The following is a 40,756-nucleotide window of genomic DNA, read 5'->3' as shown; positions in this document are numbered from 1 at the left end:
TCTGCACATCCATCGATCCGGCTAAGGATCGATGAGTCATCTGTTTGATGTACATCAGTTTCCAATGGAAACCGAAGTCCGTTCAAACAGTGAAGCTGACACTCTATCATCGAACCGAAGTCCTAAGAGCGCGATATACAGACGTTGATCCATCGAAACGAACCAAACCGCCCACATATCTCTTCAGATACCAGCAATGTCAAAGAGCCAGAGACAAAAACCAGACCGTTGCGCCCTAACTTAAACGGCGCGCCCGCCCAGATCTGCCTCTAATGTTATCCGCCTCGTAACCCAACCCCTCAGCGTCTCCGCCTCAGCGCCGCCCCGTCTGGCGTCCCAACCGCGCCTCAGCGCCGCCGGTGAAGGGGCTTCTACGGCTACCCACTCAAACCCGCAAGTGGAAAATCGAAGAAAATCGCATTTTTTCCGAATTTCCCGATTTTTCTATGTTTTCAGCGCGTTGTGGCAAATTTCTTTCGCGGACCTCGCGTCAATACGCAATCTTCTTCCCCTAGCTTGCCCGCAAATCCGGCAGCTATCCGGGCACCGTCGCCTCAGTAGGGCCGAAGACCGCAATCAGGCGCGATTCAGCCTCGGAATCGCCCGCCAATCGAGTCGCAAAATCAGCAAAAGGGCGATCACACCGAGGTAGATCAGCGGCTCCAGCTGGAATCCCTTCCGCAACATGACGAAATGCAGGCCACCCAGAAGGGCCGCCGCGTAGGTCAGCTTGTGCAATTGCCGCCAACGAGTCCCGAGCTTTCGAACAGACCAGTTGTTCGACGTCAGCGCGAGCGGCACGAGTAACAGGAACCCGGCCATCCCGACGGTGATATAGGGACGCTTCAGAATGTCGGCCCAGATCTGGCTCAGGATCTGCACGTCGAGGACGAGCCACACCAACAGGTGCAGCGACAGATAGTAGAAGGCCAGAAGACCGATGGCCCGGCGGAACCGGATCAGGTTGAGCCCGAGATGGCGCCGCAACGGCGTGATGCAGAGACCCAGGATCAGAAGCTGAAGCGCGATCTCGCCATATTCATGTTCCAGAACCTCGATCGGCTCCACACCGAGGCCACCCGTCAGCCCCATATAGAAGAGATACGGCGCAGGCAGCGCAGCAAGTAGGTAGACCAACCAGACAGGCAGCCGGCGCGCCCAGCCATTCAGACGGTCCACCAGCGTCATCAGAAGTTCTCCGTCAGGTCCATGCCGTCATAAAGCGATGCGACCTCGTCTTCGTACCCGTTGAACATGAGGGTCGGCTTGCGCTGGGAGAACAGCCCGCCGCCAATCTCGCGTTCGGTCGCCTGGCTCCAGCGCGGGTGATCCACGTTCGGGTTCACATTGGAGTAGAAACCGTATTCGCCGGGATTGGCCTTGTTCCAGCTGGTGGGCGGCTCCTCGTCGGTCAGGGTGATGCGCACGATCGACTTGATCGACTTGAACCCGTACTTCCACGGAACAACGAGACGAAGCGGCGCGCCGTTCTGGTTCGGGATCGGCCGGTCGTAAATGCCCGTGGCCATGATCGTCAGCGGATGGCGCGCCTCGTCGAGACGCAGGCCCTCGACATAAGGCCAGTCGAGCACCGGGCGCGCGACGCCCGGCATCTCGGAAGGACGCAGGAGCGTCTCGAAGGCGACATAGCGCGCGCCTTCCTGCACACCGGCCATGTCCAGAAGATCGGCCAGCTCGAACCCGTTCCACGGCACGACCATCGACCAGGCCTCGACGCAGCGGAAGCGGTAGATCCGCTCCTCGATGGTCATCTCGGACATGATATCTGAGAAGGCGTAGTCGCCGGGATTGTCCACGAGCCCGTCAATGGTGACGGACCACGGCTCCGTCGTCAGCTGGTCGGCATAGCGCGCAGGGTCATCCTTGCCGGTCCCGAACTCATAGTAATTGTTGTAGCTCGTGATCTCTTCCCACGAATTGGGCTCCAGCGCGTCCTGTGCGCGCGCGCCCCTGGGCAGACCGCCCAGCATTGTCCCCGCGGCCAGCCCCGCGATGATCTGACGGCGATTTAGAAACAGCCGCTCCGGCGTTGCATCCGCACGGGTCAGGTCGTTCGTCCAGCGATAGGCCATGGCTCTCGGGTCTCCTGCTATTCAGTCGCTTCTTAGGTAGGCGACCGATGGAGCGTGACCAAAACAACCCGCGTCAAATGTCCGTGGCCGATTGTAACGAAAGACGCAAAACCGCCCGTGTCATCAGAACAATTGCCGTAGCTGCCCCCCGGGTGCATAAAGATGGCGCGGCAGGAAGACTGCGACACAAGGAGCGAGCGTATGCGACTGATGGCCATTGCGATATCGGTGATGGGTGGGATGGCGCATGCCGGTGACGTCATCAGCTACGAGACGTCCCAAAGCTTCGATGACGTGGTCTTCGGGCTGGAGAACGCGATCCTCGGACAGGGCCTTGTTGTCGACAGCGTGCACTCGGTCGGTGACATGCTGGAACGGACGCGGGCCGATGTCGGATCGGACATCACGATCTACCGGAACGCGCAGGTCTTCTCGTTCTGCTCGGCCATCGTGTCGCGCAAGGTGATGGAGGCGGATCCCATCAACCTCGCCTATTGTCCCTACGACATCTTCGTGATGGTCACCGAGGAGAATCCCGAAGTCACGACCATCGGGTTTCAGAGCTTTCCGGAAGGCCGGATGAAGGAGGTCGAGGACCTTCTGAGCCATATCGCCCGCACCGCGATCGGCATGGATTGATCACGGCAAGCTGACGCTGCGTCACGTATCATTTATTGGACCGCCGGAAACCCGGCGGCTTAGGCGTGCCCGACGCCTCGTCAATGCGCGCTCACCCGCCCATGACGCGCGCGTGAGGTGAACCAAGCCCAGCAGATCTCCGTAGCAACGGCAGACGCGCAGAACGCGCGTCGGACAACGCTCAGGAGAGATCGATGCTTCGCAGAACATACCTTGCCATGACCCTTGCGGCGGCCGCGACGGCCACCACCGCCTTCGGTGCCGCACATGCCGAGAAAAAGTCCATCCTCGAAACCGCTGCGGAAGCGGGCAGCTTCACCACGCTGGCCGCCGCCATCGACGCGGTCGGCCTGACGGAGACGCTGGAAGGTGACGGCCCGTTCACCGTCTTCGCACCCACAGACGATGCCTTTGCCGCACTGCCCGAGGGCACGGTCGAGACCCTGCTCATGGAAGAGAACCTCGATCAGCTGACCGCGATCCTGACCTACCACGTGGTGCCGGGCGCGGTGATGTCGGGCGATCTTTCCGACGGGATGGAAGCCGAGACCGTCCAGGGCGGCAATGTCACGATCTCGATCGCGGACGGCACCGTCATGGTCGACGACGCCACCGTCACCACCGCCGACATCGAGGCGTCGAATGGAGTCATTCACGTGATCGATCAGGTGATCATGCCCGACATGTAAGGGCGCTGGCGGGGCGCGGGCTCTCTGCGCCCCGGCTTTCTGAACACGATAGAAGGAGGACCATCATGAACCGCCGTACTCTCATTGGATTGGCCGCTGCCGCCGGTCTCACCACGCTCGCCGCGTGTTCGCCCATGGCAACGACCAGCCAGCCCGACATTGTGGGCGTCCTGTCGACGAACGATCAGTTCTCGACCCTCGTCGCCGCCGTCGGAGCTGCGGAGCTCGTCGAGACATTGCAGGGCGACGGGCCGTTCACCGTCTTCGCGCCCACCAATGCCGCGTTCGAAAAACTGCCCGCGGGCACGGTCGAGACGCTTCTGATGCCGGACAATCGCGACACGCTCGTCTCCATCCTGACCTACCACGTGGTCCCGGGTGCGGTGACCTCCGATCAGTTGGTCGGGCAGCAGCTGTCGGTTGCGACGGTTGAGGGCAGCAATGTCGATATTGACGGCACCCATGGCGTGCGCGTGGACAATGCCACTGTCACCCAGGCCGATATCACCGCGTCCAATGGCGTGATCCACCGGATCGACTCGGTTCTGATGCCGTAACCTCCGAAACCAACTGCTGCGGGGCGGTCCTCGCCTTGCAGCCCCTGGCCTAAGAGCGGTCAGCTCATGACGCCCGCGATCCCGAAGAGTAGGACAAGGACCAATCCCACGGAGATCAGGATAACCGACAGCCTGTTCATGAACGGGGTGCCTGTGCCGCAGATGCTGCAGGCCGCCGTGTTGAACCGCAATCGGTGCTCACAATTGGGACAACGGAAATACCGGCGTGACATAGGTTCAAACCTTGGATCTGGAAAAGAAGTCAGTGCAATTACATCGCATTGACCGTAATGCGCCGACGCAATCACCCCCCAGCATTATCGGAATCAAATCGCCAGGATTTTCCCGGCTCGCATAATTTTGTCGCATGAAATGCAAACGCCCCGCCGGACAGGGTCCAGCGGGGCGGTCATTTGCCTAGATAAGCGCGGGATCAGTGCACGACGGCATCATCCGGGCGCGGTCGGTTCGACGCGGCGATCTTGTCGCCGATGATCAGGCCATCCGCACCGGCGCTGACGGGAATGGTCGTGCCGTCCCCGATATCGCCCGCGAGCAGCATCTCCGCGAGGGGATCCTGCAAGGCGCGCTGGATCACGCGCTTGAGCGGACGCGCACCGAAGACCGGATCGTATCCCTCATCGGCAAGCCAGGACTTCGCAGCCTCGTCGAGCTCGAGCCCGATCTTCCGGCTCGCAAGCCGTTTGATCAATCTGCCAAGCTGGATGTCCACGATCCCCGACATGTCCTCGCGCTTGAGGCGGTCGAAGATGATCGTCTCGTCCAGACGATTGAGGAATTCGGGGCGGAAATGGGCCCGCACCGCATCCATCACGTCCTGCTTGGCCTTGCCGCTATCCGACCCTTCGGGCAACTGGCTCAGCGCCTGCGAGCCGAGGTTCGACGTCAGCACGATCAGCGTCTGCTTGAAGTCCACGGTGCGGCCCTGACCATCGGTCAACACGCCGTCATCGAGCACCTGCAACAGAACGTTGAACACGTCCGGATGCGCCTTCTCGACCTCGTCGAACAGCACGACCTGATAAGGACGCCGCCGCACGGCTTCGGTCAGAACACCGCCTTCGTCGTAGCCCACATAGCCCGGAGGCGCGCCGATCAGACGGGCGACCGCGTGCTTTTCCATGAACTCCGACATGTCGATGCGCACCATCGCGTTGTCGTCGTCGAACAGGAACTCCGCGACGGCCTTGGTCAGCTCGGTCTTGCCGACACCTGTGGGCCCGAGGAACAGGAACGATCCCAGCGGACGGTTCTCGTCATTGAGCCCCGCACGCGCCCGACGAACCGCATTGGCCACGGCGCGCACCGCCTGATCCTGACCGATGACACGCTTGTGCAGGCCATCTTCCATGCGCAGAAGCTTTTCGCGCTCACCTTCCAGCATCTTGGAGGTGGGGATACCGGTCCAGCGTTCGACCACCTGGGCGATCTGCTCCGGCCGCACGGCTTCTTCGACCATGACATCCCCGTCCTCGGCACCTTCGGCTTCCGCCAGCTCCTTCTCGAGGCCGGGGATCACGCCGTAGGACAGCTCACCGGCCTTTGCCAGGTCACCATGCCGCTTGGCGATATCGAGATCCGCCCGCGCCCGGTCCAGCTGTTCCTTCAGCTCGCGCGACTTCGAGAGCTTGTCCCGCTCGGACTGCCACTTGGCAGTCATCTGCGCGGATTCCTCCTGAAGATCGGCGAGGTCCTTTTCAAGCTTGGCCAGCCGGTCCTTGGAGGCGGCATCGTCTTCCTTCTTCAGCGCCTCCTGCTCGATCTGCAATTGCAGGATCTGCCGGTCGAGCTGGTCGAGCTCTTCGGGTTTGCTGTCCACCGCCATGCGCAGACGCGACGCGGCCTCGTCCATGAGGTCGATGGCCTTGTCCGGCAGGAAGCGGTCGGTGATGTAGCGGTTCGACAATTGCGCCGCCGCGACGAGCGCGCTGTCGGAGATGCGCACGCCGTGGTGCAGCTCGTACTTTTCCTTGATGCCGCGCAGGATTGACACGGTGTCCTCTTCCGTCGGCTCCTGCACCATCAGTGGCTGGAAGCGGCGAGCCAGGGCTGCGTCTTTCTCCACGTGCTTGCGGTATTCGTCGAGCGTGGTCGCACCGATGCAGTGCAGCTCCCCGCGCGCAAGCGCAGGCTTCAGAAGGTTCGACGCGTCCATCGCGCCATCGGCCTTCCCGGCGCCGACAAGCGTGTGCATCTCGTCGATGAAGAGAATGATTTCGCCCGCAGCGGCCTCGACCTCCTTCAGGATGGCCTTCAACCGTTCTTCGAACTCACCGCGATATTTCGCACCGGCAATGAGCGCACCCATATCGAGCGCCATGAGCCGCTTGTTGCGCAGGCTTTCGGGCACATCGCCGTCGACGATCCGCAGGGCGAGACCTTCGGCGATCGCCGTTTTACCGACGCCCGGTTCACCGATCAGAACGGGGTTGTTCTTCGTGCGGCGCGACAGGACCTGCATGGCGCGGCGGATTTCCTCGTCGCGGCCGATGATCGGGTCAATCTTGCCCTCTTCGGCCCGTGCCGTGAGGTCGAGCGCGTATTTCTTCAGCGCGTCATAGCCTTCCTCGGCATTGGCGCTGTCGGCGGTCCGGCCCTTGCGGATGTCGTTGATCGCGGCGTTGAGGTTCTGCGCGGTCACCGCACCGGCGCCCAGCGCGTCCTTCGCCGGGCTTTTCACCATGGCGAGTGCCGTCAGAATGCGTTCGACCGGCACAAAGCTGTCGCCCGCCTTGGTCGCGACCTTCTCGGCCTCGTCCAGAACCCGGCCCGTGGCAGAATCGAGGAAAACCTGCCCCGCATCGCCCGACACTTTCGGCAGCTTTCCAATCGACAGCTCCAGCGCCTGGCGCACGCGATCCGGTGCACCGCCCGCGCGAGTGATCAGGTTGGTGGCCAGCCCCTCTTCATCGTCGAGCAGGGCTTTCAGCAGGTGTTCGGGCGTGATGCGCTGATGGCTTTCGCGCATCGCGATGGTCTGCGCGGCTTGAATGAACCCTCGTGCGCGTTCCGTGAACTTCTCCAAGTTCATTGGATCTCTCCTTTTTACAAGCGCTCCGTCCGTTGCGATGCCCGACAGGCGGCACATCATGTTGCGGAGCCTCTGGGATAAAATGGGGGTCCGTTTTCATGATGCAAGAATGCAACACCAAAAAAAGGGCACCCCCGGAGGGATGCCCTTTCATGAGGTCTTGATGACGTCCGACGGTCGCGTCAGTCGTCGGACGAACCGATGGCCTCGCTCGCCTCGCGCAGCCGCTCGAAGGCTTGCGCGGCAGCATCTGCAGCCTCCTGGGCTGCTGCGGCCGCTTCATCCGCGGCAGACTGGATTTCGGAGGCCGAAGCACGGGCGTCATCCGCCGCTTGCTGTGCGGCACGCGCGGCTTGCGCGGCTTGCGTCGCGATTTCGGTCAGCTCGTCGATCTGCTCATTGCTGAGCTCGGCTGCCATCGCGTCGCTTTCACCGCTGTCCGACGCGTCGCCATTGCCGGAGCTGGCAGTCTCGGTCTCGGAGGTGCTTTCCGCGTTTTCCGCGTCATCCGATCCCGAAGCGTCACCTTCGGAGGAAGCATCAGCGCTTTCGCTCTCGGACGCGTCACCGCTTTCCTCGGAAGCGCCCGCATCGGCGGTATCGCCTGCGTCCGATTGCTCGGAGCTTTCCGCGCTGTCACCCGATGCGCTGGCGGCGTCGGAGGCCTGAGCGCTTTCCGAGGTGTCGCCTTCGCCGTCCGCATTGGCCGTATCGGTTTCGCCAGACGCGGCGGTTTCGCCGTCTTCCGATCCGCTGTCCGAGGCGTCGCTGTCGCTCGATGCAGTCTCGGAGGTTTCGGCCTCGGCAGTGTCGCTGCTATCCGAAGATGCCTCGGCGGCCGCTTCGTCACCGCTTGCGCTGTCACCCGATGCGGTAGCGTCCGCGCTGTCCTCGGCTTCCGCGCCGCTGCCTTCCGCGTCAGCGCTTTCGCTTTCGGCCGCGTCACCGTTGCTTTCGCCGCTTTCGGGCGAGGCTGCATCGGTGTTGCCGTCTTCCGCTTCGGTTGCCTCAGCGCTGTCGCTGCTGTCCGAGGACCCTTCTGCTGCACCCTCTTCGGCTTCGGCGGCATCCGTGTTGCCTGCATCGGCGGATGCGCTTTCATCAGCCGTGTCGCTCGCGGCATCTGCCTCGGCGGACTCGCCGTCGCTTGCGCCGCTGTCAGCTTCACCATCGCCTTCGGCAGCTTCACCTTCCGAGGAGGCTGCACGGGCCGTTTCGCCTTCGCCGCCCTCTGCACTCTCCGTGCCCTCAGCGGTATCGCCACCCTCGGCGGTGTCGCCTTCGGTGCTCCCGGCATCTTCCGCCGCGCCGTCCGAGGCTGCGTTTTCCTGCTCAGCGCTCGATGCGGCTTGTTCGCTGTCGGAGCTGTTGCCGGACGCTTCGGACACATCCGCTGCCTCGCCTTCGGCCGTCTCGGTTTCGGCTTCACTTTCGCCCTCGGGGGCTTCGGCACCGGTCTCGCCTTCGCTGGCCGCGCTATCGGACGACTCAGCAGCTTCGCCCTCAGCGGGAGCCTCATTGCCGCCCTCGGCGCTGCCCGTGCCTTCCGACGCGGCGGCAGCATCTGCTTCGCCATCAGCCTCGGCAGCGGCGCCCTCGGATTCGGCGGAAGCTTCGCCTTCGGCATCCGCAGAACCGGAGTCTTCGCCCGGCGTCTCGCCTTCAGAGGAGCCGCTCTCGGCGCTGTCTTCCGCGCCCTCTGCTGCGTCTGCGCTCTCGCCGTCCGCCGCTGCGTCTGCGCCGTCTTCCGAACCGCTGTCACCACCTTCGGCAGTGTTCTCATCGGACGTCTCGGACGATGCTGCCATCGCATCACCGCTTTCGCCCTCTGACGATGTCTCCGCCGCGGCCATCTGGGTTTCGCCGCCCTCGGCCTCCCCGCCACCATCGCGGGTTTGCGCAACGGTCAGCGCAACGGCCACGATCGCGATCGCCGCGCCGCCCAGTACGTACGGCGCCGCGTTCGACGGTTTCTTGGCTGCTTCGCCCTTGGTGGACCGCTCTACGGGTCCGCTATCGGTTTTACCGGCGGATTTGTCATCGGACATCGTCACTCTCCCTGCGTTGTGATTAATCGGTATTTTTGGGTTATCTTGGCAGACATATCTAAGCTGAACGAGCTTGGCTGGATTCTGTTCCCAATTCCGATTACCCGGGGCCAAACAACCGCAAAAAGGCCCCTGCCCATGTCCGATGACCGCCTGATCGTTGCCCTTGATGTCGCCGATGCGCTGACCGGTCTCAAACTGGCCCAGACGATTGGCCCTCAGGTGGGGTTCTACAAGATCGGTCTCGGAATGCTGACGGGCGGCGGGCTGGCTCTCGCGAACGAGCTGAAGCAGGAGCACGGCAAGCGCATTTTCCTCGACATGAAGCTGTTCGATATCGGCCAGACGGTCGAGAACGCGGTCCGGGGCCTCGCGCAGTTCAATATCGATTTCCTGACCGTGCATGGCGATCCGCATGTGGTGCGCGCCGCCATGGAGGGTGCGGCTGGCACGGACACGAAGATCCTGGCCGTCACGATCCTGACATCGCTGGATCGCGCCGATCTTGACGATTGCATGATGCAGCCCGGTGCCGTCGCCGACATGGTCGAGGAGCGGGCGGGCCGCGCACTTGAAGCCGGTGCGGATGGCGTCATCGCCTCCCCGCAGGAAGCGGCGCGGATCCGGGGCCTGAACGTGGCGCAGGATCGCCTGATCGTCACCCCCGGCGTGCGCCCCGCAGGTGCGGCGCTTGGAGATCAGAAGCGCGTCGCGACGCCTGCCCATGCGGTTGAAGCGGGTGCGGATCACATCGTCGTCGGACGCCCCGTCTGGCAGGCCAGCGATCCGCGCGGTGCCGCCCGCGAGATCCTGGCCGAGCTGCCCTGAGACCGCGACCTTTTCGACCTGCATGAAACTTATCCACAGGGCGCCGCGTTTGTTCAGCAAGAGATAACAAACGAGGCAAAAATGCAGTCGACACATTCCGAGCTCGGACCCGTTCGCTACAACGCCGCGGAAGAGGCCTTCGAGGCTACAGTCACCTTCACCACCGCGGAGGGCAGCATCCGCCGCCCCGCGCAATATGCAGCGCCGTTGAATGCGCCGGACGCTCTTGTGCAGCGCGGCCTGATCGCTGCGGCTGAGATTCAGGACGCGAAAAATACAGGCCTGAAATCAACGGTTTGCGCGAAATCGGATCGCGACGGTGCAGATGACGCCGAAACCGGCTTCGATCTTTTTGAAAAAACCCGCAACTTTTTTGATTTTGTGCGGAACAAGGCGGCCTGACCGGCGTTACGCCATTGTTCCCTTGGAGGTCACTTCCCTGTCCCTCGACCTCCTTACCGCCGGGACCGAGCCTTCCCCTCGGTCCCGGCTTTTTTATGTCCACCCACCGTCGAGCCGTGGAGACAGCGCGCTTTAAGCGTCCGGCAAGGTCATCATCCGGCGAACCACGGTCCGGAAATGCGGGATGGCCTCGTTCGAGTGGATGAACACCTCGGGCCGCATCAGCATCAGCCCCTGACCTTCCGGCCCCTTGTGAAGCTTCCTCTCCCATCCCGTCTCCAGCGCGATGCGAAAGAAAAACGCAGCACCCCGCACGTCCCGTCGCACCAGCGTGTCCGTGATGTGATCCGCGCTTAACGCCAGCCCCGTTTCTTCCCGCACTTCGCGCAGCGCACATTCCTGGGGCGTCTCGACACCCTCACGCGCGCCGCCGGGCAGGTCCAACATGCCGGGCCATAGCAGATCGGGACGTGCATCACGCCGCAAAACCACCAGCTTCGACCCCAACGTCAGCACCAGCTTTGCACCGTGAAACCCGTCTTCCATGTTGATCCCAAGCTTCCGGCTGCACATGTTCGACATCGTATCCCTTTTCCGCACATGATCGGACCATGCCCGCTCTCTGCCGTGATTGCCTGACCCAGTTCGACACCGAACCGCGCTGTCCCGCCTGCCGGTCCCGGCGCGTGGTGCGGCATGACGAACTGTGGGATCTGTCCATCGCGCATATGGATTGCGATGCGTTCTATGCCTCGATCGAGAAACGGGACAATCCCGAATTGGCGGACAAGCCGGTGATTATCGGAGGCGGGCGGCGCGGTGTCGTCTCCACCGCATGTTACGTCGCGCGGATCAAGGGCGTGCGCTCTGCCATGCCGATGTTCCAGGCGCTGAAGCTCTGCCCCGACGCGGTCATCATCAAGCCGCGCATGCAGCTTTATGCCGAGATCAGCCGCGCAATCCGCGAGATGATGGAGGCGTTGACCCCCGCGATCGAACCCCTGTCGCTCGATGAGGCGTTCCTTGATCTGTCGGGCACCGCCAAGCTGCACGGTCGTCCACCCGCGGTCATGCTGGCCGGGCTCGTGAAGCGGATGCGCGACGAGTTGGGCATCACGGGATCAATCGGGCTGTCGCATAACAAGTTCCTGGCCAAGGTCGCCTCCGATCTCGACAAGCCCTTCGGCTTCGCGGTGATCGGTGCAGCCGAAACACAGGACTTCCTGCGGCAAAAGCCGGTGCGGATGATCTGGGGGGTCGGAGCCGCCACGCAGGACTCGCTGGAACGGGCGGGCATCCGCACTTTCGACGATCTCTTGCGCTGGGAGGCGCGCGATCTGACCGCGCGGTTCGGGTCCATGGGCACGCGGCTCTACCATCTTGCGCAGGGAGAGGATGTGCGCCGCGTGTCCTCCCGCAATCCGGTCAAGTCGATCTCGAACGAGACGACCTTTCACGAGGACACTGCCGATCCCGACATCCTGGACGGGCATCTGTGGCGTATGGCTGAAAAGGTGGCTGACCGCGCCAAGGCCAAGGATCTTGCGGGCCGTGTCGTGGTGCTGAAACTGAAAACCGCGAAATTTGCGCTGATCACGCGGCGCCATGCCCTGCGCGATCCGACGCAGATCGCCGACCGCATCTACCGCGAGGCACGCGCGCTCTTCGATCAGCTGGAGGGAAAGGGCGCCTACAGGCTGCTCGGCGTGGGGTTGTCGGACCTTTGCTCTGCCGAAGACGCGGACCGGGCCCCCGATTTGCTGGACCCGGACGCCGCGCGCCGAAGCGAGGCGGAACGCGCAACGGACCGCATCCGGGCGCGGTTCGGCCCCGATGCGATCCTGAAGGGCCGCGCGCTGCGTTAGGAAAAGATGCGGTAATAAAGCCCGTCGGGAAGAAATTGCCCGACCTTGAACACCCATGAGAAGGGGTTCGGGAAGGCGCGCGAGAAATTGTCCGAATTCATATGCTCGAACATGATCCGGGCGGCCTCATCGGGCTCCATGATCTGGGGCATCTTGAAATCGTTCTTCTCGGTCAGGCGCGTTTTCACGAAGCCCGGGCTCAGAAGTTGCACCTGAACGCCCGTCTTGTGCAGATCGGAATGCAGGCACTCGGCCAGCGACATCACCGCCGCCTTGGACGAGGTATAGGCGAAGGATCCCGGCAGGCCGCGATATCCCGTAAGCGATCCAACCAAAACGATATGCCCGTGATCGCGTTCGACCATGCGCGGGACGACATGACCGAGAAAACGCATCGCGCCGATGTAATTCACCTGGCCCATCATCACGGCCTTCTCGGCATCCCACTCCTTGGCGCCGAAGGGCCAATAGACGCCGGCACAGAAGACCACGCCGTCAACATCACCGACCGTCTTTGCGGCCTCCGCGCAGGACGCGTCGTCGGTGATATCCAGCGTCACGACCTCGGCAACGCCGGGAAGCTCGTCAGCGAGCTCTCGCAGCGCATCGCCGTCGCGTGCCGACAGAACGAGCTTCGCGCCCACTCGGCTGAGTTGATGTGCGACGGCGGAGCCCAGCCCCGCGCTTGCGCCGACGATCCAGTATCGCTTGCCCGTCCAGTCCTTCAAGATGCCTCCTTCCGGCGCATGGTCGCGACAAGTTCGGCGACCTTGATGCCATATTTGCGAAATTGACTGCGATTGATGATCGTCCCGTTCGGGGTCAGATACATCCAGTCGACAACGTTGAGCACATGCCCGCCCGCCGCTTCATCCAGCCGGATCCGGTATTTCAGCCGCATCGAAGCGCCAGTCTGCGCGCCGACACCTTCGCCGACGACATCCTCGGCGCGCGCGATGACGCCGCCGTCGGGCTGCACGGTCAGGTACCAGGCGCGCTCCTGCGTCTCGCCGCTGTCATAGACGAAGGATTCCCGCATGACGCCCTCGTCCCCGTCCCAATCGACAACGAAATCGGCGACGAAGCGCGACACGACCCGCCCGAGCGGGCCGTAGATGACGCCCTCGCAGATCATCGGGCCGTTCAGGTGCTGTTTGAGGTCGAATGCGGGGATCTTGTCTTCGTAATGCGCCGGTGTCTGGCCGACAAAGCTGTATTGCCACCGCACGAGCCAGACGCCCGCGAGAGCAACAAGAATACCAATAATGAAGGACAGTGCCGCCATGTCCTCACTCTTCCAATCGGGTCGCCCAGAGAAGCCCCAAGGCGAGTAGTTTCAGGATACAGGGGACCAACGCATAGAGCAGGCTAAGGGTCCAAAGCGCTTGTGCAGAATTTTCTTTCCCCGTCTCGAAGCCAACGGCTCCTAGCAGGGGAAGTAGGGCGACGGCTGCGAAAGCCAGCGTGAATTTCTGCGCGAAGGACCACAGCGAGAAGCCTTCGCTGGCATTGGGGGCGATCCGCTCCATCCGTTGCGAGAAGATCGCGGGCAGTAGGGTCAGGTCTGCGCCCAGCGTCGCACCGGAGGCCACGCAGATCACCGCGAATGCGATCGTGTCGCCTTCGCCCAAGGTCAGCGCGAAGGAAAACGCCACAATCGCCGCAACCATCGCCCCCATCAGCGTGCGCTTCGCACCAATCCGTTCGGCCAGTTGGGACCAGAAGGGGGCCGAGCCCGCGGCCGCAAGGAAGAACAGCAACAAGAGCGGCCCTTCCCAGCCCGGCGCCTGCAACCGGCTTTCCACGAAGAACAGGAACAGCGTCGAGGTCACCGCGACCGGCGTCGCGTTGGCCAGCGCCACCAGAAGCAGCTTGCGGGCAACGGGATCGCGCAGGATGACGCCGAAGCCCTGGCTTTGCACGGCGATCCCGCCGGACCATTCGGTGCGCATCAGAACCACGGCCACAAGGCACAGCCCCGCAAAGACGAGCGAAAAGGCCGCGAATTCCGGCAATCCCATCGCCGCAAACGCCGTCGGAAGGACCGAGGCCACACAGACACCTAGAAGGCCGCCCGTCTCCCGCCAGCGGGCCAGCCGCAGATGCCCGCGCGGGCCCAGATCGCCTGCCTTGGCGACACCGCGCGCATAAAAGGTGATCGTCAGAAACGAGAAGGCCGAGAAGACCATGGTCAGTGTCAACGCGAACCAAAGACCCGGCGCGATGGGCGGAGCGACGGCGAAAAGCCCGATCATGCCAGAGCCCATGACCACCGCCGCCGTCGCCACGGCCAATCCGCGCACATGGCGCAGCTTTTCGGTGAGCCAGCCGAAGGACGGATCCTGCACGAGGTCCAGCAAGCGCAGCGCGAACAGGATCGTGCCGAGCGTGCCGAGGCTCACGGCGTAATTGTCGGCGTAGAATTTGGGCGCGTGGATATAGATCGGCAGTCCGGCCGCCGACAGCGTGCCCGCGAAGACCGCATAGCCCGGCAGGTTCAGGGGTTTGGCTCCGCTCAACGCGACACCTCGGAGGCGGGCGGCTCGGGCCGCGGCTTGTAGCGCGCGCCCTTCCACCAGAGTTTCAACGCCTGCCAATGAATGAGCGCCAAAACCCGCCGCGAGCCGAAAGGCCGTCGCACCAGCGCGCGCAGCGCCGACAGGTCGCTCATCGGTTTACGGCGTCCCGTCAGCGTGGCAATCACGCCGTTCTCACCGCCATCCGCGTCGAAATCGATCCAGATGCCAATCCGGTCGTCGCGAATATCGAAGCGGAAGACATAGCCCCCGCTGATCGGCTGGAAGGGCGAGACGTGGAAGATCTTCGCGGCTTTTAGCTTGTCCGATGGCCCGATGGCCCCGCCGTCTGCCCGCGCCGCAAGATACGAGTGCCGATCTCCGAACGTGTTCGTCACCTCGGCGATCACTGCAATCAAAGCGCCATCCGCGTTATGTGCCAGCCAGAAGCTGACCGGGTTGAAGACATGGCCCAGAACGCGCGGCTGGGCCAGAAGCAGAAGCTGACCGTCTGCGCGGATCTGGTACTGGTCGAGTACCGCGCGCGCCCAGGGCGCGCCCCGGCCCTCATTCGGCGGTCCACCATGATCGCGATCCTGCAAGGAGAGCAGGTTCTTGCCGTTGCGCGAGAAGAGGCGGGGCCCCTCCACGGGGGCTTCCGCATCGAGGCACACGTAGTCAATCGAGTAGCGGAAGTCGTTTTTCACCGCGCCCTTCCGCCCGTGCCAGGTATGGCCCTCAATATGATCGACGAAGTGGGTCACGCGGCACTCGGCACCGTGGATTTGCCAAGGATGCCTTCCGCGACATCGAGACCGGAGGACAGCCCGTCCTCATGGAAGCCGTTCTTCATCCAGGCGCCACAGAACCAAGTGTTGTTGTCTCCGTTCATCGCCGCCACCTGGCCTTGCGCCTCGAGTGCGGCCAGGTCGTAGACCGGATGCCGCAAGGTCGTCTCGTCCCAGATCAGCTCTTCGCGGATGGGGCGGGTGGAGTTCAGCGTCACGAAGCACAAATCGTCCATCGCGATTGGCTGCAGCGAGTTCATCCAATAGGTCAGGTCGATCGTGTTGAGGGCGCGCGGCGCATCCTCGATGTAATTCCAGGACGACCAGACCTTACGCGATTTCGGCATGATCGCGGTATCGCCATGCAGAACCACGGTATTGGGCTGGTAGCCGATGGCGCCGAGTGCCGATTGCTCGCTCGGAGTAGGATCGGCCAGAAGGCGCAGCGTGTCGTCGGAATGCGTCGCGAAGACCACCTCGTCGAATTGCTCCCATTCGGCGCCGTTGAGCTTCACCTGCGCACCAAGATCGTTGCGGCGTACCGCGTCGACCGGTGCGCCGAGACGCATTTCCACACCCTGGGCGCGCAGGGCCGCCTCGAAGCGGCGCACGTATTCGATGGAGCCGCCATCGACCGTGTACCATTGGTGCTGGCCATAGGCATTCAGGAGCGCGTGGTTCTCGAAGAACTGCACCAGCGCATGCGCGGGAAAATCCAGGATCTTGTCCGTGGGCGTCGACCAGATCGCGCCCGACAACGGCAGAAGATAGTAATCCCGGAACCACGGTCCCGTGCCCATGTCGTCGAGGAAGTCGCCGAGGCTTTGGGTGCGGTCCTGCGCGGAGGACAAGGCGCGGGCGTTGAACCGGAAGATATCGCGCACCATCCGCAGGAAGCGCGGATTGGCGATGTTGCGGCGCTGCGCGAACATCGCCCCGAGCGAGGCCAGCCCGTATTCCAGTTGTCCGCCCGAAAGGGACGCGCCGAAGCTCATGTCGGACTTCACCACCGGCACGTCGAGCCTGTCGAAGATTTGGGCGAGGTTCGGGTAGTTGGCATAGTTGAAGACGATGAACCCGGTATCCACCGGCTGATCGCCCCGTTTGCCGCCCATCTTGGTGCGGGCGTGGCCGCCAAGACGCGGCTCCGCCTCGATCAAGGTGACGTGATGCGCATCGGCCAGGGCATGTGCGGCGCCAAGGCCCGAGATTCCGGCACCGATGACGGCGACGCGTTTGGGCGCTGGCGGACGCGATTCAAAAGGCATTCGGGAACTTCTCCGGTTGTGAAACACTTTGACTACATACGCGGGAGGGCGTCATTCGGATGAAAAAGTCCCAGATCACGGAAAAGACTGATCCGCCAGAGCGCGTTGTGCGTATGGACAATATGTTACAACTCGCAAACGTCGAGCCGCTGGCGGCTGGCGCGTCCCACAACCTGAACGTCCTGACGGCACAGCGTCCGGCCCGGCCTGTCGCCGAGCCCGATGCGCCGTCCGCCGTACCCGCGGATTGGGTGGCCGAGATGGTGATGATCCGGCAGGATCGCTGCGAGGCGTCCTTCGCGGCGATCTTTCGGCATTTCGCGCCGCGTCTGAAATCGTTCCTGATCCGCTCGGGACTGGAGCCCGCCCTGTCCGAGGAAGTCGTGCAGGACGTGATGCAGACGGTGTGGCGCAAGGCCGACCGCTTCGATCCGACACGGGCCAGCGTGTCGACCTGGATCTACACGATCGCCCGCAACCGCCGCATCGACGTGCTCCGCCGCCACGCCCGGCCGGAACCCGAAGACCTTCCCTGGGGGCCCGAACAGGAACCCGATCAGACCGAGGTGATCGGACTGAAACAGGAAAGCGAAACCTTGCGTGACGCGCTGAAAGCGTTGCCCGAAAAGCAACGCGTGCTCGTGGAAAAAGCCTATTTCGGCGATCTCTCCCATTCTGAGATCGCGGCCGAAACCGGCCTTCCGCTTGGCACCATAAAGTCCCGCATTCGCCTTGCCCTCGAGCGGCTGCGCCGCGCTTTGGATTGAGAAAGACCCGCCCGATGATCCACCACCACCTCCCGGACGACATGCTGATGGCCTATGCTGCCGGGCAATTGCCCGAAGCCTTCGCGCTTGCCGTCGCGACCCATCTGTCGCTCTGCGATACCTGCCGCGCGGCTGCCGAAAGCTTCGATGCCCTGGGCGGCGCGCTTCTGGACGAGGCGGAGACCGTCGCTGTGTCGGACGACCTTCTCGCGCGCACGATGGCCGGTCTAAACATGGATGCCGATGCGGCTGTCTCGGCACCGCCGCGCGATCCGGTCCTGCCACAGCCCCTCCTGGGTTATGTCGGCGGACGTCTGGCCGATGTGAAATGGCGCTCGGTCGGGCGCGGCGTCAAGCAGGCCATCCTGCCCATGACGGACGACACGGCAACGGCCCGGTTGCTCTATATTCCCGCGGGTACTGCCGTGCCGGACCATTCCCACCACGGCACCGAAATCACGGTTGTCCTGCAAGGCGCCTTCACTGACGAGGACGGCAGGTTTGCGCGCGGCGATGTGGAAGTCGCCTCGGACGAGGTGGACCATACCCCGGTGGCGGATATCTCGGAGGATTGCATATGCCTTGCGGTCACTGATGCGCCCCTGCGGTTCAAGGGCTGGCTGCCCCGGATTGCACAGCCGTTCCTGCGCATCTGACGCGGTCATGCATCGCCGCCGTGGTGGGCAAATTCACTTGGCCTGATAGCGGGAGTGGATCGCATCCGCGCTCTAAGGACCTGAATTGCCCGGCCAACCCCTGACCCGGCTGCCCCAACTTTTCTCTCGGCCTGATCGGCCTCGGTGTTTCACGCCGGGAGCTGCGCCCCTGAAACGGCAAAAGCGCGCCCGAAGGCGCGCTTTTGGTCATCCTGCCGCGGTGCCGTGGCACCGCGACCTCTGGATCACTTCTTTTTCTTCTTGGGCGGGATCAGGTCCGTGATCGTCCCTTCGAACATCTCGGCGGCGAAGTTCACCGTCTCCGACAGGGTCGGGTGCGGGTGGATCGTGTGGCCGAGATCGACCGCATCCGCGCCCATCTCGATGGCCAGCGCCACTTCAGAGATCAGATCGCCCGCATTCGTGCCGACGATGGCACCACCGATCACACGGTCATCCTCGGGATCGAAGATCAGCTTCGTGATACCTTCCGACCGTCCATTGGCCAGTGCCCGGCCCGAAGCGGCCCAAGGGAAAACGCCCTTCTCGATCTTCATGCCCTGCGCCTTGGCCTGCGCCTCGGTCACGCCGCACCACGCCACTTCAGGATCGGTATAGGCCACGGACGGGATCACGCGGGCATCGAACGCGCGCTTTTCGCCCGACGCCACCTCCGCCGCGACCTTGCCCTCATGCACCGCCTTGTGCGCCAGCATGGGCTGGCCCACCACGTCGCCGATCGCGAAGATATGCGGCACGTTGGTGCGCTGCTGGTGATCGACCTCGATGAAGCCCCGGTCGGTGACCTTCACGCCCGCCTGATCGGCGGCGATCTTGGCGCCGTTCGGGGTCCGGCCCACGGAGACGAGCATCTTGTCGAACATCTCCGACGCGCTTTCGCCGTTCTCGTCCTCGAAGGTGACCTTGAGGCCCTTCTTCTGCGCCTCGACCGCGGTGACCTTGGTCTTGAGCTTGATGGCCGCGAGACGTCCCTCCATCCGCTTGTGCAAGGGCTTCACGATGTCCTTGTCGGCACCCGGCAGGATCTGGTCCATCATCTCGACCACGGTCACATCCGCGCCGAGCGCGTCATAGACCGTCGCCATCTCGAAGCCGATGATGCCGCCACCGAGGACGATCATCTTCTTCGGGATCGGGTTCAGTTCCAGCGCGCCCGTGCTGTCCACCACCCGCTCGTCGTCATGCGGGATGAAGGGCAGCTTCACAGGCTCGGAGCCTGCCGCGATGATGCACTGATCGAAGGTGACGGTCTTGGCGCCCTCTTCGGTCTCGACCTCTATGGAGTTCGCGCCGGTGAAGGTGCCGTAGCCGTTGACCACGGTAACCTTGCGCTGCTTTGCCATGCCCGCGAGACCACCCGTGAGCTTGCCGACAACGCCGTTCTTCCACTCGCGCAGCTCGTCCGAATTCACCTTGGGCTTCGAGAACGAGATCCCATGCTGAGACATCTCCTCGGTCTCGGTGATGACCTTGGAGGCATGCAAGAGTGCCTTCGAGGGGATACAGCCTACGTTGAGGCAGACGCCGCCCAGCGTGTCGTATTTCTCGATCAGGATGACCTTCTTGCCGAGATCGGCGGCGCGGAAGGCCGCCGTGTAGCCGCCGGGGCCCGAGCCCAGCACGACCACTTCGCCGTGAAAGTCGCCGGAGCCGGACGCCGTGCCCGCCGCCGCCTTGGGCGCGGGTGTGTCGTCGGCTTTCGGGGCCTCGGCCTTGCTGTCTTGCTCGGCAGGGGCTTCGGACGCGCCTTCGGCCGCCTCGAGGATGATGATGACATCGCCCTCGGAGACCTTGTCGCCTTCGGAGACCTTGATCTCCGTGACCTTGCCCGCGCCGGACGAGGGCACTTCCATCGTGGCCTTGTCGGATTCCAGTTCGATCAGCGGGTCTTCCTCGGCCACCGTGTCGCCCACGCTTACGAGGATCGACACGACCGGCACATCGGTGAAGTCGCCAATATCGGGGACTTTGATTTCCATGTCTTCCGTCCCTTTCCGTTACAGCATGATCCGGCGCGGATCGGCCAGAAGATACTTGAGATGGGCGGCGAAGCGCGCCGCAAGCGCGCCGTCGATGGCCCGGTGGTCGTAGCTGAGGCTCATGGGCAGGATGTTGCGCGGCACGAATTCCTCGCCGTTCCAGACAGGCTTCATCGCCGAGCGGGTCAGGCCCAGGATCGCCACTTCGGGCGCGTTGACGATGGGCGTGAAGGAGGTCCCCCCGATGCCGCCCAGCGACGAGATCGTGAAGGTCGCACCCTGCATCTGGTCGCCCTTGAGCTTGCCGTCGCGGGCCGCCGCGCTGAGCTCCATCAGATCCTTGGAGATATCGACGATGCCCTTGCGGTCCGCATCCTTGATCACCGGGACCATCAAGCCGTTGGGCGTGTCCGCCGCGAAGCCGATATTGTAGAAATCCTTCTTGATCAGCTTGTCGCCATCGGGATGGATCGACGAGTTGAACTCCCAATGCTTCTTCAGCGCCGAAACGGACGCCTTCACGAGGAAGGACAGAAGCGTGACGCGGTAGCCCTCTTCCTTGGCCTGGGTGTCGAGCTCCTTGCGGTACTTGTCGAGTTCGGTGATGTCCGCATCCTCGTTATGCGTGACATGCGGGATGTTGAGCCAGGAGCGGTGCAGCGCGGGGCCCGAGAGCTTCTTGATGCGGCTCATCTCGACGTTTTCGACGGGGCCGAACTTGGAGAAGTCCACGGCCGGGATCGGCGGGATGCCCATGCCACCTTGCGCACCGCCACCGGCTGCAGCACCCGCGCCGCCACCGGACTGACCCTTGAGCGCCTTCTCCACGTCCTCGCGCAGAATGCGGCCCTTGCGGCCCGAGCCGTTGACCTTGTTGAGGTCCACGTCCACGCGGCGCGCATAGGCGCGCACCGATGGGGATGCATGGACCTTGCCGAAGCCCGCATCGGTCACGGCGCCCGAGCTTTGAGCAGAAGGTGCCGGGGCCTCGGACTTCGCCGGAGCGGCTGCCTTGGGCTCTTCTTTCGGGGCCGCCTTCTCGGTCTCTTTCGAGCCCTCGTCGGCGCTTCCCCCGCCCGAGGCTTCCACGATCAGGATCAGATCGCCTTCGGACACGGTGTCACCTTCGGAGACCTTGATCTCCTTGACCGTGCCCGCATGCGAGGAAGGCACCTCCATCGTGGCCTTGTCGCTCTCGAGTTCGATCAGCGGATCTTCCTCGGCGATGGTGTCGCCCACGCTCACGAGAACGCTGACCACGGGTACATCGGAAAAATCGCCGATATCGGGAACTTTAACTTCGGTTGTCATGTCGTCTGTCTCCTCAAATCCGCGGTTCAGCTCAGGCGCGGGTTCGGCTTGCCGCCGTCGATGTTGTACTTGTCGAGGGCCTTTTGCAGGTCCTTCTCGGTGATCGCGCCTTCACGGTAGAGATCGGTCATGGCCGCCGCCGCGATGTGGTTCGCATCCACCTCGAAGAAGCGGCGGAGGTTCTCCCGGCTGTCCGAGCGACCGAAGCCGTCGGTGCCCAGAACGGTGAAGCGCTGCGGCACGAAGGCGCGGATCTGCTCCGCGTAGTTCTTCATGTAATCCGTCGCGGCGATCACCGGACCTTTCGCATTCTCGAGCTGCTGGGTGACGAAGGGCACCTTCTGCTCGGTCAGCGGATTGAGACGGTTGTGGCGCAGGCAATCCTGCCCGTCGCGCGCCAGCTCGTTCATCGAGGTGGCCGACCAGATATCCGACGTGACGCCGAAATCCTTCTTCAGCATCTCGGCGGCCTGGATCGCCTGCACGAGGATCGTGCCGGAGCCCATCAGGTTGACGTGCTTCTTGCCGGGCCGCGCGGTCTTCTGCATCCGGTAGAGGCCCTTGATGATGCCCTCCTCGGCGCCCGTGGGCATCTCGGGATGAGTGTAGTTCTCGTTCATCAGGGTGATGTAGAAATAGACGTCATCCTGATCGACGAACATGCGCTGCAGGCCATGCTGCACGATCACCGCCACCTCATAGCTGAAGGTCGGGTCGTAGCTGATGCAGTTCGGGATCGTGCCCGCGAGGATATGGCTGTGCCCGTCCTCGTGCTGCAGGCCCTCGCCATTCAGCGTGGTGCGCCCAGCGGTGCCGCCCAGCATGAAGCCCCGCGCGCGGCTGTCGCCCGCGGCCCAGGCGAAGTCGCCGATCCGCTGGAAGCCGAACATCGAGTAGAAGATGTAGAACGGGATCATCGGCACGCCGTGCGTCGAATAGGAGGTCGACGCTGCGATCCAGTCGCACATGGAGCCCGCTTCGTTGATGCCTTCCTGGAGGACCTGACCGTCAATCGCCTCCTTGTAGTACATCATCTGGTCGCGGTCCTCGGGCATGTAGTTCTGCCCGAGCGGGTTGTAGATACCGACGGAGCGGAAGAGGCCTTCCATGCCGAAAGTGCGGCTTTCGTCGGGCACGATCGGAACGACGTGCTTGCCGATCTGCTTGTCGCGCAGCAGCGTCGTCAGGATCCGCACGAAGGCCATGGTCGAGGAGATCTCGCGATCACCCGTGCTTTCGAGCTGCCCCTTGAACTTGTCGAGCGACGGAATCTCGAGCTTCGGCGCCTCGGTGTTGCGCTTGGGAAACTCACCGCCCAGCTCCTGCCGACGCTCCGACAGATAGGCTTTCTGCGCATTGTTAAGGGTGACGAAGGGCACCTTCTCGAGGTCCTTGTCATCCACCGGGATCTGGAAGCGGTCGCGCATCTGCTTGAGCTGGTCGACCTGCATCTTCTTCGACTGGTGGGCGATGTTGAGGCCTTCGCCCGCGGAGCCCATGCCGTAGCCCTTCACCGTCTTCACGAGGATACAGGTCGGCTGACCCTCGGTATGCGTGGCGCGATGGTAGGCGTTGTAGACCTTCTTGATGTCGTGGCCGCCGCGGCGCAGGGCCCAGATCTCGTCGTCGGTCCAGTCCTTCACCAGCTCTGCGGTCTCGGGGTACTTGCCGAAGAAGTGTTCGCGGATATAGGCGCCGTTCTTGGACTTGAAGGTCTGGTAGTCGCCGTCGATGGTCTCGTCCATCAGCTGGCGCAGCTTGCCGGAGGTATCGCGCTCCAGAAGCTCGTCCCAGCCACGACCCCAGAGCAGCTTGATCACGTCCCAGCCGGACCCGCGGAAGGCGCCTTCCAGTTCCTGGACGATCTTGGCGTTGCCGCGTACCGGACCGTCAAGGCGCTGCAGGTTGCAGTTCACCACGAAGATCAGGTTGTCGAGCCCTTCACGCGCGGCGAGATTGATCGCGCCCAGGCTTTCGGGCTCGTCCATTTCGCCGTCGCCGAGGAAGGCCCAGACCTTGCGATCCGACTTCTCGATCAGGCCGCGGTTCTCCATGTATTTCATGAAGCGTGCCTGGTAGATCGCCATCATCGGGCCAAGGCCCATCGAGACGGTGGGGAATTGCCAGTATTCCGGCATCAGCCAGGGATGCGGATAGGAGGACAGGCCCGATCCGTCGACCTCCTGGCGGAAGGTGGCGAGGTCCTCTTCCGAGAGCCGCCCCTCCATGAAGGAGCGCGCGTAGATGCCCGGCACGACATGGCCCTGGAAGAACACCAGGTCGCCGCCATGCATCGTCGATTTCGACCGCCAGAAGTGGTTCAGACCCACATCGTAGAGCGCCGCCGAAGACGCGAAGGAGGCGATATGCCCGCCGATCCCGTCCGTCGACTTGTTCGCGCGCACCACGGTCGCCATGGCGTTCCAGCGGTTTATGGTCCGGATGCGCCATTCCATGTCCGTGTCGCCCGGAAGGTCGATCTCGTCATCGGGCTGGATGGTGTTCTGGTAGGGCGTTGTGGAGGAAAACGGCAGCTGCGCCCCGGCGGCGCGTGCCTGTTGCACGGCCTTGTCGAGAAGGTAATGCGCCCGGTCCGGGCCATCCCGCATGATGACGTCTTCTATGGCTTCCTGCCATTCCTGCGATTCGACTGGATCGATATCGTTCGGAGTGTCTTTCATTGGGCCTCTCCCTTGGCTCTTCGCAGATCAGGTCTGCGGAATACTGGTGCGATCGGTGCGACCGCGGCCATCTAAGTCAGCCTTGCTGACATGTCTTTCCGCCCTCTGCGGTACCATCGCAAAGGGCCTGTGTTTAGGTTTTGGCGTGCATTCTTGATATGCGCGGAACGCATGGCTTCGGCGCGAAAACTCATGGCTGGGGCGGCGGAGGCACCGGCATCGGGCAGAATAATGCACTGCATCCCGGTCGTCTCTGGCCTCATCCAACGCTCCCTTTCCGCCGCGACGCGAAAAGGCGCCCCGGTCGCGCGATCCGACGGGCAGGAGTTCTCCGGCTCCCGCGCCGAGTCGCACTCAGTACGTCAAGGCAGCACATTGGCGGGGCCAAGTGCAACCAATTCCGTCAATCGAAGGAGTTAGCGGCTCAGTCCGACGTTTCCAGCGCAAGGCCCGGCGCGGCGGGGGCCTCCTGCAATTCCTCGAAATCGAAATTGTCGAGACGTTGCGCGCGGCGACCCGCCTTGTCGGCGCTGATCTTGATCTCCGCGATGTCTTTCGAGGCCTGTCCGAAATGCCGGTCAAGGTTTTCGACCCGCGTGCCCAGCCGGTCCACATCGGCGTAGAGCAGCGACAATTCACGCCGTATGGCACCGGCCTGTTCGCGCATGCGAGCATCTTTCAGGATGGCGCGCATCGTGTTCAGCGTGGCCATGCAGGTTGTGGGCGAGACGATCCAGACCCGGGCTGCGAAGCCTTCGCGGACCACTTCGGGGAAATTGGCATGCAGCTCGGCATAGACCGCCTCTGACGGCAGGAACAGGATTGCCCCGTCTGCAGTCTCCCCCTCGATGATGTAGCGCTCGGCGATGTCGCGGATATGCTTGCGCAAGGCCAGGCGCAATTGCTGTGCGGCGCGGTTGAGCTGGTCCTGCGTCTCCGCCCGGCGCAGGGCCTCATAGGCCTCAAGCGGGAACTTCGAGTCGATCGCGATGGGCCCCGGCGGGTTCGGCAGATGCACGAGGCAATCGGCACGCTTGCCGTTCGAGAGCGTCGCCTGCAGCGCGTAGCTGTCCGAGGGCAGCGCCTTGGAGACGATGTCCGTCAGCTGGATTTCCCCGAACGCCCCGCGCGTCTGCTTGTTCGACAGGATGTCCTGCAGCGACAGAACGTCGCCCGAAAGCTTGGTGATGTTTGCCTGCGCCTTGTCGATGGCAGCCAAGCGTTCCTGCAATTCCCCCAGCGACCGGGCGGTGCGCTGCGCGGTACCCGACAGGCTTTCCCCCATCTTGCCCTGCACCTCGGCGAGCCGCTTCTCCATCAGCTCCAGCATCGCGGTCTGGCTTTTCGCCTGCGCTTCGGAGACGTGGTGCAGACCGCCCGCGAGCCGCTCCTGCCCATCCGACAGCGATTGCACCCGAGCGGCGACATGGCCGAGATCGCGTGCCAGCGGTTCCACGGACCGCGCCGTGCGCCCGGCGGCCCGCACGGCTGCGACGAGAAGGGCGAGAATCGCCAGCACGAGAAGCAGCCCCACGAGAGCTGCGATGACACGGGTGTCGTTGAACGCGTAGGAGGTTCCGGCAATCTCGATCATGTGCGGCCAAACAATCTTTCGATATCAGCGAGCTTCAGCTCGACATAGGTGGGGCGTCCGTGGTTGCACTGGCCCGAATGGGGCGTCGCTTCCATCTCGCGCAGCAGTGCATTCATCTCCTCGCCCCGCATGCGGCGGCCCGATCGGATCGAGCCGTGACAGGCCACACGGCTCAGGATCGCCTCGATCTTCTCCTGCACGCGCACGGTGCCACCGCCCTCGGCCAACTCGTCCAGCACGTCGCGGATCAGCGTCTCGGCGTTGACCTCGCCCAGAATCGCTGGTGTTTCACGCACGGCAATCGCGGAGCCGCCGAAGGGTTCCACGGTCAATCCCATGCGCGACAGATCGTCGGCTGCCTCCAGCAGAAGCGCGCAATCCGAAACGGACAGATCGACCACTTCGGGGATCAGCAAGGCTTGCGCGGCCACGCCGCGTTCGGCCATCTGCCGCTTCAGCGTCTCGTAGACCAGCCGTTCATGCGCGGCATGCTGATCGACGATGACCATGCCATCGGCGGTCTGGGCGATGATGTAATTCTCGTGAACCTGGCCGCGCGCGGCCCCGAGCGGCAGCGCCTCGGGCGGAGCGGGCATCTCCTCGGTCTCGGGCGAGACCTCCTCGACGCGGCCGGACCAGACCGTCTCCATCTCCGCGAAACCGGGGGCCTGAGCGGCATAAGCGGCGCCCAGCGCGCGCGGGCTCGGGCGATCCATCTGGTAGATGCGCGGCGCGCCCGTGGGTTCGGGCCGCATCGCCCCGAGCGTGGCTTCCGCCACCGTCGAGGACGCGCGATGTCCGGCCTCCGCAAGCGCATGTTTCAGGCCCGACACGACCAGCCCGCGCACCAGCCCCGGATCGCGAAACCGCACCTCCGATTTCGCGGGATGCACGTTCACATCGACCTTGCGCGGATCGCAATCGATGAACAATGCCACGGCCGGATGCCGATCCCGGCTGAGAAAGTCCGAATAGGCCCCCCGCAACGCGCCGATCAGCAGCCGGTCCTTCACGGGCCGTCCGTTGACGAAAAAATGCTGCGCCACGGCCGCGCCCCGCGAATAGGTCGGCAGGCCCGCGAGCCCGGACATGATTATGCCCTCGCGCTCGGCCTCGATGCGAATGGCGTTATCGGTGAAGTCACGCCCCATGATCTGCGTGAGCCGCCCGGTCAGCGCTTCGAACAAATCACCAGTCTGGGGATCGGCGCGGAAGGTCACCCGTCCCTCGCCGCCGCCCGTGACATCGCGCAGCGTGAAGCCGATCGACGGCTCGGCCATGGCAAGGCGACGGACCACATCCGAGACGGCCTGCATCTCGGCGCGATCGCTGCGCAGGAATTTCAGGCGCGCGGGCGTCGCGAAGAACAGATCGCGCAATGTGATGACCGTGCCGCGCTGCAACGCGGCGGGCCGCACGGACCCCATGGCACCGCCCGCCACGGCAATCTCCGCACCGTCATGACCGTCCGCGCGGCTTTGGATCGTCAGACGGCCCACGGCGCCGAGCGACGGCAGGGCCTCGCCCCGGAACCCGAAGGACTGGATGTCCAGAAGGTCGCTGCCGTCGATCTTCGAGGTGGCGTGCCGCGACAGCGCCAGCGGCAGGTCCTCGGGCGTCATCCCGCAGCCATCATCCGTGACCCGGATCAGGGTCTTTCCCCCATCGGCGACCTCGATCGTGATCCGTCGCGCGCTGGCATCGATGGCGTTTTCCACCAGCTCCTTGACCGCGGAGGCCGGCCGCTCCACCACTTCGCCAGCGGCGATGCGATTGATCGCGGCATCATCCAGCTGTCGGATGTGCGGGCGGATATTGGGGCTGTGCGTATTCATACCGCGATATCTAGCATGGCTGGCGGCGATTCTGAAACGGGGTTTCACGAGGTTGGCCCAAGTTTTCAGGCAATCTTCGAGCTGACCCTTGTTTCGCAGTCATATTCCGTTATGTGAATGTGAAAGCAGAGACAGAGGTCCAAAATGTTCACACGCACGTCGCCCTCGACCGGTCCCGGAAGCCCCCGCGTCGACGGGTTCTACGACAAGAATACCGGCTCCATCATGTATGTCGTCAGCGATCCCGAAACCGGCAAGGCGGCGCTGATCGACGTGGTGCGCGATTTCGACACCAATGCCGCGCGGCTTTCGAATGAAAGTGCCGACGAGATCCTCGAATTCGTTGCGCGCGAAGGCCTCGACGTCGTGTGGATCCTCGATACCCACCCGCATGCCGATCACGTCATGGCGCAAGCCTACCTCAAGGAGAAGCTCGGCGCGCCCACGGCCATCGGCGAAAAGGTCCGCGATATCGCGGCACTCTGGCGCGACATCTACCACCTGCCCGACGCCTTCGATCCCGACCGCGATTTCGACCACCTCTTTGCCGATGGCGACACGTTCCGGATCGGCAATCTCGAGGTGCGCGTGATGCTGTCGCCCGGTCATACGCTGGGCTCGATCACCTATGTGGTGGGCGATGCGGCCTTCGTGCATGACACGTTCATGCATGTGGATGCTGGCACGACCCGCGCGGATTTCCCCGGCGGCTCATCGGCCGATCTTTACGCGTCGCTGATGGCGATCCTCGATCTGCCGGACGACACGCGGCTTTTCGTGGGCCATGATTACCCGCCCGTGGGCGACCGCACGGACCCCGCCTGGGAGGCAAGCGTCGCCACGCATCGCGCGCAGAACAAGCATCTGGGCGGCGGGGTCTCGGAGGCCGAGTTCCGCGAGATCCGCGACGCCCGCGATGCGACGCTCAGTCTTCCGTCGCAAATGCTCTATGCTTTGCAAATGAACCTGCGCGGCGGCCGCCTTCCCGCGCCGGAAGCAGATGGTCAGAGCTACCTGAAAATCCCCGCGAACAAATTCTGAAGGAGACAGGCATGCAGACGGAACAACTCGGCGCGGCGACCTTCGAGCGCTGGAGCCCCGAAGAGGTCAAGGCCGCGCGCGATGCGGGTGAGATCGTCATCATCGACGTGCGCACCCCGCAGGAATTCGCCTTCGAACATATCGAGGGCGCGATGAACTTCCCAATGGCCTATTTCGACCCAAAAGCCCTGCCCGGCCAGAGCGACAAGCGCATCGTGCTGCATTGCGGCTCGGGCATCCGGTCCGCGAGAATGGCGAACGTCGCAGCCGAGGCAGGGCTTGACGTGATCGCCCATCTCGAAGGCGGATTCGGCGCATGGAAACAGGCCAAGCTGCCCTTCATCGGGACAGAAATGTCCTCGGGCGCGCCGAAGCGCATGGAAGGCTGAGGCCGCGCCTCACTGCCCTGCGCCTTACTCGACAGGGTCCGGCAGCGGCTTGCCCGCGAAGAACGCGTCGAGATTATCGAGCACCATATGCCCCATCGCCGCGCGCGTCTCGGCGGTGGCGGAGCCCAGATGCGGCAAGAGCACCACGTTGTCGAGGGCGCGCAACGGCTCCGGCACCTGCGGCTCCTTGGCGAAGACATCAAGGCCCGCGCCCCGGATCCGCCCCGCCTCGAGTGCTGCGATCAGCGCGGATTCGTCCACCACATCGCCGCGGGCCGTATTGATCAGGAAGCCGTCCGGGCCGATGAGGTCCAGCCGATCCGCGCCAATCGTGCCGGTATTCTCGCCGCCTCCGGGCAGGTGCAGCGACACCATGTCGGCGGCCTCGCACACGGCGTCGATGGAGGGCAGGCGCGTGGCCTCCAGCCTCTCCAGACGCTCGGGCGCGACCTCGGAGCGGTTGTAATAGACGATCTTCATCCCGAAGCCGTGCTGTGCGCGCCGCGCCGTGGCGATTCCGATCCGGCCCATCCCGACGATGCCGAGGGTCTTGCCCGCGAGCTTCGTGCCGATGAGCTGCGTGGGCGTCCAGCCATGCCACTCGTCCGCGCGCACCATGCGTTCGCCCTCGCCCGCGCGCCGGGTGATCATCAGCATCAGCGTCAACGCGATGTCGGCGGTGCAATCGGTCAGAACGCCGGGGGTGTTCGACACCGCGATCCCGGCCGCCTTGGCAGCCGCGATATCGATATGGTTATAGCCGACGCCGAAATTGCCGATGATCCGCGTGCGCAGATCGTCCCCGAAGAGATCGGCGGGCAGCGCATCCGTCACGGTCGGGCATATCGCGTCATGCTCTGCCAATGCCGCGCGCATCTGGTCGAGATTCATGGGCGTGTCATCCCGGTTCAGCGTCGCATCATAGTCGCGCGCCGCTCGCGCTTCGCATTCTGCGGGCCAGCCGCGCGTGATCAAGATCTTCGGTTTGGCCATGTCATCCTCCGTCATTCCCCCGGACCTAAGCGAGCTACGGCGGTCACTGCCACCCCTTTCCGGTCCTCTTGCCGCGAAAAGGAAGCCCTTCGTCGCTTCCAGACGCATGATTTCTCAAAAATCCGCATTGTTCAGGGCAAGCGGGCACGGCACACACGGCCCAACAGCGACAGAACCGGCGGGAGAACGCGGATCATGGCACCTAAAACAGATATCGAGATCGCTCGCGCGGCGAACAAGAAACCCATCCAGCAGATTGGCGACAAGCTCGGCATCCCGACGGAGGCGCTGCTGCCTTATGGCCACGACAAGGCCAAGGTGGGCCAGGATTTCATCAATTCGCTGGCGGATCGGAGTGACGGCAAATTGATCCTCGTGACCGCGATCAACCCGACGCCCGCGGGCGAGGGCAAGACCACGACCACCGTGGGCCTTGGCGACGGTCTGAACGCGATCGGCAAACGCGCCGCGATCTGCATCCGCGAGGCCTCGCTCGGCCCCAATTTCGGGATGAAGGGCGGAGCCGCGGGCGGCGGCTATGCGCAGGTCGTGCCGATGGAGGACATGAACCTCCATTTCACGGGCGATTTCCACGCGATCACCTCGGCGCATAACCTGCTGTCGGCGATGATCGACAACCACATCTACTGGGGCAATGCGCTCGAGATCGACATCCGCCGCGTCACCTGGCGGCGCGTTCTGGACATGAACGATCGCGCACTGCGCCAGATCACGGCATCCCTGGGCGGTGTCGCCAACGGCTTCCCGCGCGAGACCGGTTTCGACATCACCGTAGCTTCCGAGGTGATGGCGATCCTCTGCCTCGCCACCGATCTGAAAGACCTCGAAAAGCGTCTCGGCGACATGATCGTGGCCTATCGCCGCGACAAGTCCCCGGTCTATTGCCGCGATATCGGTGCGGACGGGGCGATGACCGTCCTGCTGAAAGACGCGATGCAGCCGAACCTCGTGCAGACGCTCGAAAACAACCCGGCTTTCGTGCATGGCGGTCCCTTCGCGAACATCGCCCATGGCTGCAACTCGGTCATCGCCACGAAGACCGCGCTCAAGCTCGCCGATTACGTGGTGACCGAAGCGGGCTTCGGCGCCGATCTCGGGGCGGAGAAGTTCTTCGACATCAAGTGCCGCAAGGCCGGGTTGAAGCCAGCCGCCGTGGTGCTGGTCGCCACCGTGCGCGCTATGAAGATGAACGGCGGCGTCGCCAAGGCCGATCTCGGCGCGGAGAACGTGGAGGCGGTGAAGTCCGGCTGCGCGAACCTTGGCCGCCATATCGAGAACGTCAAAAGCTTCGGCGTGCCGGTCGTCGTGGCGATCAACCACTTCGCAGGCGATACAGAGGCGGAAGTGCAGGCGGTGAAGGATTTCGTCGCAGGCCAGGGCTCCGAGGCGGTGTTGGCCAAGCATTGGGCCGACGGCTCCGCCGGTGTGACCGAACTGGCGACGAAGGTGGCCGCACTGGCCGATGGCGGCAGCGCCGATTTCGCGCCGATCTACCCCGATGCCATGTCGCTTGCCGACAAGATCGAGACGGTCGCGCAGAAGATCTATCGCGCCGATGGGATCGAGATGGATCAGAAGATCCGCACGCAGCTCAAGGAATGGGAAGATCAGGGCTATGGCGATCTGCCGGTCTGCATGGCCAAGACGCAATATTCCTTCTCGACCGATCCCAATCTTCGAGGCGCGCCCACGGGTTTCACGATCCCCGTGCGTGAGGTGCGGCTCTCGGCGGGCGCGGGCTTCGTTGTCGCGATCTGCGGCGAGATCATGACAATGCCAGGCCTGCCCTCCGCCCCTGCGGCGAACACGATCCGGCTGAATGACGCGGGCGAGATCGAGGGGCTTTTCTAGGTCTTGAACTCGGGCACGCGCATCGGCACACCCCAAGCCAACGGTTGAAGGAGACCCCCGATGCGCGACCCCCGTGACATACCAACCATGGCCGAGCTGCGGGTCGAGATCGATGCCCTCGATCGGGAACTGATGACGCTTCTGGGCAGGCGCGCACGGCTTATCGACCGCGCGGCCGAACTCAAGCCTGGCGAGGGCCTGCCCGCACGAACCAACGACCGCGTGGCCGCCGTAATCGCCAATGCCCGCGCGAATGCCGAAGAGCACGGCGTCGATCCGGATGTCGCCGAAAACCTCTGGCACATCCTGATCGAAGCGGCCATTGCGCATGAAGAAGCGGTAATGGCCCCGACAAAGGACACATGACATGAGCGCCAAGATCATAGACGGAAAAGCCTTCGCTGCCACGATCCGAGAGAAGGTCGCGGGCCATGTGGCGCGCCTGACCGACGCGCATGGCATCACCCCCGGACTGGCTGTCGTCCTTGTGGGCGAGGACCCGGCGAGCGAGGTCTATGTTGCCAGCAAGCACAAGCAGACCGTCGAGGCCGGCATGCGCTCCTTCGAGCACAAGCTGCCCGGGGATACGTCCGAGGCCGACCTCTTCGCGCTCATCGACCGTCTCAATGCCGACCCTGAAGTGCACGGCATCCTCTGCCAGTTCCCGGTGCCCGCGCATCTCGACGAGCGCGCCATCGTCGCCCGGATCGATCCGGCGAAGGACGTGGACGGCCTCAGCGTGACCAATGCCGGGCTCCTGGCCAGCGGCGAGAAGGGGCTCGTGTCCTGCACACCACTTGGCTGCCTCATGCTTCTGCGCGATGAGCTGCCCGACATGACCGGGCTCGAGGCGGTCGTCATCGGCCGCTCGAACCTCTTCGGCAAACCCATGGCGCAGCTGCTCCTGCGGGAGAATTGCACCGTCACCATCGCTCATTCCCGCACCCGCGATCTGCCCGCGACCGTGCGTCGCGCCGATATTGTCGTGGCCGCCGTGGGTCGCGCCGAGATGGTGAAGGCCGATTGGGTCAAGCCCGGCGCCACGGTGATCGATGTGGGCATCACGCGCATTCCGCATCCCGACAAGCCCGGCAAGACCAAACTTCTGGGCGATGTGGATTTCGCCGCCGTGCGCGAAGTTGCGGGCGCGATCACTCCCGTGCCGGGCGGCGTCGGGCCCATGACCATCGCCTGCCTTCTGGCCAATACGGTCACTGCCTGCTGCCGCGCCCATGGCCTTCCCGAACCCGAGGGCCTGACCGCCTGACGCCCCCTCACTTTCGGACCGAAAATACCTCCGGAGAGCGCGAGAGGTAGAACCTCTCGCAGGCCCGGTCCCGGCCCGATGCCGGGGTCGGGCCTTTCCTAGCCCAGATCCATCCGCATCGTGGCCATGCCGCCGCGCTCCGACAGCACCTCGAACCCGGCCGACAGATAGGCGTTCATCGCAGGCGCGTTGTCAGTCTCGCATTTCAGCGTCAGTGTCAGCGCCTCGAGCTGCCGTGCGGCCTCGATCACCAGGGCGGTCATCTGCTCGCCAGAGCCCCCCCGCGCCTCGGGTGCCACGAAGGCATAGGTCAGGTGCCGGACCTCGGGGCCGATGCCCACGCGCAGCGCGAAGAAGCCCACATCGCGGCCCTCGGCATCGGTCAGGTAGAAGGAGGCGTCATCGAGCTCGTTGAGCCATTTCTCCTGCCATTCCAGCGGATCAAGCGGGAACTTGGCGTTGGGATTGACCAGAGCCATTTCCGTCTCGTCGGGGATCATCTCGCCAAGGGTCAGAACCTCGAACGGCGCGTTCTTGCGCAGGCTGAGCGTGGGCATGACGGACCTCCATGGGGCAGAAGTGGCGCTAGATAGCGGGCCGCGCGGAAATTCAAGCGATGCCGGGCGCATCGCGCGAGGTTGACAGGTCAGACCCTCACTGATGAACGCGGGCTAGGACCCGGCGCACGGCATCGGCGCAATCCGCAGCGGCCGTCACCGGGATCAGATGCCCGCGGCCTTCAAGCTCGGTATAGTCGCAGCCCACCCTTTCGGCAAAATCCCGTCCGTGCAGCGTCGGGTCGAGCACCTTGTCCTCGGCGCCATACACCACGCTGATCGGAACCTCGATCTCGCCCGCGCGGCCTCCAAGCAGCCGAAACCCGTCACGGCTGGCTGCGAGGTCCTGCGCCGCTGCGATGTAGGACGACGCGCGACGCGCGAGGATCGCCCCGCCCCGCATCATGAAGTCCGGCGCGACCGGTTCGGGGGCGAAGACCTGCTCCAGCACGCTGCGCTCGATCCCCTTGGCGGCAAGGCCCGACATGCCGTAGCCGATGGCCGGCACGAGGTCCTGCTTCGCGATATCGATGCCGCGAAAGGCAGGCGGCGTCTTGTCGAGCCGTGCTGTCGCCGGACACAAAAGCACAAGTCCCCCCACCTGCGCGGGATGGTTGAGCGCCAGCAGAAGCGCGACCGTACCGCCGAGCGAATGGCCGACGACGACAGGCCGGTCCAGCCCTTCGGCCTCGATGAATTCGGCGATCATGCGCGCTTGCCGGTTCAGCTCCGCGAACTTCACGCCGTCGCGTTCGGACCATCCGCAGCCCGGCCGGTCGACCGCGATCGCGCGCACCTGGCCCTCGAATGCGCCAGTCATCGCATAGGTGAAATTATCCAGCGATCCGGCGAGCCCGTGGATCATGACAACCGGGGGGCCGGACCCTTCCTCCACCCAGTGCAGCCGCCCGCCGGTCACGCGCGTCTTCTTCCCGCGCGCAGGCAGATCAGCCGCGGCGGAGGCACTGACAAGCTGCGTCACGCAGAGCAGAAACAGAAGGACAAGCACCACAATCGGGATCGTGAACATCGCGGGATACTCCTCCATCGCGCGTGGTTTGCAGCGCAACCAAGCGTTCCCATGTGGTTATCGCAAAAAGGCTACCACCGGAACCAAGCGTGTGGCGCGGATTTCTCCAACGAACAGCCATAAGATGCCGTCGCTCTGAACCGGGGTGGCCATCACGCGGCCAGGTTGTTCCGCAGGCCCTGCCCCAATCGCTTGGCGCTTGCGACCGCCGCATCACGATGCAGCGTCCAGGCCTGTGTCAGACCGTCGAGGATGATCAGGAGCTCCGTCTCGAACCCCTGCAAGCCAGCGGCGGCAGCGGCGCGGCGGGCGACCTCGGCCTTGTGCCGCGCCAGAAGCGCCCATAGCCGATCGCTGCCCGGCTCTGCCGCGACGGCGCCGTGAAACAGGCAGCCATGCGCCGCTTCGGACGCCATCCAGCCCCCGACCCGGTCAAAGAGCGCATCAAGCGCGGCGTCAGGCGCATCAGGCAGATCGTCGAACAGATGGCCGAGATAGCGGGTATGGCGATGCTCCAGCGCCGCCAGAACCATGTCGGCGCGGGACGGCGTGTATTTGTAAAGCGTGCGTAGGCTGACACCCGCCGCGTCTCGTAGGTCCTCGACGCTGGGTTCTGCAAAACCCCGCGCGGCAAAGGCCCGCTCAAGCCCGGAGGCGATCTTGGTCATCGTATCGGTCATGTTGACGATGTAGAGGGATTACTCTACCTACGCAAGTAGAGCAATCATTCTACATGACGGAGCGACCCGATGACACTTCCCGAAACGATGAAGGCCATGGTTCTGACGGGCCATGGCGGCCTTTCCAAGCTGGAATTGCGCGAGGACATGCCGGTCCCCCGCCCCGCGCCGGGGGAAGTGCTGATCCGCGTCGGCGCCTCCGCGGTGAACAATACCGATGTGAACACCCGCACCGGCTGGTACTCGAAGGCCGTGCGCGGCGACACCGGATCGGCGGCGGCCACGGGATATGACGGCGCCTCGGACGAAGACGGCGCCTGGTCCGGCGCGCTGAGTTTCCCGCGGATCCAAGGCGCCGATTGCTGCGGCGTCATCGTCGCGCTGGGCGAGGGCGTCGATCCGGCCCGCTTAGGAGAGCGTGTGCTGGTACGCCCGATGCACCGGCCAGCAGGCGGTGAAGACCACGATCTGATAACCTTCGGTTCGGAGCGCGATGGCGGCTTCGCCGAGTTCGCCACAGTCGAGAGCGCTCATGCAATCCATATCGTTAGCCCGTTGTCGGATGTTGAACTTGCCTCCTTCCCCTGCGCCTTCTCCACGGCCGAGGGGATGATACAGCGCGCGGACCTCGGCGCGGAGCGGGTGCTGATCACCGGTGCTTCCGGTGGCGTCGGATCGGCGGCGGTGCAATTGGCCAAGCGGCGCGGCGCGCATGTCACGGCGATGACCAGCCCGGCCAAGGCCGACGACCTGCGCGCGCTCGGGGCGGATGCCATCCTGGGGCGCGACGACATCTTGCCCGAAAGCGCCTACGACGTGGTGCTCGACCTCGTAGGCGGGCCACGCTGGCCCGAACTTCTTGACGCGCTGGCGGTGCGCGGGCGCTACGTGACCTCCGGCGCCATCGCCGGGCCGATCGTGGAGTTGGACCTGCGCACGCTCTACCTCAAGGATCTGACGCTGACCGGCAGCACCCGGCAGGCGCCGGGCGTCTTCACCGATCTGGTGGGGTATATCGAGCGGGGCGAGATCCGGCCTGTTCTGGCCGAGACCTACACGCTTCGTGATCTCCGGGCGGCGCAGGAGGCGTTCCTCGGCAAGGCGCATATCGGCAAGATCGGGATAGAGATCGCGGGCTGAGGGCTGACGTCAGCATCGCAAGCCGACCGGCTCATTCTTTCCGGGCTCAGGGCATGGCTCCGGGTCGCCATCGCAGCAAGGATCGCCTCAGGACCTTGTCGGATGCAGGCCTGCGAGGCGGCCCGGGCCTGCAGGGTGGCGCGTGTTTCGGCCGCGATGTCTCTGCTTACGCCGCCAGCGGGCTGACGGCGGCTCACTCGCTCCACCCCGCGTGACCCGACAGTCGCGCGATCAGGAAGTCGATGAAGATCCGCGTCTTCGGGGTCAGCACGTTGCTGCGCGGATAGACCAGCCAGAGCACCGAGTGGTCGTTCATCTTCCAGCCGGGCAACACCCGGACCAGCCGACCCGCCGCGATCTCGTCGGCGACGTTCCAGAGCGAGTTCATCGAAAGCCCCGCCCCTGCAAGAGTCGCTTCGCGCTGCGCGTCGCCATCGTCGAGAATGATCCGGCAGGACATAGCCGCCGGGTCCAGCCGCGCGGTGTCTCCGGTCCGGTTGACCAGCTCCCGTGGCTCGAGGCTGTTCCACGCGATGATCCGGTGGTCCACGAGATCGGCGGGCGTGTCCGGGGTGCCGTGCCTGTCGAGATATTCCGGCGCCGCGCAAAGGACCCGTGTGTCCTCGGCAAGCTTGCGCCCCTTCAGACTGCTGTCGCTCAGCGGACCGCTGCGCAAGGCAAGGTCGAAACTGCCTTCAATGGCATCGAAGCGCGTGTCGGACAGGCGCAGATCAAGCGTGAGATCCGGGTAGAGGCCGTGAAACTCCGGCAGGAGCGGCATGATGTGACGCTGGGCAAAGCTGCTTGGCGCGGCGAAGCGCAGCGTGCCATTCGGCCCGGCATCGCTGCCGCCCAGCGCCGCGCGACCGGCATCGGCCTGGGCCAGGATCTCGCGGGCATAGGGCAGGAAATCCGACCCTTCGAGCGACAGGGAAACTTTGCGGGTGGTGCGGCGCAACAGCTCCGCGCCCAATTCCTGTTCCAACTTGGCGAGCCGGGCGCTTGCCACGGCCGGCGCCAGGCCGAGTTCGCGCCCCGCCGCGGAAATATTGAGCCGCTCGGCTGCCATCACGAAGAGACGCAGATTGTCCGTGTCCACGGCGATTATATCCAAAAACCGAAATGTCTAGCTCGGTATGCCTAGGTTTATCGCGAATTCGCAAGGGATAACTTGGCACCACGCTGACGCCTCCAACGCAGTACATCCAATGAAAGGAACAGACTGTGACGCATTATTCGATCCTCGAAGTGACGCCCCGGGCCGAAGACTGGATTGCCGACTACCTGCCCACCGCCAACCGACTGATCGCACAGCATGGCGGGCGATACCTCGCGCGGACGACCAGCCACGAGCAACTGGAAGGGCCCGCACGCGAGGCGGCTCTGCGCATCCTGATCGAATGGCCCTCCGCCGAAGCGGCACAGGCCTTCATGGATGATCCCGACTATGCGCCCCATCTCGCAAATCGCCATGCCGGATCGACCAGCTTCCACTGGCTCGTCGCGGGCAAGGACGATCTCGCCTGACGGCAGAGCCCCAGCACGGAGCGCATGATGCCTGACCAGACCTCCCCCGCGTTCGAACCCCTCAACCGAGGCTTCGATGCCACCTTCCGCCCCGGGCGGCTCAGCATCGGCCTCGTCGTGCCACTGGCGGCCTATCCGCATAGCGCCGTACCGGACATGGCGCGCCATATGGACCTTGCGCGGCTCGCGGACGGTCTGGGCTTTTCGGCGCTGTGGCTTCGGGACGTGCCGTTCAACGTGCCGTCCTTCGGCGATGCCAGGCAGGTGTTCGATCCGTTCGTTCACCTTGGCGCGCTGGCCGCCTCGACCCGCGACATCGCGCTTGGCGTGGCGAGCGTTGTCCTGCCCCCTGCGCCACCCCGCCCATGTGGCCAAGGCGGCGGCCTCTGCGGACGTGCTTTCGGGTGGGCGGCTTCTGCTCGGCATCGCCTCCGGCGACCGGCCCGATGAATACCCCGCGCTTAACATGGGCTTCGAGGATCGCGGCGCGCGGTTCCGCGACAGTTTCGACTACATCCGTACGATGGCGGAGGATTACCCGCGTCGGGACACCGCGCAGGGCCGCCTGTCGGACGGTATCGACATGCTGCCGAAACCCACGGCGGGACGATTGCCACTGCTGATCACCGGGGGCAGCCAGCAATCTCCGGATTGGATCGCGGGCAATGGCGATGGCTAGATGAACTATCCGCGCGACGCCATCACGCAGGCCCGCGCCGTGGCAGCGTATCGTCCAACACAGCCGAGGCAGGCCTGCCCGACAAGCCGGTGATGCAACCGCTCTATGTCGATCTTGCCGAGGACGCGGATGCACGCCCCGAACCCATTCACTTGGGCTTCCGGTCAGGCACGGATCATCTGCGGTCCTACCTGACCGACATCCGCGATCTCGGCATCAACCACGTCGCGCTGAACCTGCGATTCAACAGCGCGGGCATCGAACCTACCCTGCAGCGATTGGCAAAAGAAATCCTGCCGCATTTCCACATCTGAGGAGACATCCCATGTTCAAGACGATCCTGATCACCGGCGCGACCGATGGCATCGGCCTGCGGACCGCCAAAACGCTGGCTGCGGACGGTCACACCGTGCTGCTTCACGGCCGCAGCGCCGAAAAGCTCGCGACTGCGGCCCGCGAGGTGGGCACCGACCCCGCAACCTTCCGGGCCGATCTTTCCCGGCTGGACCAGGTGGAGGCGTTGGCCGAGGAAATCCTCGCGCATCACGACCGACTTGACGTGCTGATCAACAATGCCGGGGTTTTCAAGACCGCGCAGACCCGCACGCCCGACGGGCTCGACACCCGCTTCGTGGTCAATACCGTCGCGCCCTACCTGCTCACACGGCGCTTGCTGCCCATCATTCCCCCGACGGGGCGCGTCGTGAACCTGTCCTCGGCAGCGCAGGCGACCGTCGATGTTGCAGCCCTGCGTGGTGAGCACGACCTCGATCACATGGAGGCCTATGCGCAGAGCAAGCTTGCGATCACGATCTGGACGCGGCAGATGGCGCAGGACCTCCCGGAGGGACCCGTCTTCATTCCCGTCAATCCGGGCTCGCTGCTCGCCTCGAAGATGGTCAGGGAAGGCTTCGGCGTCGCGGGCAGCGACCTGTCGATCGGGGCCGATATCCTGTGTCGCGCAGCCCTTTCGGAAGAATTCGCAGAGGCGTCGGGCCGCTATTTCGACAATGACAGCGGGAAATTCGCCGAACCCAATGCAAGCGCGCGCGACGCGTCGCAAGTGGCTGCGGTGATGCGCGCGATCCGGGATCTTGCCGCCGTGGGCTGACGGGCAAGACGCGCATTTATACCCGGAAACCGAAAACTGAAATCATATTTCTACGGATGATATCAAAATTCATAGGGAAATATCTCCGGGTCAACGCACCCCCTATCCGGAGTTTCCGATGAAGAAGATGATCCTGAACGACTACGGCCCCGATGCCATCTTCACGCCCACCGAGATCGAGCGCCCGGCGGTCAAGCCCGGCCATGTCCTCGTGCGCGTCAAGGCGACGAGCGTGAATACCGTTGACACGATGATCCGCGACATGGGCAAGGATCTGCCGCTCTCGCCCGATCTGCCCGCCATTCTCAGCATGGATTTCGCGGGGATCGTCGAAGAGGTGGGCGCGGATGTCAAAGGCTTCGCCGTTGGTGACGAGGTCTATGGCTGCGCGGGCGGTCTTGCGGACCTTCAGGGCGCCTTGGCCGAGTTCATGCTGGCCGATGTCCGCCTGATCGCCCACAAGCCCAAATCGCTGAGCATGCGCGAAGCCGCGGCCCTGCCGCTCGTCGGCATCACCGCCTGGGAAGGCCTCAAGCGCGCCGGGGCAGGCAAAGGTCACAAGGTGCTCGTGCATGGCGGGGCCGGAGGCGTCGGCCATATCGCCGTGCAACTGGCGCAGCATCTCGGCGCGGACGTTTGGTCGACCGGAACGGGTGACGCGAAGCTGTCCGCGATCAAGACATTCGGCGCGGCCCCCATCGACTACGCGGCCGAGACAGTCGAGGCCTATGTCGCCGCTCATACCGGCGGCGCCGGATTCGATGTGGTCTTCGACTCGGTCGGCGGCGAGAATATGACCAACTCTTTCGCGGCAGCCGCCCTGAACGCGCACGTCGTCACGACCGTCGCCTTGCTGGAGCTCGACCTCTCGCCTGCGCATT

40 protein-coding genes (1 of these 40 running past the window's edge) are annotated in these 40,756 nt (G+C 64.1%); 20 read left to right on the top strand and 20 right to left on the bottom strand.

Features of this window, described 5'->3' with window-relative positions; genetic code table 11:
• Positions 1 to 576: 576 nt before the first annotated feature.
• Both msrQ and msrP read right to left on the bottom strand, forming a co-directional pair.
• Positions 577 to 1,188, bottom strand: a complete 612-nt coding sequence (gene msrQ / locus FIV09_RS00470; protein ID WP_152448141.1) for a protein-methionine-sulfoxide reductase heme-binding subunit MsrQ — start codon at positions 1,186 to 1,188, stop codon at positions 577 to 579.
• Entirely contained in the window at positions 1,188 to 2,093 is a 906-nt protein-coding gene (gene msrP, locus FIV09_RS00465) for a protein-methionine-sulfoxide reductase catalytic subunit MsrP (protein ID WP_152448140.1), read from the bottom strand. Before msrP ends, msrQ begins: the two co-directional genes overlap by 1 nt.
• A gap of 201 nt (positions 2,094 to 2,294) precedes the next feature.
• On the opposite strand from msrP, the gene FIV09_RS00460 reads away from it, so the two are divergent.
• The 3 genes from FIV09_RS00460 (at position 2,295) to FIV09_RS00450 (ending at position 3,978) form a co-directional block, all read left to right on the top strand.
• Positions 2,295 to 2,732: a DUF302 domain-containing protein gene (locus tag FIV09_RS00460; RefSeq protein ID WP_152448139.1), complete on the top strand. Its 438-nt coding sequence runs from the start codon at positions 2,295 to 2,297 to the stop codon at positions 2,730 to 2,732.
• Between the two features lie 194 nt (positions 2,733 to 2,926).
• On the top strand, positions 2,927 to 3,421 hold the full coding sequence (locus tag FIV09_RS00455) for a fasciclin domain-containing protein (RefSeq protein ID WP_152448138.1): 495 nt from the start codon (positions 2,927 to 2,929) through the stop codon (positions 3,419 to 3,421).
• A 65-nt stretch (positions 3,422 to 3,486) separates the two neighbouring features.
• On the top strand, positions 3,487 to 3,978 hold the full coding sequence (locus FIV09_RS00450; protein WP_152448137.1) for a fasciclin domain-containing protein: 492 nt from the start codon (positions 3,487 to 3,489) through the stop codon (positions 3,976 to 3,978).
• A 433-nt stretch (positions 3,979 to 4,411) separates the two neighbouring features.
• Here FIV09_RS00450 and clpB read toward each other — a convergent pair whose 3' ends face one another.
• A complete protein-coding gene (clpB, locus tag FIV09_RS00445) occupies positions 4,412 to 7,030 on the bottom strand; it encodes an ATP-dependent chaperone ClpB (protein ID WP_152448136.1) in 2,619 nt (872 codons plus the stop codon).
• A gap of 182 nt (positions 7,031 to 7,212) precedes the next feature.
• Positions 7,213 to 9,078: a hypothetical protein gene (locus tag FIV09_RS00440; protein WP_152448135.1), complete on the bottom strand. Its 1,866-nt coding sequence runs from the start codon at positions 9,076 to 9,078 to the stop codon at positions 7,213 to 7,215.
• Between the two features lie 138 nt (positions 9,079 to 9,216).
• Here FIV09_RS00440 and pyrF point away from each other — a divergent pair, with 138 nt between their 5' ends.
• Both pyrF and FIV09_RS00430 read left to right on the top strand, forming a co-directional pair.
• Positions 9,217 to 9,906, top strand: a complete 690-nt coding sequence (gene pyrF, locus FIV09_RS00435) for an orotidine-5'-phosphate decarboxylase (RefSeq protein ID WP_152448134.1) — start codon at positions 9,217 to 9,219, stop codon at positions 9,904 to 9,906.
• Between the two features lie 81 nt (positions 9,907 to 9,987).
• Positions 9,988 to 10,308: a hypothetical protein gene (locus FIV09_RS00430; RefSeq protein ID WP_152448133.1), complete on the top strand. Its 321-nt coding sequence runs from the start codon at positions 9,988 to 9,990 to the stop codon at positions 10,306 to 10,308.
• A gap of 132 nt (positions 10,309 to 10,440) precedes the next feature.
• On the opposite strand, the gene FIV09_RS00425 is transcribed toward FIV09_RS00430, so the two are convergent.
• Positions 10,441 to 10,890 (bottom strand): NUDIX domain-containing protein, encoded by a 450-nt coding sequence (locus FIV09_RS00425; RefSeq protein WP_152448132.1) that lies wholly within the window; start codon positions 10,888 to 10,890, stop codon positions 10,441 to 10,443.
• A 29-nt stretch (positions 10,891 to 10,919) separates the two neighbouring features.
• Between FIV09_RS00425 and FIV09_RS00420 the strand changes: the two genes are divergently transcribed.
• Positions 10,920 to 12,173 carry a DNA polymerase IV gene (locus FIV09_RS00420; protein WP_152448131.1) on the top strand — a complete coding sequence of 418 codons (1,254 nt, stop codon included), beginning with the start codon at positions 10,920 to 10,922 and terminating at the stop codon, positions 12,171 to 12,173.
• Here the strand turns inward: FIV09_RS00420 and FIV09_RS00415 are convergent.
• From FIV09_RS00415 to FIV09_RS00395, 5 genes are read right to left on the bottom strand one after another with little or no spacing between them, the layout of a single operon-like run.
• Positions 12,170 to 12,901 (bottom strand): SDR family oxidoreductase, encoded by a 732-nt coding sequence (locus tag FIV09_RS00415; RefSeq protein ID WP_152448130.1) that lies wholly within the window; start codon positions 12,899 to 12,901, stop codon positions 12,170 to 12,172. The two genes, FIV09_RS00420 and FIV09_RS00415, sit on opposite strands and share 4 nt — an antisense overlap.
• A complete protein-coding gene (locus FIV09_RS00410; RefSeq protein ID WP_152448129.1) occupies positions 12,898 to 13,458 on the bottom strand; it encodes a DUF3833 family protein in 561 nt (186 codons plus the stop codon). Before FIV09_RS00410 ends, FIV09_RS00415 begins: the two co-directional genes overlap by 4 nt.
• A 4-nt stretch (positions 13,459 to 13,462) precedes the next feature.
• Entirely contained in the window at positions 13,463 to 14,692 is a 1,230-nt protein-coding gene (locus FIV09_RS00405; protein ID WP_172975591.1) for an MFS transporter, read from the bottom strand.
• Entirely contained in the window at positions 14,689 to 15,453 is a 765-nt protein-coding gene (locus FIV09_RS00400) for a DUF1365 domain-containing protein (RefSeq protein WP_152448128.1), read from the bottom strand. The genes FIV09_RS00405 and FIV09_RS00400 overlap by 4 nt, the downstream gene beginning before the upstream one ends.
• On the bottom strand, positions 15,450 to 16,745 hold the full coding sequence (locus FIV09_RS00395) for an NAD(P)/FAD-dependent oxidoreductase (RefSeq protein ID WP_152448127.1): 1,296 nt from the start codon (positions 16,743 to 16,745) through the stop codon (positions 15,450 to 15,452). Before FIV09_RS00395 ends, FIV09_RS00400 begins: the two co-directional genes overlap by 4 nt.
• Positions 16,746 to 17,005: 260 nt before the next feature.
• On the opposite strand from FIV09_RS00395, the gene FIV09_RS00390 reads away from it, so the two are divergent.
• Both FIV09_RS00390 and FIV09_RS00385 read left to right on the top strand, forming a co-directional pair.
• Complete coding sequence (locus FIV09_RS00390) at positions 17,006 to 17,512, top strand: sigma-70 family RNA polymerase sigma factor (RefSeq protein ID WP_254702366.1); 507 nt, start codon at positions 17,006 to 17,008, stop codon at positions 17,510 to 17,512.
• A 14-nt stretch (positions 17,513 to 17,526) separates the two neighbouring features.
• On the top strand, positions 17,527 to 18,168 hold the full coding sequence (locus tag FIV09_RS00385) for a ChrR family anti-sigma-E factor (RefSeq protein WP_152448125.1): 642 nt from the start codon (positions 17,527 to 17,529) through the stop codon (positions 18,166 to 18,168).
• A gap of 245 nt (positions 18,169 to 18,413) precedes the next feature.
• Here the strand turns inward: FIV09_RS00385 and lpdA are convergent, their stop codons facing one another.
• The 5 genes from lpdA to mutL form a co-directional block, all read right to left on the bottom strand.
• Positions 18,414 to 20,168, bottom strand: a complete 1,755-nt coding sequence (gene lpdA / locus FIV09_RS00380) for a dihydrolipoyl dehydrogenase (RefSeq protein ID WP_152448124.1) — start codon at positions 20,166 to 20,168, stop codon at positions 18,414 to 18,416.
• 18 nt (positions 20,169 to 20,186) lie between these two features.
• Entirely contained in the window at positions 20,187 to 21,479 is a 1,293-nt protein-coding gene (gene aceF / locus FIV09_RS00375) for a dihydrolipoyllysine-residue acetyltransferase (protein ID WP_152448123.1), read from the bottom strand.
• 26 nt (positions 21,480 to 21,505) lie between these two features.
• Complete coding sequence (gene aceE / locus FIV09_RS00370) at positions 21,506 to 24,160, bottom strand: pyruvate dehydrogenase (acetyl-transferring), homodimeric type (protein ID WP_152448122.1); 2,655 nt, start codon at positions 24,158 to 24,160, stop codon at positions 21,506 to 21,508.
• A gap of 424 nt (positions 24,161 to 24,584) precedes the next feature.
• Complete coding sequence (locus FIV09_RS00365; protein WP_152448121.1) at positions 24,585 to 25,754, bottom strand: DNA recombination protein RmuC; 1,170 nt, start codon at positions 25,752 to 25,754, stop codon at positions 24,585 to 24,587.
• On the bottom strand, positions 25,751 to 27,589 hold the full coding sequence (gene mutL / locus FIV09_RS00360) for a DNA mismatch repair endonuclease MutL (RefSeq protein ID WP_152448120.1): 1,839 nt from the start codon (positions 27,587 to 27,589) through the stop codon (positions 25,751 to 25,753). Before mutL ends, FIV09_RS00365 begins: the two co-directional genes overlap by 4 nt.
• Positions 27,590 to 27,733: 144 nt before the next feature.
• On the opposite strand from mutL, the gene FIV09_RS00355 reads away from it, so the two are divergent.
• The gene (locus tag FIV09_RS00355) at positions 27,734 to 28,630 is read left to right on the top strand and encodes an MBL fold metallo-hydrolase (RefSeq protein WP_152448119.1); all 897 of its coding nucleotides are present in this window, start codon (positions 27,734 to 27,736) and stop codon (positions 28,628 to 28,630) included.
• An 11-nt stretch (positions 28,631 to 28,641) separates the two neighbouring features.
• A complete protein-coding gene (locus FIV09_RS00350) occupies positions 28,642 to 29,019 on the top strand; it encodes a rhodanese-like domain-containing protein (RefSeq protein ID WP_152448118.1) in 378 nt (125 codons plus the stop codon).
• Between the two features lie 24 nt (positions 29,020 to 29,043).
• On the opposite strand, the gene FIV09_RS00345 is transcribed toward FIV09_RS00350, so the two are convergent.
• Entirely contained in the window at positions 29,044 to 30,012 is a 969-nt protein-coding gene (locus tag FIV09_RS00345) for a D-glycerate dehydrogenase (protein WP_152448117.1), read from the bottom strand.
• Between the two features lie 195 nt (positions 30,013 to 30,207).
• On the opposite strand from FIV09_RS00345, the gene FIV09_RS00340 reads away from it, so the two are divergent.
• From FIV09_RS00340 to folD, 3 genes are read left to right on the top strand one after another with little or no spacing between them, the layout of a single operon-like run.
• On the top strand, positions 30,208 to 31,884 hold the full coding sequence (locus FIV09_RS00340) for a formate--tetrahydrofolate ligase (protein WP_152448116.1): 1,677 nt from the start codon (positions 30,208 to 30,210) through the stop codon (positions 31,882 to 31,884).
• A gap of 60 nt (positions 31,885 to 31,944) precedes the next feature.
• Positions 31,945 to 32,250: a chorismate mutase gene (locus FIV09_RS00335; protein WP_152448115.1), complete on the top strand. Its 306-nt coding sequence runs from the start codon at positions 31,945 to 31,947 to the stop codon at positions 32,248 to 32,250.
• A 1-nt stretch (position 32,251) separates the two neighbouring features.
• A complete protein-coding gene (gene folD, locus FIV09_RS00330) occupies positions 32,252 to 33,151 on the top strand; it encodes a bifunctional methylenetetrahydrofolate dehydrogenase/methenyltetrahydrofolate cyclohydrolase FolD (protein ID WP_152448114.1) in 900 nt (299 codons plus the stop codon).
• A gap of 98 nt (positions 33,152 to 33,249) precedes the next feature.
• On the opposite strand, the gene FIV09_RS00325 is transcribed toward folD, so the two are convergent.
• The 3 genes from FIV09_RS00325 to FIV09_RS00315 form a co-directional block, all read right to left on the bottom strand.
• Positions 33,250 to 33,708, bottom strand: a complete 459-nt coding sequence (locus FIV09_RS00325) for an N-acetyltransferase (RefSeq protein ID WP_152448113.1) — start codon at positions 33,706 to 33,708, stop codon at positions 33,250 to 33,252.
• 97 nt (positions 33,709 to 33,805) lie between these two features.
• The gene (locus tag FIV09_RS00320) at positions 33,806 to 34,738 is read right to left on the bottom strand and encodes an alpha/beta fold hydrolase (RefSeq protein WP_172976544.1); all 933 of its coding nucleotides are present in this window, start codon (positions 34,736 to 34,738) and stop codon (positions 33,806 to 33,808) included.
• A 152-nt stretch (positions 34,739 to 34,890) separates the two neighbouring features.
• On the bottom strand, positions 34,891 to 35,418 hold the full coding sequence (locus tag FIV09_RS00315) for a TetR/AcrR family transcriptional regulator (protein ID WP_152448111.1): 528 nt from the start codon (positions 35,416 to 35,418) through the stop codon (positions 34,891 to 34,893).
• A 69-nt stretch (positions 35,419 to 35,487) separates the two neighbouring features.
• Here FIV09_RS00315 and FIV09_RS00310 point away from each other — a divergent pair, with 69 nt between their 5' ends.
• Positions 35,488 to 36,558 (top strand): alcohol dehydrogenase family protein, encoded by a 1,071-nt coding sequence (locus FIV09_RS00310; protein ID WP_152448110.1) that lies wholly within the window; start codon positions 35,488 to 35,490, stop codon positions 36,556 to 36,558.
• 193 nt (positions 36,559 to 36,751) lie between these two features.
• Here FIV09_RS00310 and FIV09_RS00305 read toward each other — a convergent pair whose 3' ends face one another.
• Positions 36,752 to 37,657 carry a LysR family transcriptional regulator gene (locus FIV09_RS00305; RefSeq protein WP_152452256.1) on the bottom strand — a complete coding sequence of 302 codons (906 nt, stop codon included), beginning with the start codon at positions 37,655 to 37,657 and terminating at the stop codon, positions 36,752 to 36,754.
• 125 nt (positions 37,658 to 37,782) lie between these two features.
• Between FIV09_RS00305 and FIV09_RS00300 the strand changes: the two genes are divergently transcribed.
• From FIV09_RS00300 to FIV09_RS00285, 6 genes are all read left to right on the top strand, one after another.
• Complete coding sequence (locus FIV09_RS00300; protein ID WP_152448109.1) at positions 37,783 to 38,085, top strand: DUF1330 domain-containing protein; 303 nt, start codon at positions 37,783 to 37,785, stop codon at positions 38,083 to 38,085.
• Positions 38,086 to 38,112: 27 nt separating this feature from the next.
• A complete protein-coding gene (locus FIV09_RS20570) occupies positions 38,113 to 38,535 on the top strand; it encodes an LLM class flavin-dependent oxidoreductase (RefSeq protein WP_254702280.1) in 423 nt (140 codons plus the stop codon).
• A complete protein-coding gene (locus FIV09_RS20565) occupies positions 38,423 to 38,764 on the top strand; it encodes an LLM class flavin-dependent oxidoreductase (protein WP_254702446.1) in 342 nt (113 codons plus the stop codon). The genes FIV09_RS20570 and FIV09_RS20565 overlap by 113 nt, the downstream gene beginning before the upstream one ends.
• A 92-nt stretch (positions 38,765 to 38,856) precedes the next feature.
• Positions 38,857 to 39,078 carry a hypothetical protein gene (locus FIV09_RS20560; protein ID WP_254702278.1) on the top strand — a complete coding sequence of 74 codons (222 nt, stop codon included), beginning with the start codon at positions 38,857 to 38,859 and terminating at the stop codon, positions 39,076 to 39,078.
• 11 nt (positions 39,079 to 39,089) lie between these two features.
• Positions 39,090 to 39,875, top strand: a complete 786-nt coding sequence (locus tag FIV09_RS00290; protein WP_152448108.1) for an SDR family NAD(P)-dependent oxidoreductase — start codon at positions 39,090 to 39,092, stop codon at positions 39,873 to 39,875.
• Between the two features lie 118 nt (positions 39,876 to 39,993).
• Positions 39,994 to 40,756: the 5' portion of a zinc-dependent alcohol dehydrogenase family protein gene (locus FIV09_RS00285; protein ID WP_152448107.1), read on the top strand. The gene runs 224 nt beyond the window's last position; 763 of the gene's 987 nt are visible here — the first part of the coding sequence; it begins with the start codon at positions 39,994 to 39,996; its stop codon lies beyond the right edge, outside the window.

Source organism: Roseivivax sp. THAF197b (assembly GCF_009363255.1).
Taxonomy (GTDB): domain Bacteria; phylum Pseudomonadota; class Alphaproteobacteria; order Rhodobacterales; family Rhodobacteraceae; genus Roseivivax.
The sequence above is the reverse complement of the archived record's forward strand: the minus strand, read 5'-3'. Positions and strand labels throughout refer to the sequence as shown.

Coding starts and splice junctions, on each gene's coding strand:
- msrQ (WP_152448141.1), bottom strand. CDS start 1,188: ATGACGCTGGTGGACCGTCTGAATGGCTGGGCGCGCCGGCTGCCTGTC.
- msrP (WP_152448140.1), bottom strand. CDS start 2,093: ATGGCCTATCGCTGGACGAACGACCTGACCCGTGCGGATGCAACGCCG.
- FIV09_RS00460 (WP_152448139.1), top strand. CDS start 2,295: ATGCGACTGATGGCCATTGCGATATCGGTGATGGGTGGGATGGCGCAT.
- FIV09_RS00455 (WP_152448138.1), top strand. CDS start 2,927: ATGCTTCGCAGAACATACCTTGCCATGACCCTTGCGGCGGCCGCGACG.
- FIV09_RS00450 (WP_152448137.1), top strand. CDS start 3,487: ATGAACCGCCGTACTCTCATTGGATTGGCCGCTGCCGCCGGTCTCACC.
- clpB (WP_152448136.1), bottom strand. CDS start 7,030: ATGAACTTGGAGAAGTTCACGGAACGCGCACGAGGGTTCATTCAAGCC.
- FIV09_RS00440 (WP_152448135.1), bottom strand. CDS start 9,078: ATGTCCGATGACAAATCCGCCGGTAAAACCGATAGCGGACCCGTAGAG.
- pyrF (WP_152448134.1), top strand. CDS start 9,217: ATGTCCGATGACCGCCTGATCGTTGCCCTTGATGTCGCCGATGCGCTG.
- FIV09_RS00430 (WP_152448133.1), top strand. CDS start 9,988: ATGCAGTCGACACATTCCGAGCTCGGACCCGTTCGCTACAACGCCGCG.
- FIV09_RS00425 (WP_152448132.1), bottom strand. CDS start 10,890: ATGTCGAACATGTGCAGCCGGAAGCTTGGGATCAACATGGAAGACGGG.
- FIV09_RS00420 (WP_152448131.1), top strand. CDS start 10,920: ATGCCCGCTCTCTGCCGTGATTGCCTGACCCAGTTCGACACCGAACCG.
- FIV09_RS00410 (WP_152448129.1), bottom strand. CDS start 13,458: ATGGCGGCACTGTCCTTCATTATTGGTATTCTTGTTGCTCTCGCGGGC.
- FIV09_RS00395 (WP_152448127.1), bottom strand. CDS start 16,745: ATGCCTTTTGAATCGCGTCCGCCAGCGCCCAAACGCGTCGCCGTCATC.
- FIV09_RS00390 (WP_254702366.1), top strand. CDS start 17,006: ATGGTGATGATCCGGCAGGATCGCTGCGAGGCGTCCTTCGCGGCGATC.
- FIV09_RS00385 (WP_152448125.1), top strand. CDS start 17,527: ATGATCCACCACCACCTCCCGGACGACATGCTGATGGCCTATGCTGCC.
- lpdA (WP_152448124.1), bottom strand. CDS start 20,168: ATGGAAATCAAAGTCCCCGATATTGGCGACTTCACCGATGTGCCGGTC.
- aceF (WP_152448123.1), bottom strand. CDS start 21,479: ATGACAACCGAAGTTAAAGTTCCCGATATCGGCGATTTTTCCGATGTA.
- aceE (WP_152448122.1), bottom strand. CDS start 24,160: ATGAAAGACACTCCGAACGATATCGATCCAGTCGAATCGCAGGAATGG.
- FIV09_RS00365 (WP_152448121.1), bottom strand. CDS start 25,754: ATGATCGAGATTGCCGGAACCTCCTACGCGTTCAACGACACCCGTGTC.
- mutL (WP_152448120.1), bottom strand. CDS start 27,589: ATGAATACGCACAGCCCCAATATCCGCCCGCACATCCGACAGCTGGAT.
- FIV09_RS00355 (WP_152448119.1), top strand. CDS start 27,734: ATGTTCACACGCACGTCGCCCTCGACCGGTCCCGGAAGCCCCCGCGTC.
- FIV09_RS00350 (WP_152448118.1), top strand. CDS start 28,642: ATGCAGACGGAACAACTCGGCGCGGCGACCTTCGAGCGCTGGAGCCCC.
- FIV09_RS00345 (WP_152448117.1), bottom strand. CDS start 30,012: ATGGCCAAACCGAAGATCTTGATCACGCGCGGCTGGCCCGCAGAATGC.
- FIV09_RS00340 (WP_152448116.1), top strand. CDS start 30,208: ATGGCACCTAAAACAGATATCGAGATCGCTCGCGCGGCGAACAAGAAA.
- FIV09_RS00335 (WP_152448115.1), top strand. CDS start 31,945: ATGCGCGACCCCCGTGACATACCAACCATGGCCGAGCTGCGGGTCGAG.
- folD (WP_152448114.1), top strand. CDS start 32,252: ATGAGCGCCAAGATCATAGACGGAAAAGCCTTCGCTGCCACGATCCGA.
- FIV09_RS00325 (WP_152448113.1), bottom strand. CDS start 33,708: ATGCCCACGCTCAGCCTGCGCAAGAACGCGCCGTTCGAGGTTCTGACC.
- FIV09_RS00320 (WP_172976544.1), bottom strand. CDS start 34,738: ATGTTCACGATCCCGATTGTGGTGCTTGTCCTTCTGTTTCTGCTCTGC.
- FIV09_RS00315 (WP_152448111.1), bottom strand. CDS start 35,418: ATGACCGATACGATGACCAAGATCGCCTCCGGGCTTGAGCGGGCCTTT.
- FIV09_RS00310 (WP_152448110.1), top strand. CDS start 35,488: ATGACACTTCCCGAAACGATGAAGGCCATGGTTCTGACGGGCCATGGC.
- FIV09_RS20570 (WP_254702280.1), top strand. CDS start 38,113: ATGCCTGACCAGACCTCCCCCGCGTTCGAACCCCTCAACCGAGGCTTC.
- FIV09_RS20560 (WP_254702278.1), top strand. CDS start 38,857: ATGCAACCGCTCTATGTCGATCTTGCCGAGGACGCGGATGCACGCCCC.
- FIV09_RS00290 (WP_152448108.1), top strand. CDS start 39,090: ATGTTCAAGACGATCCTGATCACCGGCGCGACCGATGGCATCGGCCTG.